The following is a 57,392-nucleotide window of genomic DNA, read 5'->3' on the forward strand; positions in this document are numbered from 1 at the left end:
GTCGCTCGTCGTCGCGCTGACGGTCGGCGCCTCGCTGCTGCGCGCGAACCGTGCGCGCAGCGCCCTCGCGGCCGCAGGCGAGGCACCGGAGCAGCGCTCGACGCTCGCTGGGCTGATCCATGCCGGCGTCACGCTCGCGATCGTCGCGTCGTTGATTGCACTCCTGATCGGTTACATCACGGTCGCGCGCTTCATCACGTACGAGCTCGTGTGGTTCGAGATCGTGCTGTGCGCCACCTACATCCTGATCCAGTTGACGCGCGACGCGAGCGAAAGCCTGTTCTCGTCGAGCCTGTCGACGGGCCAGCAGATCAAGCACCTGTTCGCGCTCGAAGACCGCCACCTGGATCAGGCGCGCACGGTCCTGTCCGGCTTCGGCACGAGCCTGCTGATGCTGATCGCGGCGATCGCGCTGGTGACCGGCGGTTTCGGCACGACGCCGGGCGACCTGCTCGACAGCGCGGTCGCGATGATCGGCAGCCAGCGACTGCAGAGCCTGAACATCATGCCCGACCGGATCTTGAACGCCGTGATCGGCTTCGCGATCGGGTTCTACCTGCTGCGCTCGCTGCGCCGCTGGCTCGACGGCGAATTCATGCCCGCGCTCGGCATGGATACGGGCATGCGCGTGTCGCTGATCACGCTGTTCACCAACGTCGGCTACGTGCTGCTCGTGCTGATGACGCTCGGGCTGCTGGGCGTCAGGTGGAACAATCTCGCGTGGATCGTCAGCGCGCTGTCGGTGGGTATCGGCTTCGGCCTGCAGGAAATCGTGAAGAACTTCGTGTCGGGGCTGATCCTGCTGACCGAGCGGCCGGTGAAGGTAGGCGACATGGTCAGCATCGCGGGCGTCGAAGGCGACATCCGCCGCATCAACGTGCGCGCGACCGAAATTCAGCTGAGCGACCGTTCGACCGTGATCGTGCCGAATTCGCAATTGATCTCGCAGAACGTGCGCAACGTGACGATGGGCAACAGCACGCAGGGCGTCGCGACGCTGGTGCTGACGTTCCCGCTGAACACCGATCCGGAGCAGGTGCGCGACCTGCTGCTCGATGCGTATCGCGAGCACCCGGCGATTCTCGACAAGCCGGCGCCGTCGGTGACGTTCAGCCAGCTCGCGCCGGACGGGATCACGCTGAGCGTGACGGGTTACGTGTCGAGCCCGCGGATCGCGAGTTCGACGAAGAGCGATCTGCTGTTCCAGATCCTCAAGCAGTTGCGCGCGGCGGGGATCACGCTGTCGAGCCCGCAGATGCTGGTCGTGCAGAACATGCCGGCGAACGAGGGTCCTACGCCGCACGAATCGTAAGCGAGCCATCGAGCGGGTACGCCCGCGATCGATCGGCGCGCCGCGCGCCCCGCAGTAAACGACAAGGGCCGGTTACCGCTTTCGCGGCAACCGGCCCTTGTCATTCGACCGTCGAAGCGCCCTGGCCGGGCGCCTGCCCTTACACGTCGAACTTCACCCCCTGCGCCAGCGGCAACTGCCGGCTGTAGTTGATCGTATTCGTCGCACGGCGCATATACGCCTTCCACGCATCCGAACCCGACTCGCGGCCGCCGCCCGTTTCCTTCTCGCCGCCGAACGCGCCGCCGATTTCCGCGCCGCTCGTGCCGATGTTCACGTTGACGATCCCGCAATCGCTGCCGGCCGCCGACATGAACTGCTCGGCCTCGCGCATGTCGTTCGTGAAGATCGCCGACGACAGGCCTTGCGGCACCGCGTTGTGCACGTCGATCGCGTCGTCGAAGTTGTCGTAGACCATCACGTACAGGATCGGCGCGAACGTCTCGCGCTCGACCACCGCCGATTGCTTCGGCATCCGCACGATGGCCGGACGCACGTAGTACGCATCCGCGTGACCGACGTCGACGCGCTCGCCGCCCTTCACTTCGCCGCCCTGCTCGCGCGCATCGGCCAGCGCCTTCTGCATCGCGTCGAACGACGCACGATCGACCAGCGGGCCGACCAGCGTGCCTTCCTCGAGCGGGTTGCCGACCTTCACCGACGCGTAGGCCTTCTCGATGCGCGGCAGCAGTTGCTCGACGAGGCTACGATGCACGATCAGGCGGCGCAGCGTCGTGCAGCGCTGGCCGGCCGTGCCGACCGCCGCGAACGTGACCGCGCGCACGACGAGGTCGAGATCCGCGCTCGGCGCGACGATCATCCCGTTGTTGCCGCCGAGTTCGAGGATGCCGCGTGCCAGGCGCTGGCTCAGCACCTTCGCGACTTCCTGGCCCATCCGCACGCTGCCCGTCGCGCTGACGACCGGCACCTTCTTCGACGCCGTCAGCACCTCGCCGACGTCGCGCATGCCGAGCACCAGCTGGCTCAGTTCCGCCGGCGCGACGCCCGGATGCGTCTTGTCGAACTCGCGGAGCGCCTTCTGGAGCAGCACGTGGCACGCGATCGCGGTGAGCGGCGTCTTCTCGGACGGCTTCCACACGACCGAATCGCCGCACACGAACGCAAGCGCCGCATTCCACGCCCACACCGCAACCGGGAAGTTGAACGCCGAAATCACGCCGCACACGCCGATCGGGTGCCACGTTTCCATCATCCGGTGGCCCGGGCGCTCGGACGCGATCGTGAGGCCGTAAAGCTGACGCGATAGGCCGACCGCGAAATCGCAGATATCGATCATTTCCTGCACTTCGCCGAGGCCTTCCGACGTGATCTTGCCGGCTTCGAGCGTGACGAGGCGGCCGAGCTCGGCCTTGTGCTCGCGCAGCACGTTGCCGAACACGCGCACGAGTTCGCCGCGCACCGGCGCCGGCACCGTGCGCCACTTGAGGAATGCGTCGTGCGCGGCGTCGATCTTGCGCTCGGCGTCGGCGGGCGTGTCGACGGCCAGCGTCGCGAGCGTCGCGCCGTCGAGCGGCGAACGCGCGGTCAGCGCGTTGCCTTTCCACTGGGCGAGATCGATGTCGAGCGCGGCAAGAATGTCGTTGAATTGCATCACTTCCTCTTCAGGGACAGATTGATCGGTGCGGCGGCAGCGCCGCCGGCGTGATTCGATTGGAGCGCGTTCGAGCGCGTCGTGCAAGCGGACGCGCCGCGCGGCGGGCCGGTGCGCCATCCGGCGCATTGCGCTGCGCCGCCGCCGGAAAGCCCGGCCGGACGGCGCGCCCCAGCCTCGCGAGGCACGATCCATGAAACACATTGTCGATGGCCACAAGTCGGGCCGCTATTGATATTAACTCACGACTTCATTCCCAAAACGCAACAACTCGACCGGCCGGACCAACGCGTTTCCGGATCGATTCGGGACGTTTCCAAAGCCTGCGGCCGGGCACCCGGACGCATCGCGGCACGACACAAGTTGATGACCATCCCGCATCACCCTGTTCGGAAATATCGTTTGCCGCCCGTGCGCCGCGCACACACAATCGGTGCGACGTCGAGGTGCAACGCACCCGGCGCGCCGCCGGCCGCCAACGGCAGCCGGACGACCGACGAAGGCGACACGCACCACGGCCCGGCTCAGCGGGCCGGTTTCGCACCGCATCACCGCTACCCGCCGCGGGCGGCAACGCGTCGCGCTTCGTCACCGAAAAACAATCCCGGAGACAGCGCCCAGCGCCCGCCATGCATTCAGATGCCCGCCCCGATTCGTCCCGCCCGTCCGCCTCGCCCCCTGCGAAGCCCTCCCTCCACCGCGCGTTGCAGGCCCGCCATCTGCGGATGATCGCGATCGGCGGCTCGATCGGCACGGGCCTGTTCGTCGCGTCCGGCGCATCGATCTCGCAGGCCGGCCCCGGTGGCGCGATGCTCGCGTACATGCTGATCGGCCTGATGGTCTATTTCCTGATGACGAGCCTCGGCGAAATGGCCGCGTTCATGCCGGTGTCGGGCTCGTTCGCGACCTACGGCGCCAAATACGTGGACGAAGGCTTCGGCTTCGCGCTCGGCTGGAACTACTGGTACAGCTGGGCCGTGACGCTGGCGGTGGAGCTCGTCGCCGCGCAGCTCGTGATGCACTACTGGTTCCCGCATGTGCCGGGCGTCTGGTGGAGCGCGCTGTTCCTCACGCTGATCTTCGCGCTCAACGCGCTGTCGGTGCGCGGCTTCGGCGAGGCCGAATACTGGTTCGCGCTGATCAAGGTACTCACCGTGCTCGCGTTCGTCGGCGTCGGCCTGCTGATGATCTTCGGGATCATGCAGGGCGGCCCGAGCGCCGGCTGGGGCAACTTCACGATCGGCGACGCGCCGTTCGTCGGCGGCTGGGCAACGATGCTCAGCGTTGCGATGATCGCGGGCTTCTCGTTCCAGGGCACCGAAATGATCGGCGTCGCGGCCGGCGAATCGGAGAACCCGCGCACGACGATTCCGCGTGCGGTGAGCCAGATCTTCTGGCGCATCCTGCTGTTCTACGTGTTCGCGATCTTCGTGATCGGCGTGCTGGTTCCGTACACCGATCCGAGCCTGCTGAAGAGCGACGTGACCGATATCGGCGTGAGCCCGTTCACTCTGGTGTTCCGGCACGCGGGCCTGGCCTTTGCCGCCGGCGTGATGAATGCCGTGATCCTGACGGCCGTGCTGTCGGCCGGCAACTCGGGCATGTATGCGTCGACGCGGATGCTCTACAACCTCGCGGTCGAAGGCCGCGCGCCGAAGCTGTTCGCGAAGCTGTCGCCGGGCGGCGTGCCGCGCAACGCGCTGTATGCGACCACCGCCGTCGGCGCGCTGTGTTTCCTCACGTCGCTGTACGGCGACAAGACGGTCTACCTGTGGCTGCTGAACACGTCGGGCATGGCCGGCTTCATCACGTGGCTCGGCATCGCGGTCAGCCACTACCGGTTCCGCAAGGGTTTCCTGAAGCAGGGCTACCGGCTCGACCAGTTGCCGTACCGGTCGAAGTGGTTCCCGTTCGGCCCGCTGTTCGCGTTCGCGCTGTGCGCGGTCGTCGCGCTCGGCCAGGACTATCAGGCGTTCCTCGCCGACAAGATCGACTGGACCGGCGTCGCCGCGACCTACATCGGCCTGCCGTTCTTCGTCGCGATCTGGGTCGGCTACGCGCTCGTGCGCAAATGCCGGCTGGTGCGCTACGAGGACATGGAAATCGCGCCGTGGATCGAACGCAACGCGACGCATGAGGCTACCGACAAGGCCAACGCCGGCTATCCGGCCTATGTCGCCCGTCCGGTCAACCCGACGCCGGGCGCCTGACGCCCGGTAACGCGGCGGCCGCCCCACCACGGCGGCCGCCGCGCTGAAGCTCCCATTCGACGCGGCGCGCGCGTTCAGGCAAGATCGACGCGCGCCGCCTGTTTTTCCGCCGTCACGAGTCATCGAAAACGCATGCAGAACTTCTACGAAGCCACCGTTACCCGCCAGCCCTACCCGCAACTGACCGGCACGATCGATACCCAGGTCTGCATCGTCGGCGGCGGCCTCGCCGGCCTGTGCACGGCGCTCGGCCTCGTCGAGCGCGGCGTGACGGACGTCGTCGTGCTCGACAGCGAACGGGTCGGCTTCGGCGCGTCGGGCCGCAACGGCGGCTTCGTGTTCGGCGGCTACAGCCTCGACAACGCCGACCTGCTGCGCACGCTCGGCCGCGACGAAGGGCGCCGGCTGTACCGGCTCACCGTCGACGCGGTCGACCTGATCCGCGCGCGCATCGCCCGCTACGGAATCGACTGCGACATCGTCGACCAGGGCGTGATGCTCGCGAACTGGTTCGACGATCCGTCGCGGCTCGACAGCGTGCGCATGCTGATGAAGAACGAACTTGGCGTCGAATGGGAACCCGTCCCGACCGGCGCGCTGCGCGAGCGGCTGAAAACACAGCGCTATTACGGCGGCCTGTTCGAGCCGAACGCGTTCCATTTCCATCCGCTGAAGTACGTGCTCGGCGTCGCGGCGGCCGCGTCGCGCGGCGGCGCACGCGTGTACGAGCGCTCGGCCGCGCTCGGCATCGCGCGCGACGGCGCCGGCTACGTGGTGCGCACGGCGCAGGGCGCGGTACGCGCGAAGGACGTCGTGTTCGCCGGCGGCGGCTATGCGCGCGGCGTGTCGCCGCGCATCGAGCGCGCGGTGCTGCCGATCGCGACCTACGTGATTGCGACCGAACCGCTCGGCACGCGCCTGCCCGACGCGATCGACGCGCCGTACGCGATCTACGACACGCGTTTCGCGTTCGACTACTACCGTCCGCTGAAGGACACGCGGATCCTGTGGGGCGGCCGGATCTCCGTGCTCGACCGCGGCCCCGACGCGATCGCGCGCCTGCTGCGCCGCGACCTGCTGCGCGTGTATCCGCAACTGGAAGGCGTGAAGGTCGACTACGCGTGGGGCGGGTTGATGAGCTACGCGCGGCACAAGATGCCGCAGATCGGCCGCGACGCGGACGGCGTATGGCATGCGATCGCGTTCGGCGGCCACGGGATGGCGCCGACTACGGTGGCCGGCGAGGCGCTCGCCGCCGCGCTGGCCGAAGGCCGGCCGGTGCCGGACGGCTTCGCCGCATTCGGACTCACGCGCACGTTCGGGCTGGCCGGCCTTGCCGCCGCGCAACTCGCGTACACGGCGTACCAGGCCCGCGACGCGCTCGCGTCCTGCCGCCGCTGAGCGCCCGCGACGGCCGAAACGACCGCGCCGACGGCCTTGCCGATTAGAGCGGAAGGTCGGCCGGGCGGGCATTTCCCACATGCTAGAATGCCTTTTCCACGCCGCCGCGAACCACAACAAAGTCACATGAAAGCAGGAAGCAAGGCCGCCACGTCCGACCCCCGCGCGCTTGCGTCCGATGCGCGGCGTAAATACGATCCCGAGCAAACCAAGCGCAACATCCTCGATGTCGCCACGCAGGAATTCTCCGCGATGGGCCTCGCCGGTGCGCGCGTCGACGCGATCGCCGAGCGCACGAACACGACGAAGCGGATGCTCTATTACTACTTCGAAAGCAAGGAAGGCCTGTACGAGGCCGTGCTGGAGAAGGTGTACGGCGACATCCGCGCGCTCGAGCAGGAGCTGCACGTCGGCGACATGGAGCCGCGCGAAGGCATGCGCCGCCTCGTCGAATTCACGTTCGACTATCACGACAAGCATCGCGACTTCGTGCGCCTCGTGTCGATCGAGAACATCCACGGCGCGAAGTATGTCGAACAGCTGAAGTCGTTCAAGAACCGCAACGTCAGCATCATCAAGACGCTCGAGGAACTGGTCGAGCGCGGGGCGGCCAGCGGCGTGTTCCGCAAGGACATCGATGCATTCGACCTGCACCTGCTGATCAGCTCGTTCTGCTTCCACCGCGTGGCGAACCGCTACACGTTCGGCGCTGCATTCGGCCGCGATCCGTCGGCACCGCGCCTGCGCGCTCGGCATCGCGACACGATCGCCGACGCAGTGCTCCGCTACGTCGCCGCGTAAGCGGCGGCAGTCGCCGACCGGGGCACGTGATATCCGCGCCCCCTCCAACTTCAGCCCTTCATCGCCTCAGTCCGTCGGCGCGACCGACGCCAGCGCGATCCGCGCCTTCTCTTCCGGGCTGCCCGCCACGTAATACTTCTTCGCCCAGCTCGAATCGGGCGCAAGCGCGAGCCGCGCATGCGCGCCCGCATCCGTACCCGTACCCGTGCCGTGCTGCCGTTTCGCGTTGATCGCCAGCGCCCGTGCGCGATAGTGCTCGTAAAGCCGCAGGAATTCCGCGAGATAGATCGCCGCGATCCGCTTGTCGCGGATCTCGAGCAGGTTCTCGTCGTTGTACTGCTCGGAATTGCGGCTCATGTTCGCCGAACCCGTATAGACCACCGGATTCGCGCCTTCCGCGTCGATCACGATGAACTTGTGATGGATCACGACGGGCGGAAAGGCCGGCGCCGGTTCGCCCGGAAAGAGTCGCAACTCCGGCTCGAAGCCTTGCGGCACGGTGGCCGGCGAAAAATACGACGCGTCGATCACGTCGTGGTTGTCGCGGCTGCGGTGGTACAGCTCGAGGTTCGCGAGCGTCGCCGCATCGAGCGTCTGCCCGGCCTGCCGCGCGGCATCGGCCTTCGTCGCGCTGCCCACGTTGATCTTGTTCACCAGGCCGAACATCATCAGCCCGCGGTCGCCGGCCGCGAAACACGCATCGCGCAGCGCGGCGTCGGTCGGCATGAACAGGCAGAACGACACCGAATGCTTCGCGGCCGCGATCGCGGCGACGATCGTATCGATCTCGGTACGCTGCCCCGCCGGCTCCGGCGAGTAGGCGACGCGCACCTGCGCGCTGCCGATCGTCATCGGCGCCGACCAGCCCGGCGACAGCCGCGCGGTCTCCGCGATCGACGGATTCCCGGCCAGCGCGTGGGCGCGCTCGTTGTACAGCGCGGCGAGCGCGGGCGAATCGAACGCATGCAGCACGTTGGCCTGCTCGGTCAGCCCCTCGGTCGTGAAGTTCGCGGAGCCGGTCAGCACGCGCGCGGGCGCCGGGTTCGACGGCGCATCGGTCACGATGAACTTGTCGTGCATGATGTGCGTCTTGTCGCGCGGCGCGAGCGTCGCGATGCCTTGCAGCGCATCGACGGCCGGCTGGTTCGGCGACGGCAGCGGCGGCTTGCCCTTGCGCGCCATCGTGTGCGCGTCGTAGACGATCGCGAGCGACGCTTCGCCGTGCTTGCGCCCAAACGCCTGGAACGCGGGCAGCGCCCACAGCGTGTCGGTCAGGTGATAGACGGCCGACACCGCGCGCGACGCGGGATCGAGCATCTGAGGGAACACCTGCTCCATGTCGTTCGCGAGCCACGTGCGCAGCTTCAGCGCCTGCGCGGCGCTCGGCGCCTCGTTCGGCGCGAGGCCGAGCGCCGCGACCTGCTTCGCGAACGCCTGCGAGCTGACCACCGCGCGGTTGAACCACGTGCCGATGCCGTCCTCGATGTGCGCGGGCAGCACGACGTCGCACACGCCGGCTTGCGCGTCGAGCACCTGCAGGTTCGCCGGCGTGCCGACGACCGGATAGACGTCGTAGCGGAACGACGCACCGCGATCCTGCGGATCGATGCGTGCATCCCACCACATGAATTTCTGGATCGGCGCCTGATCGGTCGGCGCATCGCCCTGCGTGTCGGCGGCCGGGCCGTCGAACGTCAGGCGGTTGGGCAGCCAGCTGTCCGGCGCACGCGTCTTGCCGTCGGCCGACCAGAAGCCCGGCGTGCGCCGGATCGCGAAGCCGAGGAAATCGGACCGCGACGCCGCATCGGGCCAGTCGAAAGCCAGCAGGACCAGGGTGGGGGAAAGATAGCTGCGCACGCTGACGGTCATTCGTTGCTCCCTGGCCCGACGGCCGGTCGAGGTGAATGAGTCAGTCTTGACGATGGTCTTTCCCGCGCGATGACGCTTCCATGAACCTTGTATGTCGGATGCGCGTCAGTCGCACACGAGCAGCTCGACCCCGCGCGCCGTCAGCGCGCGGCGCACGGCCTTGTCGGGCGCGCGCTCGGTCACCAGATAGCGGGCGGCGGCCGCGCCGTTGATCCGCACCGGCGTCACGCGGCCGAATTTCGAATGGTCGGCGACGATGATCGCCGTGCCGGCCGCCGCGATCATCCGGCTACGCACTTCGGCCGCCAGCCGCGAGTAGTCGGTGCACTCGCCGTCGGGCGTGATGCCGCCGGCGCCAACGAACGCGAAATCGACGTGGTATTGCGCGAGCTGGTGGATCGTGTCGAGCCCGAAGGTGGCGTCCTCGTCGTCGGACAGCTCGCCGCCGAGCAGCGTCACGCGGTTGCCGTTGCGCCGCGCGAGCACGAAAGCGGTACGCCAGTCGTTCGTGTAGATCGACAGCCGGTGCCGGTCGGCGAGCGCCAGCGCGACCGCATGCGGCGTGCTGCCCGAATCGATCAGCACCGATGCATCGTCGGGCACGAATTCGGCCGCGCGCCGCCCGATCGCGCGCTTCGCGTCGGCGTTCGCGGCTTCGCGCTCGGACAGGCTCGGCTCGCGGCGATCCGCGGCCAGCGCGCCGCCGTGCGTCATCACGAGCAGGCCGCGCGCGGCCAGCGCATTCAGGTCGCGCCGCACGGTTTCGCGCGACACGTCGAGCGAACGCACGAGTTCCGCGACCGACAGCGCGCCCGACCGTCCGAGCTCCGACAGGATGTATTGATGACGTTGTTCCGCCAGCATCGCGTGTGCGCCCGAGGCGACTGGTAATGGGTAAGCCGGCCATTGTATTACGGACGTTTGACGACCATTTGACTGCGCCGGGTAAGCGGCCAGGCAGCGTCCGGGCGCGTCTCCCCGAAAGCGAAATTCACTATTGTCCGGCGCGCGCGAATCCCGGCGGCGCCCGGCGCTACACTTTGCGCTTCGCCGAACGACCGACCAATACCGACCATCAAAGGGGCTCGCGCCATGTATCGCAAAGGCAGTGTGATCGAAATCCAGTTTCCGCCGGAACGCCTCAACGACGCGGCGGGTGATCCGTACTGGATCGACCTGACGCTCGACGAAGCACGCCGGCTCTACGAACAGCTCGCCGCGCGCTTCGCGACCGACGCGCGCGCCAACCAGCCGCTCGATACGTTCTCGATCGACTGATCGCCGCCGCTGCGCGTCTCTCCGCGCAGCGCATCGCCGTGCTGCGGGCGCTGATCGCCGCCGCACCGCGCACCGGCGCGATGACCGCCGGCACGATCACATGCCGCGTGGCATGAGTGCAGGATTCGACAAGACGTCGGCGCCGCTTCGCCCGATACTGGCCGACTTCCCTGTTCTGTCCGGCCGCGTCTCGGCCCGTCACGCATGCTTACCTCGATCGTCGCCGCCGCCTTCGTCGCGCTCTGGTCCACCGGCTTCATCGTCGCCCGGGCGATCAAGCCCTACGCCGATCCGAACCTGTTCCTGCTCGCGCGCTTCGCGGGCACGGCCGCGCTGTTCGCCGTGGTGGCGCTCGTCGCGCGCGCGCCGTGGCCGGCCCGCCGCGAATGGCCGCGCCACCTGATCGCGGGCGCGCTGTTGCAAGGCGTCTATCTCGGCGCGAGCTACTGGGCCGTCGCGCAAGGGTTGAATGCGGGCGTGATGGCGCTGCTCGGCGCGCTGCAGCCGCTCGCCACCGCCGTGGTCGCGGTCCCGCTGTTCAACGAGCGCCTGCCCGCGCGCGGCTGGCTCGGCATGGCGCTCGGGCTGGCCGGCGTCGCGCTCGTGCTCGCGCCGAAAGTCACGGGCGGCGTCGCGCCGCCGCCGGGCGCGGCGCCTGCGTGGCTCGTCGTCACCGTGTCGGTGCTGGCGGTCGGATCGATCACCGCCGGCTCGCTGTACCAGAAAGGCAAGCTCGCCCAGAGCGACCTGCGCACGGCGGTCGCCGTGCAGAACTTCGGCGCGGCGATCGTCGCGGCCGTGTTCGTCGCGCTGCTCCGTGAGACCCGCTGGATCGGCGCGCCGGCGCTGTGGGTGTCGCTCGTGTGGGGCGTCGTGTTCCTGTCGGGCGGCGCGGTCACGATGCTGATGTGGATGCTGCGGCGCGGCAATGCGGCGCGCGCGACGTCGCTGCTGTTCCTCGTGCCGCCGCTGGCTGCGCTGCAGGGTTACGGTCTGTTCGGCGAAACGCTCGCGCCGATCCAGCTCGCGGGCTTCGCGCTCGCGCTGGTGGGCGTCGTGCTCGCACGGCGCTAATGCGAGCCAGCGGGCACCCTCCGCCCGGCATCCTGCACCCGCCCGGCGCACCACGCACCACGGCGATGCGCCGCGTCTCGTCGATGCAACGCGACAGCGCCGGAAACGCAGGTCCGGCGCGGCGGCACGCCGCGATTGCGCTTATGATGAGCGCCTTGCAATTCGTTCCGGATCTTCCCTCATGACCTCCGCCGATTACGCCAGCCGCCAACGCGCGATCATTGCCGAACTGAACGTCGCCCCGCACTTCGACGCCGAGGCCGAAATCGCCCGCCGCGTCGATTTCCTCGCGCAGTACCTTCGTTCGACCGGCCTGCGGACCTACGTGCTCGGCATCAGCGGCGGCGTCGATTCGTCGACGGCCGGCCGGCTCGCGCAGCTATCGGTCGAGCGCCTGCGCGCCGACGGCTACGACGCGCGCTTCATCGCGATGCGCTTGCCGAACGGCGTGCAGAACGACGAAGAGGATGCGCAGCGCGCGCTGGCGTTCGTGCGCGCGGACGAGGTATTGACGGTCGACGTGAAGCCGGCCGCCGATGCGATGCTCCGTTCGCTGGTCGCATCCGGCCACGCGTTCGAAACTCCGGCGCAGCAGGATTTCGTGCACGGCAACATCAAGGCGCGCGAGCGCATGATCGCGCAGTACGCGGTGGCCGGCGCACGGCGCGGCATCGTGATCGGCACCGATCACGCGGCCGAATCGCTGATGGGTTTCTTCACGAAGTTCGGTGACGGCGGCGCGGACATCCTGCCGCTCGCGGGCCTGAGCAAGCGGCGCGTGCGCGGGGTGGCGCGCGCGCTCGGCGGCGAGGAGCTGATCGTGATGAAGGTGCCGACGGCCGACCTCGAGGAGCTGCGCCCGCTGCGCCCCGACGAGCACGCGTACGGCGTGACCTACGACGAGATCGACGATTTCCTCGAAGGCAAGGCGGTTGCCGATCGCGTGTATGAAACGGTGCTGCGCTTCTACGACGGCTCGCGCCACAAGCGCGCGCTGCCGTACACGATGTTCGACTGGCCGGCCGCATAAGCAAGCCGGCCGCCTCCCTCAGCCGACCTACCGCCACGCGCACCCTCCCGGCTGCGCGCGGCTTCCACTCGACGGGTCACGCTACGCGTGCCCGCCCGTCTTCTTCGCCTGCAGCGCACGAATCCGCATCCGCGCGCCCGTATCGCTGACCGTCGCGTCGTACATCGTCGCGAGATCGCGCTTGAGCGCGGTGCGCGAGCCGCCGTCGAGATACACCATGTGCCCCGACGGATAGAACCGCGCGGACAGGTTCTGCCGCACCTTCTGGTCCTCCAGCGGCATCTGCTGCAGATCGATCACGGTCTGGTAGAACGGCGTCACGAAATCGTAGAAGCCGTTCGCGGACAGCACCTTCAGGTCGACGTTCAGCGCCATCACCGCAGCGAGGTCGCCGGCCGTGTAGAGGATCACGTTCCCCTGCGCATCGATGCCCTGCTGCGCGCCGGTCGGGTCGATGTGGCTGAAATCCCAGTTCTTGAAGGCCTGATCGTTCAGGTCCGTGAACGCGGAGTTCGACGTGAACTTCAACTGCTCGTTCAGGTAGCTGTTCCACATCGCCGTATAGACGCCCGTCACGGCCGTCATCGTCGGATCGTTGCCGCCCGAATTCGGGTCGATCTTGCCGGCGATGCCCGACGAGATTCCGGTCACGCGGCCGTCATACGAACCGAGCGCGAGCCCCTGCGCATGCAGCAGCGTCGTCAGGAACAGCGAATTGCCGCGCGTGTCGTAGCCCGCGATATCGAGCCCCCACGATTGCAGCGTCGCCGTATCGATGCCCGTGTATGCGGACAGTTTCTGCACGGTGGCCGGGTTCGCATGCGGCACCGCGCGCAGCGCGCTCAGATAGTCGGTGCGCGCGAACTGCGCGACTTCCTCGACGAATGCGCCGAGATCGGTCGGCGCCGGCTTGATGCCGAGTTTCTTGTGATACCACGCGTCGGCCGCGGCGGTCGGCAGCGTGCCGACCGGGTTGCCGGCCTGCCGGTAATCGAGGATCGACGATTGCAGCGTGACGCCGTTCAGGTCGACGCCGTCCTCGTGCAGCTTGTACGCGAGCACGCAGCTGCGCGCGGTGCCGTACGATTCGCCGAACAGGTATTTCGGCGAATTCCAGCGGTTGTTCTTCGTCAGGTAGCGCTTGATGAACTGCTTCAGCGAATCCGCATCCTGGTCGACGCCCCAGAAGTCGCGGTTCTTGTTCGGCGCGACGGCCGCCGAATAGCCGGTGCCGACCGGGTTGATGAACACCAGGTCGCTGTGGTCGATCATGCTGTCCGGGTTGTCTTCGATCTGGTACGGCGCGGGCGGCGTGAACCCCGGCATCGACGTCTTGATGCGCTTCGGCGCGAACGAGCCGAGCAGCACGAACACCGACGACGAACCGGGCCCGCCGTTATAGAAGAACGTCACGGGCCGCGTTTCCTCCTTCGCGCCGTCGGCCGTGAACGCGACGTAGAAAATCTTCGCGGCCGGCTGCGAACTGCTCGGATCGACGGTCACGAGGTGGCCGACCGTCGCCGTGTACGCGATCCGCTTCCCGTCGATCAGGATCGTGTGGTGCGTGATCGCGGCCGCCTCGGTCGTGTCGGTCACCGAGTCGTCCGGGCCGTTGCCGTACGCGACCGGGTCGAAGAACGGCTGGTCGCGGCCGTGGCTCAGCGCGACCGGGTTGATGGTCGGCGGCACGCCATGCGAATTGTGGTCGCCGTGATGCAGCGGATACACGCCGCCGGAGGATGCGGAATCGATGTCCATCGTGCTGCTCCTGGAGGTGAAAAAGACGCGGGCAGACCACCCGCGTCGAACGGAAAGGCGTGTGCCCGTGCGTCAGCTCGACGGCTTGCGCGCGAGGATCGTGGCGAGCTGCGCGCCGTTCGGGCTGCCGAGGCCCGTGCAGGCGTCCCAGCCGGACGCGGCCGCATAAGTGCCGTTCGAGCCTTTCGTGATGTCGCGCAGCGCGCCCGGATGCTTGTACAGCACCGGATTGATCCAGCCGGCCGACGCGCCGTTCGCCGCATTGATCCGTGCGATCAGCGCCGCCCACAGCGGTGCGACCGCGCTCGTGCCCCCCATCACCGCGGGCGTGCCGGCCACCGACACTTCGTAGCCCGTCTGCGGCGACGCGTCGCCGGCCACGTCCGGCACGCCGCGCTTCGCGAGCGGCGTGGTGCTGCCGTCGGCGCGCGCGACCTTCAGCCCCTGCTGCCACGCCGGCAGGTCGAACAGCGCACTGACGCCGCCGCCGCCCGCACCGCCGCCGGATGCCTCGTCGTTCCACGTGACCTCGCTGCGAATGCCCTGCCCGGGCAGCGCGTCGAGCTGCGTGCCACCGCAGCCGAGTACGTACGGGCTCGACGCGGGAAAGTCGACGTGATCGGCGCCATCCTGCAGCCCGTCGCCAGAGCCGCTGTCGCCCGACGCCGCGCAGACGGTGATGCCCTGCGCGGCGGCCGCCTGCAGCACGCGATTGAACGCCTGCGCCGACTGCGCCTGCCAGATCGCTTCCGGGCCGCCCCAGCTGATCGAGATCACGGACGGTTGGTTCGTCTTGTCGGTCACGGCCGCGTTGACGGCCTGGATGAAGCCCGCATCGCTGTTCGGCGCGAAGTACACCGCGATCTTCGCGGCCGGTGCGATCGCGCCGGCGATTTCGATGTCGAGCGCGACTTCGCCGTCCGGGCCGTTCGGCTCGCCGGTCGGCGCATTGCGGCCGGTGCCGACGTTCACGTCGACGAGCTTGGGCGGCGTCGTGATGCCGAGCCCGCGGAAATACTGCTGGATGTCGGCCGCGCGATAGCCGCCGCCGAGCTCGATGATCGCGATGCATTGCCCGGCGCCGTCGCCGGCCGGAAAGTCGTACAGCGACGCGAGCTGGATCGGCGTGAACGTGACGGCCGCCGCGCCGCGCGCCGGCTTGAACGGCGGACGGAAGCGGAAGTGCGGCCGCGCCTGCGGGCGGCTGTCGAGGCCGAGCACGGCCGTGACCGCATCGCCGAGATCGTCGGGCAGCGCGATCGGGCCCGAGCGGCCGCGATACTGGCCGATCGACCGATGCTCGAAACGCTCGAGCTTCACGCTGAACGCGGCTTCGAACTGCGCGATCGTGCCGGACAACACGACGACGCTCTCGACCGGATCGACGCGATCGACCGTCAGCTGATGACGGTGCGCGAAGTCCTCGGTCTTGCGAATGTCGTCGGGATTGGCGGAGAAACGCTGCGCGAATGCGTCGCGCGACACCGGTTTTGCACGGGCGTCGCCGGTGGCGAGCTGGTGAACCAATGCGTCGAGTTGCCCTTCTTCCTGCCGCCGCAACATGATCGTGACGTGGATGCGTTCTGCCGGATCGCACTGGCCGAGACACTTGGACTCGGGGACGATGCGGGGTTCACGGTCGGCTTGAAGATGCCTTGCCATGTTCAGACCCTCCTTGGTACCGCGTTGCACGGAACAGCCAGGAAATCGGACATAGCCCGCGGAAGACGGTTCCGTTCGGTCAGTCGATTCGCGACGGCGCGCTTGCGACGCGCGAAGTAACAGGAAGTTTAGAACAGTCAGACGATTTGCGCGCACGCCCTTCCGCGGCAACGCGCACGCGGGAAGGCCGGCATCGCGCGCGGCCCGTATCGATTCGAGCATGGGCCTGCCTGCGCGGCCGATCGATCCGCGCGGCGGCCATGTCGGCGCAACCCTCAATCCATCGACAGCCGCAGCGCGAAACCGATCAACGCCGCGGAAAAGGTCCAGCGCTGCACCGTCTGTGCGAGCGGATGCGCGCGCATCCACGCCGCGATGCGCGACGCGCCGAACACGCACGCGAGGTCGAAGCACACGCCGGCCGCCACCAGCAGCGCGCCGAGCTCGAACATCTGCCAGACGACCGGCCCGACCTCGGGCCGCACGAACTGCGGCAGCAGCACCGAACAGAACAGCAGCGCCTTCGGGTTCAGCAGGTTGGTCAGCAGCCCCTTTACGAACGACTGGCGCAACTCGCCCGCCGCCGCGTCGCCGTCGCCGAGCGCGAACACCGGCGAGCGGAACACCTGGATCGCGACATACGCGAGATAGAGCGCGCCGCCATAGCGGATCACCTCGTAGAGCCACGGCGCGCTGCGGATCAACGCCGCGACGCCGCACGCCGACAGCGTCACGTGCGCGGTGCGCGCGAGCGACAGGCCGGCCGCCGCCGCCATCCCCGGCCGCACGCCGCGGCCGATGCTGGTCTGCAGCACGAGCGCCATGTCGGGCCCCGGTACCGCATAAATGGCCGCCAGCGCGGCGAGATAAATCAACAGCAAATGCGTGGAAATCATGGTCTGCCCCCGTCCTTCATTGACGATATGTTGCCGCTGAAGGTGGAGGGATTACTGGCCATCTTTGGCGCGGAATTGGCAACTCATAGGGGAATCCGCCACAATTATGAAATCACGACAAGGATTCCGCCAACATGATCGACCTCGACAAAACCGACCGCGCGATCCTCGCTGCGGTGCAGCGCGACGGCCGCCTGCCGATCGCGCGGCTCGCCGAATCCGTCGGCTTGTCCGAAACGCCTTGCGCACGGCGCCTGAAACGCCTCGAAAACGACGGCTACATCGAGCGCTACCGCGCGCAACTGTCGCGCCAGGCGCTCGGCTTCGGCGTGGTCGCGTTCGTGCTCGTGCGGTTCGCGACGCACGACCGCAAGGTCGCCGACCGGTTCGAGCGGGAAGTGCTCGGCATCGAGCGGATTCTGGCGTGTCACAACGTCGCGGGCACGGCCGACTACCTGCTGCAGGTGGTCGCGCGCGATCTCGACGACTACGGCACGTTCCTGCGCGATTCGCTGCGGATGCTGCCGGGCGTGACGTCGATCGAATCGGCGCTGTCGCTGCGCGAGGTGAAGCACGACGCCGGGCTGCCGGTGCCGTGACGCGCACCGGGCCGGCAAGCCGCCCGGGCGCAACGCCCGTTCACCTTGTCGGCCGCGCCGGCGTCACACCACGTCGGGCGACTGATGCGCGCGTTCGAGATCCTCGAGAAACGCTTCGACGACCGGATCGCCGCGCCCGTCGCGCGCCACGACCATGTGGAACGTGACCTCGTAGTGCAGTCGATCCGGATTGAGCGGCGCGAGCAGCCCCTGCGCGACATACGGCGCCGCGAAGTGCTGCGGCAGGTAGCCGAGATGATGGCCGGACAGGATCAGCAGCGCGACGGCCTCCATGTTGTCGGCGGTCGCGGTCACGCGATCGGGCGTCGTCGACATCTGCGCCTCCGGCAGCGGATACGAGCGCCAGGCCCACTCGAAGCCGGCGACGTCGGCCGGCGTCAGCGTGCCGGCGCCGTCGAACAGCGGATGGCCGCGGCCGCAGTACGCGATCTGCCGCTCGATGAACAGCGGCGTGTAGTGCAGCGTCGGCACGCGATGCCAGAAGTAGCCGACCGCGATCTGGATCTCGTTGCTCAGCAGCTTTTCCTCGAGATCGCCGGGCGCGCGCACCGAAATCGAGAAGCGCACGGCCTCGTCGCGGGTGCGGAACGCGGCGATCGCCTCGGCGATCCGCGCATTCTGGCTCACCGGCGTATGGCCGATCAGGCCGATGTTCAGCGTGCCGACCAGTTGGCGGTCCATGTGCCGCGCGGCCATCCCGAATTCGTCGAGCGCCGTCAGCAGCTTGCGGCTCATCGCATGGAACCGCTCGCCCTTCGGCGTGAGCCGGAAGCCGCTGCGGCCGCGCTCGCAAAGCCGGTAGCCGAGCCGCGTCTCGAGCGACGACAGTTGCGCGCTGATGGTCGACTGGCCGACGTTCAGCACCGCCTGCGCGGCCGACACGCCGCCCGCGTCCGTGACCGCGAGAAACACGCGAATCAACCGCAGATCGAGGGTCGACAGATTCCCCAGCACGTTCATCCCCTTCCATACATCGATGAAGATCGATGTTTACGTCGATATCTTCGCATTCTTCTTTCCCGGCGGAGCGCGTAAAACTGTGCGCCAGGCCGCGTCGCATGATACGGCACCCCACATCGGAAGAGACGACTCCATGAACGACCACACCCACTTTCAGCCGCTCGGCGGCAATGAAATGCCGCGCTGCGGCGGCATCGCGACGATGATGCGCCTGCCGCACGTGTCGAGCGCCGAAGGCCTCGACGCCTGTTTCGTCGGCGTGCCGTTCGATCTCGGCACCTCCAACCGCACCGGCGCGCGCTTCGGCCCGCGCCAGATCCGCACCGAATCCGTGCTGCTGCGCCCGTACAACATGGCCACGCGCGCAGCACCCTTCGATTCGCTGCAGATCGCCGACATCGGCGACGTCGCGATCAATCCGTACAACCTGCACGATTCGATCGCCCGCATCGAGGCCGCGTACGACGCGATTCTCGAGCACGACTGCAAGCCGATCACGCTCGGCGGCGACCATACGATCGCGCTGCCGATCCTGCGCGCGATCCACCGCAAGCACGGCAAGGTTGCATTGATCCACGTCGATGCACACGCCGACGTGAACGACACGATGATGGGCGAAAAGATCGCGCACGGCACACCGTTCCGCCGCGCGGTCGAGGAAGGGCTGCTGCACGGCGACAAGGTCACGCAGATCGGCCTGCGCGGCACCGGCTACGCGGCCGAGGATTTCGACTGGTGCCGCGAGCAGGGTTTCCGCGTGGTCCAGGCCGAGGAATGCTGGAACACGTCGCTCGCGCCGCTGATGGAAGAAGTGCGCGCGCGCATCGGCGACACGCCCGTCTACATCACGTTCGACATCGACGGCATCGATCCGGCCTACGCGCCGGGCACCGGCACGCCGGAAATCGCGGGCCTCACGGTGCCGCAGGCGCTCGAGCTCATCCGCGGCGCGAAGGGGCTGAACATCGTCGGCTGCGATCTCGTCGAAGTCGCGCCGCCGTACGACCCGTTCGGCACCACGGCGCTCCTCGGCGCGAACCTCGCGTACGAGCTGCTGTGCGTGCTGCCAGGCGTCGCGTACCGCGACTGATCGCGGCGCCGCCACTATTCCAAAATCAGAGGATTCCAGAGGAGCACACATCGAGATGGGGACTTCCGTCAAGCAGCCGAGGCGGGCGGCGCTCGCTTCGTTCGTCGGCACCACGATCGAGTGGTACGACTTCTATAGTTATGCGACCGCCGCCGCCATCGTATTCGGGCCGCTGTTCTTTCCCGGCGAAAACCGCTTCATCAGCCTGCTCGCATCGTTCGGCTCGTTCGCGGTCGGCTTCTTCGCGCGGCCGCTCGGCGGCGTGATGTTCGGCTATCTCGGCGACCGCTTCGGCCGCAAGCGGTCGCTGCTCGCGACGCTGATGCTGATGGCCGTGTCGACGGTCGCGATCGGCCTGCTGCCCACCCATGCCCAAGCCGGCGTGATCGCACCGATCCTGCTGGTGCTGATGCGCGTGCTGCAAGGCATCGCGGTGGGCGGCGAATGGGGCGGCGCGGTGCTGCTGGCCGGCGAGCACGCGCCCGAAGGCAAGCGCACCTTCTTCGCGTCGTTCGCGCAGCTCGGCAGCGCGAGCGGCCTGATCCTGTCGATGCTCGCGTTCGGCGCGATCAGCACGCTGTCGAAGGACGACATGATGAACTGGGGCTGGCGCGTGCCGTTCCTCGCGAGCTCGGTGCTGCTGATCGTCGGCTTCGTGATCCGCGCGAGCGTGTCGGAGTCGCCCGAGTTCGAGGAAGTCAGGAAGAGCGGCAACATCGCGCAGAAACCGCTGCGCGAAGCGCTCAAGGTCTGGCCGCTGCTGCTGCTCGCGATCGGCGCGAACGTGTACGGTATCGCCGGCGTGTATTTCAGCAACATCTTCATGATCAGTTATGCGACGCAGTTCCTGTCGCTCGACCGGTCGATGGTGCTGCATTGCATGACGATCGTCGCAGTGCTGCAGTTCGTCGTGCAGCTCGCGGCCGCGTTCCTCGCGCAGCGCTTCGGCACCACGCGCGTGCTGCTGATCACCGGCGCGTGGGCGATGATCGTCCCGTTCGTGATGCTGCCGCTCGTACACCTGGGCACGCCGGTGTCGATCACGGTCGGCGTCGGCCTCGCGACGCTCGCGGAATCGGGCTACTACTCGGTCGTCGCGGGCTTCGTCAGCGGCATCTTCGTCGCGCGGATTCGCTATACCGCAATCTCGATCGCGTACCAGGTGTGCGGCGCGCTCGCCGGCGGCCTCACGCCGCTGGTCGCGACCATCATCGCGCAGAACACCGCGCCGCAATGGTGGCCGCTCGCGATCCAGTACGCGAGTGCCGCCGTGCTGTCGTCGCTGTGCGTGTGGTTGATCTCGCGCCGCGTCAGCATCGACGATGCGGGCGCGACCGGCAAGACGGACGACGCGCTGCCGCGCGGCGCGCGCACCGCGTAGCGCCTGTCGCCAACGCATGCATGACGAAAAACGACCCGCTTTCGCGGGTCGTTTCTTTTCGTCCTGTCATCGATCGTCGACCGCGACGGTACCGCACGGTGCCTGTCGCGTAGTTACTGCACCTGATTGCGCAGCGTCTTCGCGGCGGCAACCATGTTAGTCAGCGCCGGAATCACTTCCGCCCACTGGCGCGTCTTCAAGCCGCAATCCGGGTTCACCCACAGACGTTCCGCCGGAATCCGCTCGGCCGCCTTCCTCATCAGCCCGACGATGTGATCCTGCGTCGGGATGTTCGGCGAATGGATGTCGTACACGCCCGGCCCGATTTCGTTCGGATACTTGAAGGTGTCGAACGCATCGAGCAGCTCCATGTCCGAGCGAGACGTCTCGATCGTGATCACATCGGCATCCATGTCGGCGATCGACGCGATGATGTCGTTGAATTCCGAATAGCACATGTGCGTGTGGATCTGCGTGTCGTCCTGCACGCCGTTCGCGGTGATGCGGAACGACTCCACCGCCCATTTCAGGTATTCGTTCCACTGCGCGCGACGCAATGGCAGCCCTTCGCGCAGCGCCGCTTCGTCGATCTGGATCACGCGCACGCCGGCCCTCTCGAGATCGAGCACTTCCTCGCGGATCGCCAGCGCAAGCTGGTAGCACGACACCGCGCGCGGCTGGTCGTCTCGCACGAACGACCAGTTCAGGATCGTCACGGGGCCGGTCAGCATGCCCTTCATCGGCTTGCGCGTCAGCGACTGCGCATAGGCGATCCACTCGACCGTCATCGCCTTGGGGCGGCTGATGTCGCCGAACAGGATCGGCGGCTTCACGCAGCGCGAACCGTACGACTGCACCCAGCCGAACTGGCTGAATGCGTAGCCGTCGAGCTGCTCGCCGAAGTATTCGACCATGTCGTTGCGCTCGGCTTCGCCATGCACGAGCACGTCGAGTTCGAGCGATTCCTGTTCGCGCACGCTGCGTTCGATCTCGGCCTGCATCGCCGTGCGATAGCCGGCTTCGTCCAGCGCGCCGGCCTTGAACCGGCTGCGCGCCTGGCGGATTTCGGCGGTCTGCGGGAACGAGCCGATCGTCGTCGTCGGGAACGCTGGCAGGTTCAGGCGCGCCGACTGCTTCGACGCACGCTGCGCATAGGGGCTCGCGCGGTTGCCGAGCTGCGCGTCGATGCGCGCGATCGCGGCCTTCACCACCGGATTGTTCACGCGCGGCGAGCGGCGGCGCGAATCGATCGCGGCGGCATTCGCGGCGAGCGCGTCGGCTACCTTGTCGCGGCCTTCGTTCAGTGCGGTCGCGAGCACCTTCAGTTCGTCGAGTTTCTGCAGCGCGAATGCGAGCCACGAGCGGATTTCCGCGTCGAGCTTCTCCTCGCTCGCGAGGTCGACCGGCACGTGCAGCAGCGAGCACGACGGCGCGAGCCACAGGCGATCGCCCAGTTGCTTCGCGAGCGGTTCGAGCCAGTCGAGCGCCGCGTTCAGGTCCGTCTTCCAGATGTTGCGGCCGTTGATCGCGCCGACCGACAGCACGCGTTCGGCCGGCAGCTCACGCACCAGTGCGTCGACTTCGTCGCGGGCGTTGATCGCGTCGATATGCAGGCCGTCGACCGGCAGCGACGCCGCGAGCGTCAGATTGTCCTGAAGCTGGCCGAAGTACGTGGCAAGCAGCAGCTTGATGCGGCGCGTTTCGAGCGCCGCATACGCGATGCGGAATGCCTGACGCCATTCGGCATCGAGTTCGGTCACGAGAATCGGCTCGTCGATCTGCACCCATTCGACGCCCTGCGCGGTCAGCGTGTCGAGCAGCGCGCCGTACACCGGCAGCAGCTTCGGCAGCAGCGCGAGGCGATCCGAATCGTCCTTCGCCTTGCCGAGCCACAGATACGTGACCGGGCCGAGAATCACCGGTTTCGCATTCACACCCTGCGCGTTCGCTTCGGCCAGTTGCAGCAGCAGGCGCGACGGATCGAGCGAGAAGTTCGTGTCCGCATGGAACTCCGGCACGATGTAGTGATAGTTCGTGTCGAACCACTTCGTCATTTCGCCGGCCGCGACGCCGCCGCAGCACGCGGCGTGCTCCTCGGCCGACTGCGCGGACCGGCCGCGCGCGACGCGGAAATAATTGTCGAGCGCATCGCCGTGGAAATCCTGCACGCGCTTCGGCAGGTTGCCGAGCGTGAAGCTCATGTCGAGCACCTGGTCATAGAACGCGAAGTCGCCGATCGGCGCGAGATCGAGATCGCGCTGGTCGTGCCAGTGGCGCCGGCGCAGCGCGGCGCCGAGCGCCTTCAGTTCGTCGCGCGACGATTCGCCCTTCCAGTAGCGTTCGAGACCGAACTTGAGTTCGCGCTTCGCGCCGATGCGCGGAAAACCGAGGTTGTGTGTCGTGACCATGAAGCTGCCGTTCAGAAGAAAGAGTAGATCCGGCAGCCATCATAGGGATTTCAAACCATGAAATAAAATGGCATTATTTCATTCATCCATTAACATTTTTCATGCATCCGTGAGATGCGCGCGATCCATGCTGGAACGATTCCATCTCGTCGTCATTCGTGAAGTCGAGCGTCAGGGCTCGCTGACCGCGGCGGCCAATGCGCTGCACCTCACGCAATCGGCGCTCAGCCACACCGTCCGGAAGATCGAGCAGCAGCTCGGCACGCCGATCTGGGACCGTGAAGGCCGCGGCCTGCGGCTCACGCAGGGCGGGCAATATCTGCTGAAGCTGGCGAACCGGCTGCTGCCGCAGTTCGAGCTCGCCGAGGAGCGGATGAAGCAGTACGCGAAGGGCGAGCGCGGCACGCTGCGCATCGGGATGGAGTGCCATCCGTGCTACCAGTGGCTGCTGAAGGTCGTGTCGCCGTACCTGTCGCGCTGGCCCGACGTCGACGTGGACGTGAAGCAGCGCTTCCAGTTCGGCGGCATCGGCGCGCTGTTCGGTTACGACATCGACGTGCTCGTCACACCCGATCCGCTGAACAAGCCGGGGCTGCGCTTCGATCCCGTGTTCGACTACGAACAGGTGCTGGTGGTCGCGGATTCACACCGGCTCGCGAACGTCGACCACGTGACGCCCGAGCAACTGACCGACGAGGTCCTGATCACGTACCCGGTCGAAACCGACCGGCTCGACATCTACAACCAGTTCCTGACGCCGGCCGGCATCGTGCCGAGGCGGCACAAGTCGATCGAGACGACCGACATCATGTTGCAGATGGTCGCGAGTGGGCGCGGCGTGGCAGCACTGCCGCGGTGGCTCGCCGACGAGTATGCGGACCGGATGCCGGTCGTGCCGGTCAAGCTCGGCAAGAAAGGCATCGCAAAGCAGATCTTTCTCGGCATCCGCGAAGCGGACGCAGCGGTCGACTATCTGGCCGCGTTCGTCGCGCTGGCGCGCGAATCGACGTGGAACGCGCCACGCATGCTGCGCTAGGCGCGCCCGTTTGCCCCGCGTTCAGGCGGCGCGCATGCCGGCGCGTTCGCCGCGTTCGACCCACGCGCCGAACAGCAGGCCGAGCGTCGTCCACATGATCACCTGCATGCCGATCGCCGCCACGCGGAACTTCCACAGCAACGCCGCCGGGAAATCGGCCGGCAACTCGCTGACCGACGGCAGCCCGACCTGCACGGCCGCGATGATCGCGACGAACACGAGCCCGGCGACGATCGACGCGTTCCACTGGCCGAGCTTCGCCAGCAGATGGCGGCGCACGCCGACCGAGAACACCATCGTCGCGACCGAGATCGCGATCATCAGGAAGAACAGCCCGGTGCGATAACCGATCGTGTCGGGATCGCCGACCGACGGCGGATTGGCCGGGTACTTGAGGTTCGGCACGATCACGAGCGCGACGAATGCCGCCAGCGCGAGCCACGCGGCCAGCGGCCGTGCCGGCAGGCGGCTGCCGCGTCCGTACGCATACGCGAAGACCAGCGAGAACAGCCCGCCGAATGCCGCGCCGTACGTCACGACGCCCGTCAGCAAGCCAAGGCCGGCCTGCGTGTGGCGGCTGACCAGCTCGGGCTCCGGCGCCTCGCCTTGAGCGGCGGTGGTTTTTTCTTCGAAGGCGATCGCCTGATCGACTTGCGGTTCGCCGACGATCCTGGCGAAACCGAACGTGAGGAGGCCCGCGGCGATGCCTGCGAGCATCCCGCGCATGAGCAGCTTTCCGACCATCGTAGGCTCCGCGTCAGTGGCAGGGAAAGCCGAGCAGATGGCGGCCGTCGTGGACGAATTCGTGGACGACCATGCCCGGCACGAGCGACGTCGCGCCCTGTTCCGCACCGACGAAATACAAGGCCAGCAGCAGAATCAGGCCGACGAACACGGCCCACGGCAACAACTCACGGACGGGAATGGGTGCCGGCACGACCGCCGGCTTCAGCACTGCTTCGCTCATGGATGCACCTCAGGGGAATCGCGCCCCGACAAATGATGGATGGGTACGAAGGCAGGTCTGGCTTCCGGGATCATCGATTCTCCGGTTACAGTGGCGCGACCGCGCCGGAATTGCACCGGCTTCCGCGCTTCGTATCGGGCGAATTGTACGCGCGAACGTTCGCGTATTGAAGCGATCACAGATGGGCGAGCGCGCTCCGTTCCGGATCATCCGACAACCGACATGACCCTACCTGCCTCACTGCGCCTGATCGCCCACGCATCGACCCGCGCCATGCGCACCGGCACGTTTCCCGACGACGATCCGCTCGACGCGCACGGGCTCGCCGAAGCTGCTGCGCTGCGTGGCCGGTGGAAGGCCGTCGCGGGCTCGCTCGTGCTGTGCAGCCCGGCACGCTGCGCCAGGCAGACCGCCGATGCGCTCGGGCTGCGCGCCGACATCGACGACGCGCTGCGCGACATCGATTACGGCCACTGGCGCGGCAAGCGGCTGCATGATCTCGCACGCGACCTCCCTGACGAACTTGCCGCGTGGCTCGGCACGCCGTCCGCGTCGCCGCATCGCGGCGAATCGTTCGAAGCCGCCGCGCACCGGATCGGCACCTGGTTGAACGCGCTGCCGCCCGAGCGCGACGTCGTCGCGATCACGCATGCGCCGATCGTCCGCGCGGCCATCGCGCATGTGCTGCGGATGGCTCCCGAAGCGGCCGCGCGTCTCGACGTCGCGCCGCTGTCGTGCACGACGTTCGTCGCATCGCCGGCCGGCTGGACGTTGGCCACGACGGACGATGACCCGCGCGACACCGGCGCGTAAGTCACTGTGATGTTCACTATGTGAGTCGACGACGCGCTCCGGCGCGTCGCATGCCGCCGCCCGCCTTACATCCCGTAAGACACACCGTTCGTCATCCCGACTGTCATCAAACTGACGGCTAGCCGCAGCTAGCATCGGACGCGGTTCCCTCACGAGATGCCGTCATGAATCAACCCGCTTCGTCCGCCCCGAACAATCCGGGCTCCGTCGCACGCACCCGACAGGTCGGCTATGCCGCATTCCTGCTGGTGCTCGTGCTCGGCGCCGTCTATATCGCCACGCACCTGGTCGCCGATCTGGCGCCGGTCCGCGAAGGGACACTGTTCCCATACCTGCTGCTCGGCGCCGCACTGCTGATCGCGCTCGGCTTCGAATTCGTCAACGGCTTCCACGACACCGCGAATGCGGTCGCGACCGTGATCTACACGCACTCGCTGACGCCGAACGTCGCGGTGATCTGGTCGGGCATGTGGAACTTCCTCGGCGTGATGGTCTCGAGCGGTGCCGTCGCGTTCGGCATCCTGCAGTTGCTGCCGGTCGAGCTGATCCTGCAGGTCGGCAGCGGCTCGGGCTTCGCGATGGTGTTCGCGCTGCTGATCGCCGCGATCGTCTGGAACCTCGCGACCTGGTATTTCGGGTTGCCGTCGTCGAGCTCGCATACGCTGATCGGGTCGATCATCGGCGTCGGGCTGATGAACCAGCTGATGCACGGGCCGTCCGGCACGAGTGGGGTCGACTGGGGCCAGGCCCTCGGCGTCGGCAAGTCGCTGCTGCTGTCGCCGATCGTCGGGTTCCTGTGTGCGTCACTGCTGCTGCTTGCGCTGAAGGCGCTCGTGCGGATTCCGGAGCTGTACAAGGAGCCGCCGAAGGATCAGCCGCCGCCGTTCTGGATTCGCTGCCTGCTGGTCCTCACCTGCACCGGCGTGTCGTTCGCGCACGGGTCGAACGACGGGCAGAAAGGGATGGGCCTCATCATGCTGATCCTGATCGGCACGGTGCCGACCGCCTACGCGCTGAACAAGGCCGTCACGCCCGCCGAATCGCAGACTTTCGTGGCGGTCGCGAACCAGGCGGCCGCGACGTTCGGGAAGTACACGAACGGCGTCGCGCCGTCCGCGAACCCGCGCGCCGATGTCGAACACTACGTGCAGCATCGTGAACTGACGCCCGCCGTGCTGCCGGCCGTCGCGCAATTGTCCACGTCGCTCGCGACCGCCGTCGGCGCGTCGGGCTCGATGGCGGCCGTACCGCAGCACGACGTCGACAACGTGCGCAACACGATGTATCTGGTCTCCGAAGCCATTCGTCTGATGGAGAAGTCGGGCCAGCCCGCATTCGCCACCGATGACAAGCTCGCGATCGACAACTATCGCAAGCAGCTCGACCACGCGACCAAGTTCATTCCGACGTGGGTGAAGGTGGCCGTCGCGATCGCGCTGGGCCTCGGCACGATGGTCGGCTGGAAGCGGATCGTCGTGACCGTCGGCGAAAAAATCGGCAAGCAGCACCTGACGTACGGACAGGGCGCATCGGCCGAACTCGTCGCGATGCTGACGATCGGCGCCGCCGACATGTACGGGCTGCCCGTGTCGACGACGCACGTGCTGTCGTCGGGCGTCGCGGGCACGATGGCGGCGAACGGCTCCGGGCTGCAATGGAGCACCGTGCGCAGCCTCGTCCTCGCATGGGTGCTGACGCTGCCGGCGTCGATCGCGCTGGCAGCAGGGCTTTACTGGTTGTTCCGGTCGCTGGCCTGATCGTGGGTGCGGCGGGTGGCGGGCGATAGCCGGCTATCCGCCGCGTAGGCTCGATTTGTCGCCTCTTCGCCTCTTCGCCTCTTCGCCTCTTCGCCTCTTCGCCTCTTCGCCTCTTCGCCTCTTCGCTCCGGCACGTCGCCACGTTCAGTGTGTCGGTGCCGCGCCTTCAACGTTTCCCCGTTTCGCCGCCCGAATTAAAGCGCAAGATCTGGAGCGTGCCGGCTCCCGGACGCCGCTAGACTGGGTTCATCAACTTTCATCGTGAACTCGACCGTGCGCGACCGCACGGCGCCACGCTGCCCATGCCCCGAGGTACGCCCGTGAACATTGCCGATCTGCAACCTGCCGTCGAATCGCTGGACATCGCGCAACGCGTCGACACCCTCGACTGGCCGAGCGTCGATGCCGAGCTCGATCGCTTCGGATGCGCGCGCGTACCGGGCCTGATGTCGGCCAGCGAGTGCGATGCACTCGCGTCGCTCTATCCGCGCGATGCGCTCTATCGTTCACGCGTCGTGATGGCGCGGCACGGCTTTGGCCGCGGCGAATACAAGTATTTCGCGTATCCGCTGCCTGCGGTCATCGCCGAGCTGCGTGCGACGATGTACCCGCATCTCGCGCCGATCGCGAATCGCTGGAACCACGCACTCGGGATCGACGTTCGTTATCCCAAAGACCATGCGACATTCCTCGATCGCTGCCATGCAGCGGGACAGACGCGACCGACGCCGCTGATCCTGCAATACGGCGCCGACGACTACAACTGCCTCCATCAGGACCTGTATGGCGAGCACGTATTTCCGCTGCAGGTCGCGATCCTGCTGTCGGCGCCGGGCCGTGATTTCACTGGTGGGGAATTCGTGCTGACGGAACAGCGTCCACGCATGCAGTCGCGTGCGGAAGTGGTGCCGCTGACACAAGGCGACGCGGTGATCTTCGCGGTACACGGCCGGCCGGTGCAGGGAACCCGAGGCATCTATCGCGTCAACCTGCGCCACGGCGTCAGCCGGATTCGAAGCGGCCACCGCCATACGGTTGGCATCATCTTCCATGACGCGCAGTAGCGGGAGGCGGAACAGCTGCGCTGCTGTCGTGCCGCTTGTCGCGCATCGCACTCTGCTCATCCCGGCACCGCACGTCATCGTTCGCAGAGCATTCCGATCAAGCATGGCCGGCCAGATGGCCGCTCGCCCGCAGTGACTGGAGACCGATTGCGCTGACCGTCAAGCGGTCGCGGCCGCAACGAATCAGCGCTTTTGGTGAGCGCCACAAAACATGCGTACTCACCTGCCATCCCGCCAATACGATTGGCAGTCGGCCTATCCTCGCGCCATGTTGGCCCGCAGCCGGTCGCCGGCATCGGAAGCCAGCCGTGCATAGCCCGGCAACGTCAGCAGCGCGAGCACGCCCGCCGCGATGAACGCCCAGCGAAAATCGGCGAGCACGTAGTGCATGCCGGCCGCATCGCCGCGCACCAATGCTGCGAGCCGCAGCGACAATGCACCGAACGCGATCCCCATCCCGATCGTCATTTGCTGCGCGGCGCTCCACAGCGTGCTGGCCGCGCTCGTCTGGTGAGAGGGGATATCCGCATAAGCCAGCGTCGCGAGCGTCGTGAACTGCATCGATCGCGTGAGCCCGTAGACGAATACGACGAGCAGCGTAATCGCCAGCGGCGTCGACGCGGTCAACCAGCCGCATGCGATGGTGAAGATGCCGACGATCGTCACGTCGACGAGCGCGACACGCCGAAAGCCGTAACGGTCGAGTATCCACGACGTGCCCGCCTTCATCCCGAGGTTGCCGAGCGCGCTCGCGAGCAGCAGCAGACCTGACTGGAACGGCGACAGCCCGAAGCCGATCTGGAACAGCAGCGGCAGCAGGTACGGGACGGCGTTGATCGCCATTCGCGTGATCGAACCGGTGATCACCGTCACCGAGAACGTCGGCACCTTCAACGTCGTGAAATCGAGCAGCGGATGCGTGCTGTGTCGCGCATACAGCCACGCAGCGATACCGAACAGGACGCTTGCGCCCACCAGGACACCCGCGCGCGTGAAGTCGACATCCTGCTGGCCGGCCGCTTCGGTACCGATCAGCAAACAGGTCAATGCGCCACCGGCCAGCACGAAGCCAACCCAGTCGAGTGGCCGTTGCTCGTCGGCCCGCGTGTTCCGGACGATCAGCCAGGTACAAACGAGTGCGGCAAGGCCGAACGGGACGTTCAACAGGAAGATCCATCGCCACGACGCGTAGGTCGTGATGAAGCCGCCGATCGGCGGCCCGACGACGGGTGCGACGATGCCCGGCCACGTAATCGTCGCGATCGCGCGCATCAGCTTCGCCTTCTCGGTACTTCGCACGACGATCATTCGCCCGACCGGCACCATCATCGCCCCGCCGACACCCTGCAGCAGCCGGGCAGCCGTGAACGACATCACGCCTTCGGACAGCCCGCACAGCACCGACGCGCCGGTAAAGACGACGATCGCACTCGCGAACACCGTACGCGAGCCATAGCGATCCGCGATCCAGCCGCTGATCGGAATGAACACCGCCAGCGCCAACATGTAGGCCGTCATCCCGAGACTCAGCGCGTTAGGCCCCACGCCGAACGAATTGGCCATTTGCGGTAGCGCCGTCGCGATCACGGTCGTATCAAGGTACTCCATGAAGAATGTCGCGGCGACGAGGTATGGCAAGAAGTCGGTCGTCCGACCACTTTGGGCGGGGCTGTCAGTCATGAACGATGCAGGAGACGGAATGCAAAGGACACCGATCACCAGCGGATGCAAGCAGTACCGGGAAATCGGGACGAGCGGTGATATTACCTCGAAGGGCTTGCCCGCCGCTCTGTCGACCAAGTCACTCGAATGAACTTTATGCGCATAGATTTTTATGAGGCTTTCGCGCTGTGTTCGTGGAGAGGAACGCATGGCACTGCGCATCGAAGAACGGCCAGATGAAGCGGAAATTTTCGCCCAGAAAGTGACGTTTATCGATCATCGTCGAACATCGTCCATCGCAACATCGTCGGCGGACGTGCGCCGTCGGTCGGACTCGATTCTTGAAGACGGATGGGTATGGCGAGCAGAGGACGTGCCGAGGTTTCCGGGCGACACAGTTGCGGAGAAGAAATTGCATCTTGATTGAAGATACGATCAATAAGCAATTGAATCGCCGGAGATAGAAGCGATTGAGAGAATGGGATGCAGGGATTGATGGCGTGGGTGGGATGCTAATGCAGTCGCGTTGGTAAGGCTTCACCCCGCCATGCACATTTCCGCCGTTGAAATGCAAAAACCCCCGCCTTGTCGGGCGGGGGTTTCTGGCTAAGGGAGCCTGACGATTACCTACTTTCACACGGGAATCCGCACTATCATCGGCGTAGAGTCGTTTCACGGTCCTGTTCGGGATGGGAAGGGGTGGGACCGACTCGCTATGGTCATCAGGCAAAGGGGGTTGTTCTGCTGGCGTGGCCAACAGAACCAATCTTGGAAGAAGCAGTAATTAGGTTGTGTGTATCACACACGAGAATCCAACATGTCGCTTTGGATCGCGGCCGGTGCTGTCGCACGGCGCCGATCTACAAGGCAGACTTGTTATAGGATCAAGCCTTACGGGCAATTAGTATCAGTTAGCTGAACGCATTACTGCGCTTACACACCTGACCTATCAACGTCCTGGTCTCGAACGACCCTTCAAGGGGATCTAGTCCCCAGGGATATCTCATCTTAAGGCGAGTTTCCCGCTTAGATGCTTTCAGCGGTTATCTCTTCCGAACATAGCTACCCGGCGATGCCACTGGCGTGACAACCGGTACACCAGAGGTTCGTCCACTCCGGTCCTCTCGTACTAGGAGCAGCCCCCTTCAAATATCCAACGCCCACGGCAGATAGGGACCAAACTGTCTCACGACGTTTTAAACCCAGCTCACGTACCTCTTTAAATGGCGAACAGCCATACCCTTGGGACCGGCTACAGCCCCAGGATGAGATGAGCCGACATCGAGGTGCCAAACACCGCCGTCGATATGAACTCTTGGGCGGTATCAGCCTGTTATCCCCAGAGTACCTTTTATCCGTTGAGCGATGGCCCTTCCATACAGAACCACCGGATCACTATGACCTGCTTTCGCACCTGCTCGACTTGTCGGTCTCGCAGTTAAGCACGCTTATGCCATTGCACTATCAGCACGATTTCCGACCGTACCTAGCGTACCTTCGTACTCCTCCGTTACGCTTTGGGAGGAGACCGCCCCAGTCAAACTGCCTACCATGCACTGTCCCCGACCCGGATCACGGGCCAAGGTTAGAACCTCAAACAAACCAGGGTGGTATTTCAAGGACGGCTCCACCGAAACTAGCGTTCCGGTTTCATAGCCTCCCACCTATCCTACACAGATCGGTTCAAAGTCCAATGCAAAGCTACAGTAAAGGTTCATGGGGTCTTTCCGTCTAGCCGCGGGTAGATTGCATCATCACAAACACTTCAACTTCGCTGAGTCTCGGGAGGAGACAGTGTGGCCATCGTTACGCCATTCGTGCAGGTCGGAACTTACCCGACAAGGAATTTCGCTACCTTAGGACCGTTATAGTTACGGCCGCCGTTTACCGGGACTTCAATCAAGAGCTTGCACCCCATCATTTAATCTTCCGGCACCGGGCAGGCGTCACACCCTATACGTCCACTTTCGTGTTTGCAGAGTGCTGTGTTTTTATTAAACAGTCGCAGCCACCAGTTTATTGCAACCCCTTCACCCTCCTGGCGCAGGCCAGTCAAGCTACAAGGGCGTACCTTATCCCGAAGTTACGGTACCAATTTGCCGAGTTCCTTCTCCCGAGTTCTCTCAAGCGCCTTAGAATACTCATCTCGCCCACCTGTGTCGGTTTGCGGTACGGTCATCGTTAGACTGAAGCTTAGAGGCTTTTCTTGGAACCACTTCCAATTGCTTCGCTCCCGAAGGAGCTCGCGCCACACCCTTGAATTGCGCGCCCGGATTTGCCTAAGCGCCTTCTCCAATGCAGCGACCGGGACTTCCAACACCCGGACAACCTTCCGCGATCCGTCCCCCATCGCATCTAACAATGGTGCAGGAATATTGACCTGCTTCCCATCAGCTACGCATTTCTGCCTCGCCTTAGGGGCCGACTCACCCTACGCCGATGAACGTTGCGTAGGAAACCTTGGGCTTACGGCGAGGGGGCCTTTCACCCCCTTTATCGCTACTCATGTCAGCATTCGCACTTCCGATACCTCCAGCACCCTTTACAAGGCACCTTCGCAGGCTTACGGAACGCTCTCCTACCATGCGAGCAAGCTCGCATCCGCAGCTTCGGTATATAGCTTAGCCCCGTTACATCTTCCGCGCAGGACGACTCGATCAGTGAGCTATTACGCTTTCTTTAAAGGGTGGCTGCTTCTAAGCCAACCTCCTGACTGTTTTAGCCTTCCCACTTCGTTTCCCACTTAGCTATATTTGGGGACCTTAGCTGGCGGTCTGGGTTGTTTCCCTCTTGACACCGGACGTTAGCACCCGATGTCTGTCTCCCGTGATTGCACTCTTCGGTATTCGGAGTTTGCTATGGCGGGGTAATCTGCAATAGACCCCCCAACCATGACAGTGCTCTACCCCCGAAGGTGAGACACGAGGCACTACCTAAATAGTTTTCGGAGAGAACCAGCTATTTCCAGGTTTGTTTAGCCTTTCACCCCTATCCACAGCTCATCCCCTAACTTTTCAACGTTAGTGGGTTCGGACCTCCAGTACGTGTTACCGCACCTTCATCCTGGCCATGGATAGATCACCTGGTTTCGGGTCTACGCCCAGCAACTGAACGCCCTATTCGGACTCGCTTTCGCTACGCCTGCCCTATACGGTTAAGCTTGCTACTGAACGTAAGTCGCTGACCCATTATACAAAAGGTACGCCGTCACCCCTTGCGAGGCTCCGACTGTTTGTATGCATGCGGTTTCAGGATCTATTTCACTCCCCTCCCGGGGTTCTTTTCGCCTTTCCCTCACGGTACTGGTTCACTATCGGTCGATCACGAGTATTTAGCCTTGGAGGATGGTCCCCCCATCTTCAGACAGGATTTCACGTGTCCCGCCCTACTTGTCGCACACCTAGTTCTTTCATACTGTTTTCGCCTACAGGGCTATCACCTGCTATGGCCGCACTTTCCAGAGCGTTCGGCTAACAATACAAATAAAGAGTGCAAGGCTCATCCCATTTCGCTCGCCACTACTTTGGGAATCTCGGTTGATTTCTTTTCCTGCGGTTACTTAGATGTTTCAGTTCACCGCGTTCGCTTCACTAGACCTATGTATTCAGTCTAGGATGACCCAAAAGGGCCGGGTTTCCCCATTCGGACATCTACGGATCAAAGCTCGTTTGCCAGCTCCCCGTAGCTTTTCGCAGGCTACCGCGTCCTTCATCGCCTGTGATCGCCAAGGCATCCACCACATGCACTTGTTCGCTTGACCCTATAACGAGTCTGTCTCATCGACAGTCGCTACAGGTTGAGTTCTCGCGTTGTGCCGTATTCCAATTTAAGTCGAACATAGAGTTCGAATCATCTTGAGATACATCGATACAATCACAACCCGGATAACTTCCACGTCCATCTCGAGACGCTTCCGCTATCCAAATTACTTACTTCTTCCAGATTGTTAAAGAACGACAGCCGATATCTGTTGATATCCTCTGACTGGCTCAATCGCCAATGCAAAATTCTCGGTTCAGTGTCTGAACCAAGCCCTTAGCGTTGGTGATTGGTGGAGGCAGACGGGATCGAACCGACGACCCCCTGCTTGCAAAGCAGGTGCTCTCCCAGCTGAGCTATGCCCCCATGTACAGAATTTCTCAGGTGTGTACCGCCACACAAGACGGTGGTGGGTCTGGTTGGATTCGAACCAACGACCCCCGCCTTATCAAGACGGTGCTCTAACCGACTGAGCTACAGACCCCTGAGTCTGTCTTTAATTTACAGCCGATAAGCGTGAGCGCTCAACTTTGCGAGAAGCTCTGGAAAGGAGGTGATCCAGCCGCACCTTCCGATACGGCTACCTTGTTACGACTTCACCCCAGTCATGAATCCTACCGTGGTGACCGTCCTCCTTGCGGTTAGACTAGCCACTTCTGGTAAAACCCACTCCCATGGTGTGACGGGCGGTGTGTACAAGACCCGGGAACGTATTCACCGCGGCATGCTGATCCGCGATTACTAGCGATTCCAGCTTCATGCACTCGAGTTGCAGAGTGCAATCCGGACTACGATCGGTTTTCTGGGATTAGCTCCCCCTCGCGGGTTGGCAACCCTCTGTTCCGACCATTGTATGACGTGTGAAGCCCTACCCATAAGGGCCATGAGGACTTGACGTCATCCCCACCTTCCTCCGGTTTGTCACCGGCAGTCTCCTTAGAGTGCTCTTGCGTAGCAACTAAGGACAAGGGTTGCGCTCGTTGCGGGACTTAACCCAACATCTCACGACACGAGCTGACGACAGCCATGCAGCACCTGTGCGCCGGTTCTCTTTCGAGCACTCCCACCTCTCAGCAGGATTCCGACCATGTCAAGGGTAGGTAAGGTTTTTCGCGTTGCATCGAATTAATCCACATCATCCACCGCTTGTGCGGGTCCCCGTCAATTCCTTTGAGTTTTAATCTTGCGACCGTACTCCCCAGGCGGTCAACTTCACGCGTTAGCTACGTTACTAAGGAAATGAATCCCCAACAACTAGTTGACATCGTTTAGGGCGTGGACTACCAGGGTATCTAATCCTGTTTGCTCCCCACGCTTTCGTGCATGAGCGTCAGTATTGGCCCAGGGGGCTGCCTTCGCCATCGGTATTCCTCCACATCTCTACGCATTTCACTGCTACACGTGGAATTCTACCCCCCTCTGCCATACTCTAGCCTGCCAGTCACCAATGCAGTTCCCAGGTTGAGCCCGGGGATTTCACATCGGTCTTAGCAAACCGCCTGCGCACGCTTTACGCCCAGTAATTCCGATTAACGCTCGCACCCTACGTATTACCGCGGCTGCTGGCACGTAGTTAGCCGGTGCTTATTCTTCCGGTACCGTCATCCCCCGACTGTATTAGAGCCAAGGATTTCTTTCCGGACAAAAGTGCTTTACAACCCGAAGGCCTTCTTCACACACGCGGCATTGCTGGATCAGGCTTTCGCCCATTGTCCAAAATTCCCCACTGCTGCCTCCCGTAGGAGTCTGGGCCGTGTCTCAGTCCCAGTGTGGCTGGTCGTCCTCTCAGACCAGCTACTGATCGTCGCCTTGGTAGGCCTTTACCCCACCAACTAGCTAATCAGCCATCGGCCAACCCTATAGCGCGAGGCCCGAAGGTCCCCCGCTTTCATCCGTAGATCGTATGCGGTATTAATCCGGCTTTCGCCGGGCTATCCCCCACTACAGGACATGTTCCGATGTATTACTCACCCGTTCGCCACTCGCCACCAGGTGCAAGCACCCGTGCTGCCGTTCGACTTGCATGTGTAAGGCATGCCGCCAGCGTTCAATCTGAGCCAGGATCAAACTCTTCAGTTCAAACCTGTTACTGTTTTCGGTTCAGTTAAGAACCGGTCGCTCACTCAAAGCTGACAGGAATATGAATCACTTCATAAACCTGACTTACTTTAGTGTGAGACTCTTGATACTTTCGCTATCTGATCCGAGGATCAGCTCGCTGCCATCAAGCGCCCACACTTATCGGCTGTTAATTTTTAAAGAGCATTTCTGCGAGGAATCTTGAACCCCTCAGCAGCGCTGCGTTTTCAGCAGCAGAGAAGCGAGATTATGAACCGTGTTTCGCAGCTCGTCAACAACTTTCTGAACGACTTCGTTGCGACCGCGGGGCTCAACTTCCGTACCGCCGAGGCTCGCTACCGCCGAACCTCAACAGCACTGCTTCCCTTCCTCCCGCGCCGCGTTTCCGTTAGCGCGAAAGAGGCGTGATTCTATGCATCCCCGGGCGATCGCGCAAGGGGTTTCGCGAAAAATATAAGGCGCCGCACGCTGCCGCGTGCGGCGCCTTATATAGAAGCAGCCGAACCGTCAGGAGGCCGCACGCACCTGGCGCGCGACGATCTCCATATAGTGATCGAGATCCGGCGTCAGCTTGCCTTCCTCCTTCGCCGTATCGTCCCAGCGGCGCAGGCGCAGCGCGTCCTCCGCGAACGGGCGCCGCAGGAACGCTACCGCCTCCTCTTCGCTGAAGATGCCGCCCTGCAACCCCAGACTGCGCACCGAGTCCGGCGACAGGCTCTCGAAGTAGCCGGCATCCGTGCGGCACAGGCAGCGCTTCGCGTCGACATGCAGCCGGATCGGCTCCAGCACCGCATGGGAAAACAACGGCCGCAGGAACGGCAGCACGTAGTACTGATGCAGATCGTCGATCCCGCGCGCGCTCGGCGTGTCGCCCTGGCGGTTCAGCAGATGGCCGAGGTCATGCAGGAACGCCGCCGCGACCAGCGCTTCGTCCGCCCCGGACTCCTCCGCCAGCAATCCGCTCTGCAATGCATGTTCGAGCTGCGTGACCGGTTCGCCGCTATAGGCCACATGTCCATGCTCGCGATACAGCCCGTGGATCTCTTCCACCGTCAGCGCCATCCGTTCACTCCCAAGGCAGCGAAAACGTCTTCAGGTTCGTGAAGCTCTTCATCGCCTCCTGGACGCCTTCCTTGTAACCGAGCCCCGAATCCTTGATCCCGCCGAACGGCGACAGTTCGATCCGGTATCCCGGCACTTCCCACACGTTCACCGTACCGACCTTCAGCTCGTTCACGAACCGCACGACCGCCGCCGTACTGTCCGTACAGACACCCGACGACAGCCCGAACGCCGTGCCGTTGCTGATCCGGATCGCGTCGTCGATCGTATCGAAAGCGATGACGGGCGACACGGGGCCGAAGGTCTCCTCGCGCACGATCGTCATCGACGGATCGACGTTGTCGAGCACGGTCGGCGCATACAGCGCACCGCGCCGCACGTTGCCGGTCAGCAGGCGCGCGCCCTGCGCGACCGCCTCGTTCACCCGTACCTCGAACAGCCGCGCCGCCGTCTCGTCGATCACCGTGCCCATTTCGTTCGCGGGATCGAACGGATCGCCGTATTTCCATGCGCGCGTCTTCTCGACGAGCAATTCGGTGAACGCGGGCGCGATCGAGCGCTGCACCAGCATCCGCTTGACGGCCGTACAGCGCTGGCCCGAATTCCGGTACGAGCCGAGCACCGCCAGCGATGCCGCGCGGTCGAGATCGGCATCGGCCAGGACGATCAGCGGATCGTTGCCGCCCAGCTCCAGCACGATGCGCCGGTAGCCGGCCCGCGCGGCGATCGCCTTGCCGATCGCGACGCCGCCCGTGAAGGTAATCAGCGACGCATGCGGATGCGTGACGAGTTCGTCCGCGATTTCGACAGGGTCGCCGGTCAGCACCTGCAGCATCGGTTCCGGCAGCCCGGCTTCATACAGCAAGTCGGCCAGATAGAACGCCGACAGCGGCACCTTCTCCGACGGTTTCACGATCACGCGGTTGTTGGTCGCGATCGCCGGCGCGATCTTGTGCGCGACCTGGTTCATCGGATGATTGAACGGCGTGATCGCGACGATCACACCGTCGAGCGGCTGGCGCTGCGAGAACACGCGCCGCGCCTTGCCGTGGGGCGTCAGATCGCACGAGAAACTCTGCGCGTCGTCGCGCAGCGCCTCGACCGCCGCGAACTTCAGCACGTCGGCGACGCGGCCGATCTCGTAGCGCGAATCCTGTTTCGACAGCCCCGACTCGAGCGTGATCAGGTCGGACGCTTCCTCCGTGCGCTCGCGCAGCAGCGCGGCCGCACGTTCGAGAATCTGCGAGCGCGCGTACCGCGTGAGCGTCGGCCGATAGGCCATCGCGTAATCGAACGCCGCGCGCACGTCGTCGACGCTGGCGAGCGGTGCGGTGCCGACGCGCGTGCCCGTGTACGGGTCCGTGACGTCGAGCGTGCGTTCGCGCATCGCGTGCGTGCCGCACCAGCGCAACGCCTCGGCACGAAACGACGGATGATCCTGCCGCGGATGAGCCATCATGTCGCGATCCGGTTCAACACGAAATCGAACACGTCGAAGTTGCGCGGGCGACGTGCGGGATCGTCCCGCTCGATACGGCGATTGAACAGCAGCGGCACTTCCTGCTCGGATACGCCGCCATGCGAACGCAACGGCACCGTGAGCCCCGACAGATCGTGTTCGCGCTCGCGGGTGCCGAGCGTCATGTCGCGGCGGCCGATCACGACGAGATCGCCGATCCGGTCGGCCGGCAGTTCGAAACGAGCGGCGGCTTCCGCGTTGTCGAGCACGAGCTCGACGCCGTCGAGTCCGCCGACGCGCCACATCGCCTCGGCCTGGTCGACGCCCGGCGCCAGGTAGATCGTCGCAAACGAACCGAGCGCCCCGTGATGCACGACGTACGGATCGGTAATCGGCAGGATCACGCGCGCAGCCTGCTTGCCGTACCAGCCGTCGAAGGCATCCTGCAGATAGATCACGTTCGGCCGGCCCGTCGCCGGATCGTGCTTCGCGTTCATCCCGTGGTCGGCCGTGAGGCCGATCGCCCAGCCAAGCGCGTCGAGCTGCGCGAGGTAGCCGTCCATCATCGCGTAGAACGCGTTCGCGCCGGCACTGCCCGGCTCGCACTTGTGCTGCACGTAGTCGGTGGTCGACAGGTACATCAGGTCGACCTGCCGCGTCTGCGCGAGCCGGACGCCGGCCGCGAACACGAATTCGGACAACGCCGCGCTGTACACGTCCGGCGACGGCAGGCCGACCCAGTCGAGCACGTCGACGATGCCGTTTTCCGCGAGATTGGCCTGCGCGGCCTTCTCGGCCGAAAAGCAGATGCCGTTCAATTGCCAGCCGAGCAGCCGGCGCAGCTTGTCCTTCGCGGTCACGACGGCCACCCGCGCGCCGGCGTCGGACGCCGCCGCGAGCAACGTGCCGGCCCGCAGGTAGGCCGGGTCGTTCATCATGACTTCGGCGCCGCGCCCGCCGTCGGCGGCCGGGTCCCAGAAATAGTTGCCGCAGATGCCGTGGACCGACGGCGGCACGCCGCAGACGATCGACAGGTTGTTCGGGTTGGTGAAGGTCGGCACGACGCAATCGGCGCGCCACGCGGTGCCTTCCGCGATCATTCGGCCGATGAACGGCGCGACGCCGGCTTCCACCGCGCATTCGAGATAGTCATACTCGCAGCCGTCGACACAGATGACGACGGTCGGGTCCACCGGCAACCGGTAGCGCCGGCCGTTGACGTCGATCGAGCGTCCCGCGAGATCCGACGAACCCTTGCCGGCGGCCAGTTGCTCGCCGGGGAGCCGCAACGCGAACGCGGCGTTCATGATGCCGCCCGCTTGCCGCGCGGCACGCGCGCGGCGATCAGCAGCAGCGCCGCGAGCGATGCGCCGAGCATCAGCAGCGACAGCGCCGAGGCGGGCAGGTAGTAACCGCGCTCCACCTGGCCGATCACGACGATCGGCACGGTCGCGAAGCCGGGCGGATACACCGTCAGCGTTGCGCCGAGCTCGCCGAGCGACAGCGCGAAGCCGAGCGCGAGGCTCGCGCGCAGCGCCGGCACGAGCTGCGGCAGCAGCACGCGGCGCAACACCATCGCGGGCGGCGCACCAAGGCTCGCGGCGGCTTCGCGCAGCACGGTCAGTTCCGGGCGCAGCGCGGCGGCCGCGCAGCGATAGCAGAACGGCAGAATCAGCGCGAGCTGCACCAGCACGACGATCGCCGCCGAGCTCGACAGGTCGAGCGGCTTCTGGTGATACGCAATCAGCACCGCGAGCCCGAGCACGACGCTCGGCACGCCGTTCGGCACCATCACGAGCGCGTCGACGAGCGCGCCGAGGCCGCGCCGGTCGCGCCCTTCGAGCGCGAGCGCCAGCCACAGCCCGAGGATCGTGCCGAGCGCCGATACACCGAAGCCGATTTCGAGGCTGGTCAGCAGCGCGTCGTATTCCGGCGAGCCGAGCCGCTCGAACCAGCGCAGGCTGTAGCCGGCCGGCAGAATCGTGCCCGACCATTGCGTCGACACGCTCGACAGCGCGACGACGACGACCGGCAGCACGAACAGCCAGAAGCACGCGAATGCGGCCAGCGCGAGCGCGGCGCGCGACGCATGCTTGAGCAGCGCGTCGGTCCAGCCGGGCGGGTGACGCGGCACGGCCTGCCCGATACGGAATTCAGCGGACATCGTTCCCTCCCGTCGCACGCCGGTTCACCCGGCGATAAACCGCATACAACGCCAGCGACAGCGTCAACATCACGACCGCGCCGGCCGACGCGGTCGGCAGGTCGAGATCGACGGTCGCGCTGCTGTAGATCGCGACCGGCAGCGTGACGAGCCGCGCGCTGCCGAGCACAAGCAGGATGCCGAACTCGTTCAGCGTCAGCAGAAAGCACAGCACGGTGCCGGCGGCGATGCCCGGCCATGCGATCGGCAGCACGACGCGGCGCGCGAGCATCCAGCCGGACGCGCCGAGGCTGCGCGCGGCTTCGATCAGCCGCAGGTCGAGCGTCGCGAACGACGCGAGCGTCGGCCGCACGACGAACGGCGTGTAGAACACGGTCTGCGCGAGAATCACGCCGCCGATGCCGAACAGAAAGTCGAGCGGCGGATTCTCGAGATGGAACAGGTGCTGCAGCGCGATGCTGATCGAGCCCTGCGAGCCGTACAGGAAGATCAGCGTGAACGCGACGAGGAACGACGGAAACGCGACGTACAGCTCCAGGAAGCGCGTAACGAGCGACGCGCCCGGGAACGGCCGGAAGAACAGCAGCGCGGCCAGCAGCACGCCGAGCACCGACGCGGTGCCGGCGCTCGCGAACAGCACGCCGAGCGTCGTCAGCAGCACGTTGCGCGTGTCGGGATTGCCGAAGAAGGTGCGGTACGCGGCGAAACTCAGCCCGTGATCGCCCGACACGCTCAGCAGCACGAGCCGCACCAGCGGATAGACGACGAGCGGGCCCAGCACGACGATCGCCAGCGCGGCGAGGTGCAAATGGCCCATGCGCCTGCGGCGCCGCGCGGCGGCGGCGTGTGCGGCGGCCGACGCGAGCACGTGCGGCGGCAGGCCGGCTTCAGGGCTCGATAAGGACGACATCGTCTGCCTCGCAATGCAGGGACACGCGCGCACCGCGCTCGGGAGCCGCGCCGCGGCCGCGTTGCATCGTGACGCGCACGGGCTCGTCGGGCGCCGCGTCGATCACGACCGCGATCGACAGATCCGCGCCCTGCCATTCGACCGACGACACGGTGCCGTGCAGGCCGCCCGCCGCGGGCGGCATCACGGTGAGACGCTCGGGGCGTACGCACGCGACCTTGTCGCGCACCTCGTGGCGCGGATCGCCGAGCGGAAAGATCACGTGCGGCGGCAGCAGGTTCGCCGGGCCGAGATAGCGCGCGACGTAGCCGTCCCGCGGCGCGTCGTACAACTGTTGCGGCGTGCCGAGCTGCGCGATGTGGCCGTCGCGCATCAGCAGCGCGCGGTCGGACAGCACGAGCGCATCGTCGCGGTCGTGCGTCACGCAGACGATGGTCAGGTTCGGCAGGCGCTCGTGCAGCGCCTTCAGTTCGCTGCGCACCGACGCGCGCAGGTTGGCGTCGAGCGCCGACAGCGGCTCGTCGAGCAGCAGCACGTCGGGCTCGATCACGAGCGCGCGGGCCAGCGCGACGCGTTGCTGCATCCCGCCCGACAGTTGCGCCGGCAGATGGTGGCCCGCGTCGCCGAGCTGCACGAGCTTGAGCGCATCGGCGACGCGGCGCGTCACTTCCGACGACGCCATGCCGCGTGCGCGCAGCCCGAATGCGACGTTCTCGAACACCGACAGGTGCGGAAACAGCGCGTAATTCTGGAACAGCAGACCGAGATTGCGCTTGTGCGGCGGCGCATGGGTCAGGTCGCGTCCGGCCACGGTCAGCGTGCCGGTCAGGCCGTCGGCCTTCACGAACCCGGCGATGAAGCGCAGCAGCGTGGTCTTGCCGCAGCCGCTCTTGCCGAGCACGGTCAGAAATTCACCGGCGCCGATCGACAGCGACAGATCTTCCAGCACCGTGCGTGCGCCGTAGCGCACGCTCAGATGCTCGATCTGCACGCCGCCCGGCGCGCCGGACCGCAGCGTCGCGCGCGGTTCGGCGGCGCCGAATGCGCCGGGATGGGTCAGGGTGGTGTCCACCGGGTTCATCCTCTTGCTCGCTGATACAGGCGGCGTGCGCCGGTCACTTCGGCTTGACGACGTCGAGCTGCTTGCCCGAGCTGCCGATCACGTCCTTCTTCCAGCGCTCGATCCATTCCGGCTTCTTCGCCATCACCTGGGTCCAGTCGACCGGAATCAGCTTCACGCCCGCGATCGCCTTCTTCACTGCTTCGCCGTTCTTGCCGGCCAGCGGCACGTCGGTGCGGCCCGGGATGCCGTACATGTCCGGCACCTTCGACTGCACTTCCGTCGACATCAGGTAGTCGATCAGCTTCCTGCCGGCGTCCTGATTCGGGCCGCTCTTGATCAGGCCGATGCCGTACGGGAGCTGAAACGTGGTCGGCTGGTCGCCGGCCTTCGCGGCCAGGAAGATCGGCTTGACGGACAGCGCGCCGTGTTCGGCGTCGTCGAGATCCATCTGCAGATCGCCGTTCGCGACGCTGATCTCGTTACGCGACAGCAGCACGTTCAGGTAGCCGGTGCCCTTCGTGTGGAACTTCACGCTCTGCGACAGCTTCGCGAGGTAGTCGAACGCCTTGTCCTCGCCCATCAGCGACATCGTCAGGATCAGCACGGCCATCCCGTCGCCGGCCGTGGCCGGGTTCGAGTACGCGACCTTGCCGGCATAGCTGGGCGACAGCAGGTCGGCGAACGTCTTCGGCTGGTTCTTCACGACGTCCGGGTTGATCGCGAACGAGAAGTAGTTGTTCACGAAGGTCGCCCACGTGCCGTCCTCGGCTTTCGCGATGGCCGGCACGTTCTTGTAGTTCACGCTCTGGTACGGCTGCAGCAGGCCCATCTGGCCGGCTTGCTGGATGAACGGCGGCAACGTGACGATCACGTCGGCCTTCGGGGAATTCTTCTCGATGTTCGCGCGGTTCACCACCTCGCCGCTGCCCGCCGTCACGATGTTGACCTTCACGCCTTCCTTCTTCTCGAAAGCCGGCAGCACATCGCGATAGAGGTTCTCGAGGCCGTCCGCCGTGTACAGCACGACCGCGTTCGCCGCATGCGCCGGCATCGCGGCGCCTTGCAGCAGACCGGCGGCGCACGCGGCCAGCGCGAGCTTGCGGAACGCGCCGGCAGCGGCGCGCGAGGGTTTCTGCAGTGTCATCTCACTTCTCCGTAGGCGGAACACCAAACGGCCGGGGCACGATCCGGCTCTCCTGTTATCTCCGGGCAGGCCGCTGGACGGCCCGCCACGCTACCGCGCTCAGGCTGGGTGTCGCGCGGCAACCGAAGGATCACAGCGTTCGATGACAAAGCCGTGACGAATGCCACAATTTCCAAAAAATGACACATTTTGCCACTATCATGCAAGTCATTCAGACATGCCGTCCGGTGTTTCGTCCACCCTTTGCTGGAGATAAAAGCCATGCCCGACCCGATCCTGCTCACGCCCGGCCCGCTCACCACGTCCGCCACGACACGCCATGCAATGCAACATGACTGGGGGTCGTGGGACACTGCTTTCAATCAGTTGACGGCCAGCGTCTGCGCGGATCTCGTCGCCATCGCGCATGGCGGAGACGAGTACGTGTGCGTGCCGATGCAGGGCAGCGGCACGTTCTCGGTCGAAGCCGCGCTCGGCACGCTGGTGCCGCGCGACGGCGTCGTGCTGGTGCCCGACAACGGCGCGTATTGCGCGCGCATCCTGAAGATTCTCGGCCGGCTCGGCATCGACGCGATCGCGTTGCCGTTCGGCGAGGACGCGGCCGTCGACGCGGCGGCCGTCGAGGCCGCGTTCGCGCGCGAGCCGCGCATCACGCACGTCGCGCTCGTGCACCTGGAAACGAGCGCCGGAATCCTGAATCCGCTCGACGCGATCGCGGCCGCATGCCGGCGGCACGGCAAGCGGCTGATCGTCGATGCGATGAGTTCGTTCGGCGCGCTGCCGATCACGCTGGCGGACAGCGGCATCGACGCGCTGATCTCGGCCAGCGGCAAATGTCTCGAAGGGGTGCCGGGGATGGGGTTCGCGATCGTCCGGCGCGACGCGCTCGACGCGAGCGAGGGCAACTCGCCGTCGCTCGCGCTCGACCTCCACGATCAGTACGCGTATCTGCGCAAGACGGGGCAATGGCGCTTCACACCGCCGACGCACGTGATTGCCGCGCTGCGCGCCGCGCTCGACCAGTACCTCGCCGAAGGCGGCCAGCCGGCGCGGGGCGCACGTTATGCGGACAACTGCCGGACACTGGTCGACTCGATGCGCGCGCTCGGCTTCGTGCCGTTCCTCGACGCGAGCGTGCAGGCGCCGGTCATCGTCACGTTTCACGCGCCCGACCATCCGGCCTACGATTTCCGCCGCTTCTACGACGCGGTGCGCGGCGCGGGCTTCATCCTGTATCCGGGCAAGCTCACGCGGCTCGAGACGTTCCGCGTCGGCTGCATCGGCGCGATCGATGCGGGCGATATCCGGCGTGCGGTCGCCGCGATCGCGGCCGCGGTCGAATCGCTCGGCATCGCGATGCAGCCCGCATGAAGCGGGGTGCATGCCGGCCCGCCCGCCGGCGCCCGCAAACAAAAAAGCCCGGCGGCCGATTGGCCGCCGGGCGAACGCACCGAATGTGCGGGGAACCAGTGCTTACAGCTCGATCCGCTTGATGTCGCCGACGACGAAGATGTACGACAGCGCACCGACCAGCGCGATCACGCCGATGAACACGAGCGCGCCGACGAACGAGCCGGTCGACGCGACGATGAAGCCGACGACGAGCGGCGTGATGATGCCGGCGAGGTTCGCCGCGAAGTTGAAGATGCCGCCCGTCACGCCGAGCAGGCCATCCGGTGCGATATCAGACACGAGCGTCCAGCCGAGTGCGGCCATGCCCTGCGCGAAGAATGCAACCGACATGATCGCGATCACCGCTTCGTTGCTCTGCACGTAGTTCGCGAGAATGATCGTCGACGCGAGCAGCAGGCCCGCGATGATCGGCAGCTTGCGTGCGAGGTTCGCGGACTTGCCGCGGCGCAGCAGCCAGTCGGAGAAGATCCCGCCGAACATCACGCCGACCGACGCGGCGATGAACGGCATCACCGCGAAGAAGCCGATCTTCAGCCAGCCCATGTGGCGTTCGGTTGCCAGATAGGTCGGGAACCAGGTCAGGAAGAACACGAGCGTCGAGTTGCCGGCGAACTGGCCGAGGCAGATGCCCGCGAGCTGGCGCTTCTTCACCAGCTGGCCGACCATCGACCAGCTGAACCGGGCCTGCGCCGGCTTGTCGCCCTTGTCGCCGCTCTTGCGCGCGCCGTGAACGAGACCGCCGCCCGCTTCGATGTACGCGAGTTCCTCGGAGTTCGCGCCCGGATGGTTGCGCGGCTCGTGGTAGAACTTCCACCAGATCAGGCCGAACGCAATGCCGACCGCGCCCACGACCCAGAACAGCGAGCGCCAGCCGAACGCGCCCATCAGCGCGAACAGCACCGGGCTGAAGAACGCGAGGCCGATGTATTCGCCGACGGTATAGGTACCCGTCGCCATCGCGCGTTCGTTCTGCGGGAACCACGTCGCGACGACGCGGCTGTTGGTCGGGAAGCACGGCGCTTCCGTCACGCCGAGACCGAGCCGGCACGCGAGCAGCGTCGCGACACCCGGCACGAAGCCTTGGAGGAACGTGCACAGCGACCACAGCGTCATCGACCAGTAATAGGTGACCTTGCTGCCGAAGCGGTCGAGGAACAGGCCGCCGGGCACCTGCATCGCCACGTACGTCCACGAAAACGCGGAGAACATGATGCCCATCACGGCCGCATTGATGCCGAGCTCCTTGGTGAGCTGCGGCGCAGCCACGCCCAGCACGGTGCGGTCGAGATAGTTGATCATCGTGCCGATCGCGAGCAGCGCGAGGATCTTGTAGCGCGCCGACGTGCGCCGGACCGTGCCGGCCGCCTGCGCCGGCGCGGCGCTCGTGTGGGTGGTGTGCTGCATGGTCGTCTCCTGGTCTCTTTGTCTGTAAGGGGGTCAGCGCGCGACGAGCGACTGAAAGTGACTGAACATCCGCTCGGCGTCGGGCGTGCGTCCGGTGAAGAGCTCGAACGCGTCGACGGCCTGGTACACGGCCATCCCGCCGCCCGGCAGCGTGGCGCAGCCGGCCGCGCGCGCGGCGTGGATCAGTTCGGTTTCGAGCGGGAAATACACGATGTCGGCCACCCACATGCCCGCGTGGAGCAGGTCGGCCGGCAGCGGCAGGCCCGGATGCTTGACCATGCCGGTCGGCGTGCAGTGGATCAGGCCGGTCGCGGCGCGCATCGCGGCCGCGAGATCGCTGCCCGGCGTGACCCGGGCGGCGGGGAAGCGTTGCTGCAATTCGCCCGCCAGCGCGGTGGCACGCGTGCCGTCGACGTCGACAATCGTCAGTTCGGCCGCGCCCATCTGCAGCGCCGCGTGCGCGACGGCCGCGCCCGCGCCGCCCGCACCGAGCTGGACGACGCGTTCGAGCGACGCGCCGGGCAGCCCGCGGCTGAACGATTTCGCGAAACCCGACCAGTCGGTGTTGTGGCCGATCCGCTTGCCGTCCTTGAACAGCACGGTGTTCACCGCGCCGAGCGCGCGCGCGTCGTCCGACAGCGCGTCGAGGTGCTCGATCACGCGCTGCTTGCACGGGTGCGTGATGTTCAGCCCGTTGTAGCCCATCCGCTGCGCGGCGTCGAGCAGCTGCGGCAGCGCGTCGGCGGTCACGCCGAGCACATCGAGATCGATGCGCCGGTACACGTAGCCGAAACCCTGGCGGAACCCTTCTTCCTCGTGCATCGCGGGCGACAGCGAACCGCCGATGCCCTGGCCGATCAGGCCGATCAGAAACGACGGGCGGCTCATCGGGCGGCTCCCTGCGCGAACAGCGTGGCCAGGCGCTGCAGCGCGAACACGTAGCCTTCGGTGCCGCAGCCGCAGATCACGGCTTCGGCAATCGCCGAGATATACGAATGGTGGCGAAACGCCTCGCGGCGATGGACGTTCGAGATATGCACTTCGATCACCGGCTTCGCGATCGCGGAAAGCGCGTCGGCCAGCGCCACCGACGTATGCGTATAGGCGGCCGGATTGATCACGATGCCGTGCGTGTCGTGACGCGCGGCATGCAGCCAGTCGATCAGTTGATGCTCGGCGTTCGACTGGCGGAACTCGATTTCCAGCCCGAGCCCTTCCGCCGCCGTGCGGCAGCGCTGCTCGAGATCGGCGAGCGTTTCCGCGCCGTAGATATGGGGCTCGCGCGTGCCCAGCAGATTGAGGTTCGGGCCGTTCAGCACCAGCACCTTGTGCTTGCTCATCGTGTTTCTGCTCCTGAAACAGGGGCGGACCACGATCGGCACCGCCCCGAAGACATCGGAATTTGGCGCTAGTGTGCGCCCGCGCAAGCGGGCTGTCTTTTCGGGTTTTCGCTAATTTGTACCACCTAGTTAGTTTGTACAATGCCGATGACTAGCCTAGTAAATTCGGGATATGGCGCGCGCGTCGAACTCAACGACTGGTTCATTCAGGGTCGGTTCGACCGGCGTCGTGCCCCGCTCATCCGCAGGAATCGCCCATGCAGCGCTCGATCGCCACCGTCTCCCTGTCCGGCACGCTCGCCGAGAAGCTCGCCGCCGTCGAGGCCGCGGGCTTCGACGGCGTCGAAATCTTCGAAAACGACCTCGTCTACTTCGACGGATCGCCGGCCGACGTCCGGCGCATGGCCGCCGATCTCGGCCTCGACATCGTGCTGTTCCAGCCGTTTCGCGACTTCGAGGGCGTGAGCGCGGCCCAGCTCGCGCGCAATCTCGACCGGATCAAGCGCAAGTTCGACGTGATGCATGCGCTCGGCACCGACCGCATCCTCGTCTGCAGCAGTGTGGCGGCCGATACGATCGCCGACGACGGGTTGCTCATCGACCAGCTCGGCGTGCTCGCCGAAGCCGCCCGGCAGGCTGGCGTGGTGGCCGCATACGAAGCGCTCGCGTGGGGCCGCGTCGTGAAGCGGTACGGCCACGCGTGGAAGCTCGTGAACGCGGTGAACAGCCGGCACCTCGGCCTCGCGCTCGACAGCTTCCACACGCTGTCGCTCGACGATTCGCCGGACGGGATCGCCGACATCCCCGGCGACCGGATCGCGTTCGTGCAGATCGCCGACGCGCCGAAGCTCGTGATGGACGTGCTCGAATGGAGCCGCCACTACCGCTCGTTCCCGGGCCAGGGCGACTTCGACCTGGCGCGCTTCACCGCGCGCGTGATCGAGTCGGGCTATACGGGCCCGCTGTCGCTCGAGATCTTCAACGACGGCTTCCGCGCGGCGCCGACCGCGCTCACGGCCGCCGACGGCCATCGCTCGCTGCTCTATCTGGAAGACCTGACGCGCGCGCGGCTCGCGCAGGAGGGCCGCGCGCCGGCCGCCAGCCAGCCGCTGTTCGCCCCGCCCGCGCCGCCCGCGCACGTCGGGTTCCAGTTCATCGAATTCGCGGTCGACGCGCAGGCGGCGGCGACCGTCGGCGAATGGCTCGGCCGGATGCGCTTCCGGCTCGCCGGCCGGCATCGCTCCAAGGACGTGACGCTGTTCCAGCACGGCGCCGCGTCGATCGTGCTCAACGCCGAGCGCGACTCGTTCGCCGATGCGTTCTTCCAGCAGCACGGGCTGTCGCTGTGCGCGTCCGCGTTCCGCGTCGATGACGCCAAAGTGGCGTTCGAACGCGCGGCCGGCTTCGGCTACGCACCGTTCTCCGGCCGGGTCGGGCCGAACGAGCGCGTACTGCCGAGCGTGAAGGCGCCGGACGGCAGTCTCGAATATTTCGTCGACGAAGCGCCGGATACGCCGACGCTATATGAATCGGACTTCGTGCTGACCGACATCGACGGCCCGACCGAGGTCGGCCCGCTGACGGGCATCGATCACGTGTGCCTCGCGCTGCCGGCCGACGCGCTCGACACCTGGATCCTGTTCTTCAAGACGGCGTTCGGCTTCGAGGCCGAGCGCAGCTGGCTCGTGCCCGACCCGTACGGACTGATGCGCAGCCGCGCGGTGCGCAGCGCCGACGGCTCGGTGCGGATCGCGCTGAACGCGTCGGTCGACCGTCACACGGCCGTCGCCGAATCGCTCGACCGCTATCACGGCACCGGGCTGAACCACGTCGCGTTCCGCACCGACGACATCGTGAAGACGGTTGCCGCCTTCGCAGCCGACGGCGTGCCGTTCCTGCGCATTCCGGCCAACTACTACGACGATCTCGCCGCGCGCTACGCGCTGCCGGACGAGCTGATCGACACGCTGAGCGCGCATCACCTGCTGTACGACCGCGACGAGCACGGCGGCGAATTCCTGCATGCGTATACGGAACTGGTCGACAACCGCTTCTCGCTCGAGATCGTCGAACGGCGCGGCGGGTACGACGGCTACGGCGCGGCGAATGCGGCCGTGCGGCTCGCCGCGCAGGCGCAGCGGCGAAAATAAGGACAGGACGCGGAGTTTAGGGCCGGACCGTGCTCGCGATTCGGCGATCGACGGGATGAGCCCCCTCCCGCCCGCGCCATCGGGGTATATCGCGCCGCCGAGCACCGGCCCGCGCGGCCTGCCACGGTCGTGTCGGAAGCCGCGCTTCGCCTGACGTTACATGCCGTAACCCATACCGCAGTGCAGCATTGCGTCGCCCGCCCCCGTTTTAAGAATCGCTTAAGTCTTCGACGGCACCATCCGCAACCAGTACCCGATGGTTATCTCGAAAAGGAGGAAAGCGATGAGCGCCGTAGAAGCACCCGCGGGCCGCCCGGCCGCGCCCCCTGCAAAGAAGACGATGCTGCGCCGCCTGCTCAGTCATCACGAAATCGCGACGCTGCTCGTGCTGCTGCATGCACCGATCGGCGCGAACGCCAAACCCGAATTGCCCGCGCTGCAGGAAGCCGGCCTCGTCGAAATGGTCAAGCTCGACCCCGATACGGCCCCGAGCTTCCGGCTGACCGAAGACGGCACGGCCGTCCTGAAAGGGCTCGGTTACCGCTGAGCCGCCGCTTTCACCCTTTCCAGTTTCCCCGCCTTACCCCGATCCCTGCGACGCGCCGGCCACGCCGGCGAGTCGCGTCACCCCGCCCGCTCCTGCAGCATCAACCGGTATTCCGTCGGCGTCACGCCGACCGTCGCCTTGAACTGGCGCGTGAACGCGCTGTGATCCGTGTAGCCGCATAGCGCGGCGACGTCGGTCACCTTGTCGTGCGTGACGAGCAGCGCGGTGGCCGCGTCGAGCCGCGTCTTCAGCAGCACCTGGCGCGGCGTCAGGTGGAACACCTTGTGGAAGTAGCGTTCGAGCTGCGCGACCGACATGCCGGCCATCTGCGCGAGCTGCTTCAGGTTCAGCGGCTGCACGTAATGATCCTGGATGTGCTGGACCACGTCGGCGAGCCGGCTGTACGCCGGATGCGAGCCCTCGTGCGCCTTCAGGTCGCGCGAGATGCCCGCGAGACCCACCACCCCGCCCGCGGCGTCGCGCAGCGGCTCCTTGCAGGTCAGGCACCAGCCCGGCTGGCGACCCGGATACAGGTGCAGCTCGAGCTGATCCATCAACTGCTGGCCGGCGTTGATCGTCGCCATGTCCTGCTCGAAGTAACTGCGGCCGAAGCGGCGCGGAAACACCTCGTCGGCGGTCTTCCCCAGCAGGTCGCGCTTGTCCTTGTAGCCGCAGCGCATCGCCAGCGTGCGATTGACGAGCGCGTAGCGGCCGCTCGCATCCTTCACGAAGAACGCGACGTCCGGCAGCGCATCGAACACCGGTTCGAGCAGGCGGAAATGCGCGAGCATCGCGCCGAAATCGGCGTTGTCGGGCGGGTCGCGCAACGGGTCGGACAGGCTCATGGGCGGTACGGCAAGCAAGGTCGTCATCCCGGCAACCGCGAAGCGAGTGGCAGATGGCGTCGATTATAGGAGCGCCCCTTCGATCGCGTCGCGCCGAGCGCGGGGCGGGCAAGGCGGCAGCCGGTTGCATCGTGCGTCCCGTCGGTTACATCGGTGAGCAGCAGAGGTTGTGCACGCAACCGCTTCGCAGCACCTGCGCGGCCGGCGGCCGTTGCGCTTGCGCCGTAGCCGGCGCAGCGCATCGGCACACCGGCACCACGCACCCGGACACGCCATCCTAAAAATGCCGGCGCCCCGCGTCTTGGCGGGTTTGCGCATTCGCCATGACGATTTCGGCATATATCAGGGTAATCGACGATATGCCGATATCGTCGCCGGCCACGCATCGAACGCGCAAGACGCACGCATTTTCGCTACCTAGACTTCGCTTCACGGTCGCGAGACGACCTCCCGCCGCTGCCGCAATCGGCATGCACGGGCCGCCGCATCCGCCGTCGCGCACGCCGATTCCGGCACAGCGCGCACGGCAGACGGCGTACTTGCATGGCCAGCACATCGGCCTGCCGATCGAACCGTCTCGCCCGGTTTACCGGCGCCGGCCCGCATGCCGGCGGCGGCCCAACCACGCCATCAAGGGGAAGTGAAAGTGAAGCTGAAGGTATCGCACGTCGCGCTGGCCGCCGCCTGCGCACTGTCGGGCGCGCACGCCGTCGCCGCCGACGTCGTCAAGATCGGTTTCGCCGCACCGCTGACCGGCCCGCAGTCGAATTACGGCACGGACATGCAGAAGGGCGTGCAGCTCGCGATCGCCGATTTCAACGCGACGCATCCGACGATCGGCGGCAAGCCCGTCACGTTCCAGCTCGACTCGCAGGACGACCAGGCCGACCCGCGCACCGGCACGACCGTCGCGCAGCGGCTGATCGACGACAACGTCCGCGGGATCATCGGCCACTTCAACTCGGGCACCAGCATTCCGGCGTCCGACCTGTACGATCGCGCGGGGCTGCCGCAGATCTCGATGGCGACGTCGCCGCAATACACGGCGCGCGGCTACAAGACGACCTACCGGCTGCTGACGAGCGACGCGCAGGCCGGCCGCATCGTCGGCACGTACGCGGTGAAGACGCTGCGCTTCAAGCGCATCGCGATCATCGACGACCGCACCGCCTACGGCCAGGGCATCGCCGACGAATTCGCGAAGGCCGTGGAAGCGGCCGGCGGCACGATCGTCAAGCGCGACTTCACGAACGACAAGGCGCTCGATTTCTCGGCGATCCTGACCAACCTGAAGGGCGTGAATCCGGACGCGGTCTTCTACGGCGGCGGTGATGCGCAATCGTCGCCGATGATCCGCAAGATGCGCCAGCTCGGGATGAAGTCGGCGTTCGTGACGGGCGAAATGTCGCGCTCGCCGACGTTCCTGAAGGTCGGCGGCGACGCGGCCGAAGGCGCGATCGTCTACATGGGCGGGCTGCCGAAGGAAAAGATGCCGGGCTTCTCCGGCTACGCGGCACGCTACAAGGCGCGCTTCAACGAAGACGTGATCACGTACTCGCCGTATTCGTACGACGGCACGATCGCGCTGCTGACCGCGATGAAGGACGCGAACTCGACCGACCCGAAGGTGTACACGCCGTATCTCGGCAAGGTGTCGATCAAGGGCGTGTCGGCGCCCAGCATCGCGTACGACGCGAAGGGCGACCTGAAGGACGCACCGGTCACGATCTACAAGGTCGAGCGCGGCGCGTTCAAGCCGGTCGATACGATCGCCGGCAACTGACCAGCGAAACGCTGCCCGGCGCGGCGCGCCAGCGGCTCACCGGCCGCCCGCGCCGCGCGCGCTTTGGCTGCATGGTCCGAAGCCGTCCCAGGCACGCTCGCGTGCAGGCATTTCGCGCTCCTGTAGAATCCCCCCACCCGCTTTGACGCTTCGTCTCCGCCGTGCCCCATCCCGGTGCGGCGGCGCGTGTTGCGTGCCTCACCCGGCACGCGGCGCGCTTCGACGACGCAAGCCGCGCCTTGTCAGTCCATGCCGAAAAGCGGGCCCTGGAGACGCAGCACCGACAACTACATTCGAAAACCGATCGTCCTGACCATGCAAGCTTCCGAATTGAGCGGCGTGCCTCGTGCCGCCGAACGCGCGCTCACGCGCAGCGACTACAAGACCCTTGGCCTTGCCGCACTCGGCGGCGCCCTCGAGTTTTACGACTTCATCATCTTCGTGTTCTTCGCGCCGGCGATAGGGCAGCTGTTCTTCCCGCACGACATTCCCGACTGGCTGCGCCAGTTACAGACGTTCGGCATCTTCGCGGCCGGCTATCTCGCGCGCCCGCTCGGCGGCGTGATCATGGCCCACTTCGGCGACCTGTTCGGCCGCAAGCGGATGTTCACGCTGAGCGTGCTGATGATGTCGGTGCCGACGCTGCTGATGGGCCTGCTGCCGACCTACGACACGATCGGCATCCTCGCGCCGGTGTTGCTGCTGCTGTTCCGCGTGCTGCAGGGCGCGGCGGTCGGCGGCGAAGTGCCGGGCGCGTGGGTGTTCGTGTCCGAGCATGTGCCGTCGCGCCATATCGGCTATGCGTGCGGCACGCTGACCGCGGGCCTCACGGCCGGCATCCTGCTCGGCTCGCTCGTCGCGGCCGGCATCAACAGCCGCTACTCCGCGGCCGAAGTCGGCGCATTCGCATGGCGCATCCCGTTCCTGCTCGGCGGCGTGTTCGGGCTGTTCTCCGTGTACCTGCGCCGCTGGCTGCATGAAACGCCGGTGTTCGCCGAGATGAAGGCGAAGAAGGCGCTCGCGGCCGAGATTCCGCTGAAGGCAGTGCTGCGCGACCATGGCCGCGCCGTGATCGTGTCGATGCTGCTCACGTGGATGCTGTCGGCCGCGATCGTCGTCGTGATCCTGATGACGCCCGCGCTGCTGCAGAAGCAGTTCCACCTGACGCCGGCGACGACGCTGTTCGCGAACAGCATCGCGACGCTGTGCCTGACGGCCGGCTGCATCACTGCCGGCTCGCTCGCGGGCTGGATCGGCGCGAAGCGCGTGCTCGCCATCGGCGGCATCGGGCTGGCCGCGTGCTATTACCTGTTGTTCGCGCAGGTCGCGGCCGATGCGTCGACGCTGCCGCTCTACTACGGGATCGCGGGCTTCATGGTCGGCACGATCGGCGCGGTGCCGTTCGTGATGGTGAAGAGCTTCCCGGCCGTCGTGCGCTTCTCGGGCATCTCGTTCTCGTACAACGTCGCGTATGCGATCTTCGGCGGGCTCACGCCGGTGATCGTGTCGCTGATGATGAAGTCGAACCCGCTCGCGCCGGTCGTGTACGTCGCGGCGATCTGCGTGCTCGGCGCGATCGCCGTGCAGTTCTCGAAGGATGCGAAGGACGTGAAGGATGTGAAGGGCGCGCACTGAACGTCAGCGCCCGCTTCATGAACGAAGGGCCGAATCCCGCTGCGTGCGGGATTCGGCCCTTTTGTCTTGCGGCGGCCTGGCGGCGGCTGCGCAACTCTGCCCGGTTCAGCGCAGCACGCCGTACGACGAACTCGGCCGGCGCAGCGCGTCGATGCTCGCGCCGCCGGCGCCGGTGACGAACAGCAGCAGGAACCCGCCGGCGATCGCGACGTTCTTCCAGAAGTGAATCACCATGTCGTGCTGGACGGCGGCGTTCGTCGCGTCCCAGAAATTGTGCCCGACCATCGCGGTCGCGATCGTGTAGACCGCCATCAGCAACGCGAGCGGCCGGACCTTGTAGCCGACGATCAGCAGCAGCCCGCCCAGCCCCTCGATCGCGACGACGACCGGCCCGACGACCTGTTGATAGGGCACGTTCATCCCGTGCAGATACGCGATGAAGTCGCTGTAGCCGAGCAGCTTCATGATGCCGCCCCACAAGAACAACGCCGCCAGCGCCAGGCGTGCGAAAAAAATGACGCCGGAATCGACGGTACGCGTCATGCCTTTCTCCTCGTATGCAATTCGGCCGCCCGCGCCGGGCGCACCCGGCGGTTCGGCGCCGCGCGGCCCCGGAGGGCGCGCGGCAAATGGGCCAGCATAGAGGGTCTTTCCGCGGTGTCCAAGGGCTTGTAGCAAATCTTTACAACGCGGCGATCGCGCCGGTAGCCCGGCTCGATGAAAAACGCGTTTAGCCCGCGTCGCTCAACAGCACGCCTTTCTTGAAGATGAAGCAGCCGTAGCCGCGCGTTTCGCCGGTGACGATCACCGCGTACGTCTGCTGCGCACGCTCGTAGAACGCGAAACGTTCGACGCCGGTCAGCGGCACCGCACGCCCTTCCGCGCGGTCGATCTCGGCTTGCACTTCGCGCTGCACGGGCGGCACCGCGGCCGCGTCGCCGACGACTTCCATCCGCCACGCGGGCGTGTCGACGAACGTATCGAGCGGCAGCACCGACAGCACTGCACGCACCACGCGCGCCGAATCGGCGCCGTCGACCCGCAACGCGCGGCCGACCACCGTGTGCTCCGCGACGGATTCGGCCGGGAAATTCGCATCGCAGATCGCGATTTCGTCACCGTGGCCCATCGCGCGCAGCGTGTGCAGGATGTCGGCGTGCAGCAGCGGGTCGAGATTCTTCAGCATGTCGGTTGTCTCCGGGATCAGGAACGAATCGCATAACGTTACCCGATCCCGGCGACCGTGGTGCATGCATCGTTCGCGTCACGACGCGGCGGCCGGCATTTCGTCGATGAAACCCGTGACCGACGCGAGGCGGCCCGACGCGTCGACGGTGCCGAAGTCCGAGCCCTTCACGATCGCCGCGCCGTCGGGCGACACGAGCGCCCACGAGAACCGCAGGTGCTGGCCGAACGCGTCGACGTCGGTCGTGCGGCGAAAGCGGTAGGCGGGGAAACGCTGCTGCACGGCGGCGATCATCGTGTCGATGCCCGCGTGGCCGTCGCCGGCCATCAGCGGATCGCGATAGGTCGCGTCGCTCGCGTAGGTCGCATCGATCAGCGCGCGGCGGCGCGCGGCATCGGGTTCGTTCCATGCGTCGAAGTAGCGGTCGATCAGGTCGGCGTGGACGGACGAAGCGGTTTGAGCGGTGTTCATGGCGAGGCTCCTTGTGTCGGTGGACGATGTCGCGGACGTTTCGGGTCCGCGTGCCGCTATCGTCGCCGGGCGCGCGCGGACGGTCGATTACGTGCAAGGTAAGGAAATCGCGCGTGCGCCGCCCCAAAAGAAAACGGGCGCCCGAAGGCGCCCGCATCGTCTTGCCGTCACCACCTTGCGCGTCAGGTCACCGGCGCCGGATTGAACAGCGTCAGCGCATTCGCGAGCTTCCATTGCTCGGCCCACGTGCGGCGCTTGCCGCTCGCGACGTCGAGCAT

At 65.9% G+C, this 57,392-nt stretch carries 47 protein-coding genes, 2 tRNA genes, 3 rRNA genes and 1 riboswitch (2 of these 53 cut by a window edge); of the genes, 21 read left to right on the forward strand and 31 right to left on the reverse strand.

What is annotated here, in order from left to right; translation table 11 throughout:
* Window positions 1-1,312: the 3' portion of a DUF3772 domain-containing protein gene (locus SY91_RS24640; RefSeq protein WP_034175148.1), read on the forward strand. Its footprint begins 1,151 nt before the window's first position; 1,312 of the gene's 2,463 nt are visible here — the last part of the coding sequence; its start codon lies beyond the left edge, outside the window; it ends in the stop codon at window positions 1,310-1,312.
* Window positions 1,313-1,451: 139 nt separating this feature from the next.
* Here SY91_RS24640 and SY91_RS24645 read toward each other — a convergent pair whose 3' ends face one another.
* Complete coding sequence (locus SY91_RS24645; RefSeq protein ID WP_034175147.1) at window positions 1,452-2,963, reverse strand: aldehyde dehydrogenase family protein; 1,512 nt, start codon at window positions 2,961-2,963, stop codon at window positions 1,452-1,454.
* Between the two features lie 629 nt (window positions 2,964-3,592).
* On the opposite strand from SY91_RS24645, the gene SY91_RS24650 reads away from it, so the two are divergent.
* The 3 genes from SY91_RS24650 (at window position 3,593) to SY91_RS24660 (ending at window position 7,375) form a co-directional block, all read left to right on the forward strand.
* Complete coding sequence (locus tag SY91_RS24650) at window positions 3,593-5,173, forward strand: amino acid permease (RefSeq protein ID WP_185921199.1); 1,581 nt, start codon at window positions 3,593-3,595, stop codon at window positions 5,171-5,173.
* Window positions 5,174-5,305: 132 nt separating this feature from the next.
* Window positions 5,306-6,574, forward strand: coding sequence for an NAD(P)/FAD-dependent oxidoreductase (locus tag SY91_RS24655; RefSeq protein ID WP_006480518.1), 1,269 nt, complete (start codon window positions 5,306-5,308; stop codon window positions 6,572-6,574).
* A 126-nt stretch (window positions 6,575-6,700) separates the two neighbouring features.
* A complete protein-coding gene (locus tag SY91_RS24660; protein ID WP_012339399.1) occupies window positions 6,701-7,375 on the forward strand; it encodes a TetR family transcriptional regulator in 675 nt (224 codons plus the stop codon).
* Window positions 7,376-7,441: 66 nt separating this feature from the next.
* Here the strand turns inward: SY91_RS24660 and SY91_RS24665 are convergent, their stop codons facing one another.
* The gene (locus tag SY91_RS24665; RefSeq protein WP_185921200.1) at window positions 7,442-9,244 is read right to left on the reverse strand and encodes a phospholipase D-like domain-containing protein; all 1,803 of its coding nucleotides are present in this window, start codon (window positions 9,242-9,244) and stop codon (window positions 7,442-7,444) included.
* A gap of 105 nt (window positions 9,245-9,349) precedes the next feature.
* Complete coding sequence (locus SY91_RS24670) at window positions 9,350-10,108, reverse strand: DeoR/GlpR family DNA-binding transcription regulator (RefSeq protein ID WP_034175145.1); 759 nt, start codon at window positions 10,106-10,108, stop codon at window positions 9,350-9,352.
* A 228-nt stretch (window positions 10,109-10,336) separates the two neighbouring features.
* Here SY91_RS24670 and SY91_RS24675 point away from each other — a divergent pair, with 228 nt between their 5' ends.
* The 3 genes from SY91_RS24675 to nadE all read left to right on the forward strand — a co-directional run bounded on the left by SY91_RS24675 (window position 10,337) and on the right by nadE (window position 12,626).
* Window positions 10,337-10,522 carry a hypothetical protein gene (locus SY91_RS24675; RefSeq protein ID WP_006480515.1) on the forward strand — a complete coding sequence of 62 codons (186 nt, stop codon included), beginning with the start codon at window positions 10,337-10,339 and terminating at the stop codon, window positions 10,520-10,522.
* Between the two features lie 204 nt (window positions 10,523-10,726).
* Complete coding sequence (locus SY91_RS24680; protein WP_185921201.1) at window positions 10,727-11,596, forward strand: DMT family transporter; 870 nt, start codon at window positions 10,727-10,729, stop codon at window positions 11,594-11,596.
* 181 nt (window positions 11,597-11,777) lie between these two features.
* Window positions 11,778-12,626 (forward strand): ammonia-dependent NAD(+) synthetase, encoded by an 849-nt coding sequence (gene nadE, locus SY91_RS24685; RefSeq protein ID WP_124592379.1) that lies wholly within the window; start codon window positions 11,778-11,780, stop codon window positions 12,624-12,626.
* Window positions 12,627-12,707: 81 nt separating this feature from the next.
* Here the strand turns inward: nadE and SY91_RS24690 are convergent, their stop codons facing one another.
* The 3 genes from SY91_RS24690 to SY91_RS24700 form a co-directional block, all read right to left on the reverse strand.
* Entirely contained in the window at window positions 12,708-14,384 is a 1,677-nt protein-coding gene (locus SY91_RS24690) for a S10 family peptidase (protein WP_006480512.1), read from the reverse strand.
* Window positions 14,385-14,456: 72 nt separating this feature from the next.
* Complete coding sequence (locus SY91_RS24695) at window positions 14,457-16,046, reverse strand: protease pro-enzyme activation domain-containing protein (protein ID WP_185921202.1); 1,590 nt, start codon at window positions 16,044-16,046, stop codon at window positions 14,457-14,459.
* Between the two features lie 275 nt (window positions 16,047-16,321).
* The gene (locus SY91_RS24700) at window positions 16,322-16,942 is read right to left on the reverse strand and encodes a LysE family translocator (RefSeq protein ID WP_006480510.1); all 621 of its coding nucleotides are present in this window, start codon (window positions 16,940-16,942) and stop codon (window positions 16,322-16,324) included.
* Window positions 16,943-17,076: 134 nt separating this feature from the next.
* Here SY91_RS24700 and SY91_RS24705 point away from each other — a divergent pair, with 134 nt between their 5' ends.
* Window positions 17,077-17,541 (forward strand): Lrp/AsnC family transcriptional regulator, encoded by a 465-nt coding sequence (locus SY91_RS24705; protein ID WP_006488501.1) that lies wholly within the window; start codon window positions 17,077-17,079, stop codon window positions 17,539-17,541.
* Window positions 17,542-17,604: 63 nt separating this feature from the next.
* Here SY91_RS24705 and SY91_RS24710 read toward each other — a convergent pair whose 3' ends face one another.
* On the reverse strand, window positions 17,605-18,522 hold the full coding sequence (locus tag SY91_RS24710) for a LysR family transcriptional regulator (protein WP_006480508.1): 918 nt from the start codon (window positions 18,520-18,522) through the stop codon (window positions 17,605-17,607).
* Between the two features lie 133 nt (window positions 18,523-18,655).
* Between SY91_RS24710 and speB the strand changes: the two genes are divergently transcribed.
* Complete coding sequence (gene speB / locus SY91_RS24715) at window positions 18,656-19,612, forward strand: agmatinase (RefSeq protein ID WP_185921203.1); 957 nt, start codon at window positions 18,656-18,658, stop codon at window positions 19,610-19,612.
* 55 nt (window positions 19,613-19,667) lie between these two features.
* Window positions 19,668-20,993 carry an MFS transporter gene (locus SY91_RS24720; protein ID WP_006480506.1) on the forward strand — a complete coding sequence of 442 codons (1,326 nt, stop codon included), beginning with the start codon at window positions 19,668-19,670 and terminating at the stop codon, window positions 20,991-20,993.
* Window positions 20,994-21,106: 113 nt separating this feature from the next.
* Here the strand turns inward: SY91_RS24720 and metE are convergent, their stop codons facing one another.
* Window positions 21,107-23,401 (reverse strand): 5-methyltetrahydropteroyltriglutamate--homocysteine S-methyltransferase, encoded by a 2,295-nt coding sequence (gene metE / locus SY91_RS24725; protein ID WP_185921204.1) that lies wholly within the window; start codon window positions 23,399-23,401, stop codon window positions 21,107-21,109.
* Between the two features lie 127 nt (window positions 23,402-23,528).
* On the opposite strand from metE, the gene SY91_RS24730 reads away from it, so the two are divergent.
* Window positions 23,529-24,437: a LysR family transcriptional regulator gene (locus tag SY91_RS24730; protein ID WP_034175142.1), complete on the forward strand. Its 909-nt coding sequence runs from the start codon at window positions 23,529-23,531 to the stop codon at window positions 24,435-24,437.
* Window positions 24,438-24,458: 21 nt separating this feature from the next.
* Here SY91_RS24730 and SY91_RS24735 read toward each other — a convergent pair whose 3' ends face one another.
* Both SY91_RS24735 and SY91_RS24740 read right to left on the reverse strand, forming a co-directional pair.
* On the reverse strand, window positions 24,459-25,181 hold the full coding sequence (locus SY91_RS24735; protein WP_124477736.1) for a CbtA family protein: 723 nt from the start codon (window positions 25,179-25,181) through the stop codon (window positions 24,459-24,461).
* A 13-nt stretch (window positions 25,182-25,194) separates the two neighbouring features.
* Complete coding sequence (locus SY91_RS24740) at window positions 25,195-25,404, reverse strand: CbtB-domain containing protein (RefSeq protein ID WP_034175140.1); 210 nt, start codon at window positions 25,402-25,404, stop codon at window positions 25,195-25,197.
* A 32-nt stretch (window positions 25,405-25,436) separates the two neighbouring features.
* Window positions 25,437-25,580: riboswitch (cobalamin riboswitch) on the reverse strand.
* 46 nt (window positions 25,581-25,626) lie between these two features.
* On the opposite strand from SY91_RS24740, the gene SY91_RS24745 reads away from it, so the two are divergent.
* The 3 genes from SY91_RS24745 to SY91_RS24755 all read left to right on the forward strand — a co-directional run bounded on the left by SY91_RS24745 (window position 25,627) and on the right by SY91_RS24755 (window position 29,038).
* Complete coding sequence (locus SY91_RS24745) at window positions 25,627-26,217, forward strand: histidine phosphatase family protein (protein WP_124477737.1); 591 nt, start codon at window positions 25,627-25,629, stop codon at window positions 26,215-26,217.
* A gap of 164 nt (window positions 26,218-26,381) precedes the next feature.
* On the forward strand, window positions 26,382-27,974 hold the full coding sequence (locus SY91_RS24750) for an inorganic phosphate transporter (protein WP_185921205.1): 1,593 nt from the start codon (window positions 26,382-26,384) through the stop codon (window positions 27,972-27,974).
* A 302-nt stretch (window positions 27,975-28,276) separates the two neighbouring features.
* Complete coding sequence (locus SY91_RS24755; protein ID WP_006480500.1) at window positions 28,277-29,038, forward strand: 2OG-Fe(II) oxygenase; 762 nt, start codon at window positions 28,277-28,279, stop codon at window positions 29,036-29,038.
* A gap of 255 nt (window positions 29,039-29,293) precedes the next feature.
* On the opposite strand, the gene SY91_RS24760 is transcribed toward SY91_RS24755, so the two are convergent.
* On the reverse strand, window positions 29,294-30,718 hold the full coding sequence (locus SY91_RS24760; protein WP_185921206.1) for a DHA2 family efflux MFS transporter permease subunit: 1,425 nt from the start codon (window positions 30,716-30,718) through the stop codon (window positions 29,294-29,296).
* A gap of 190 nt (window positions 30,719-30,908) precedes the next feature.
* Between SY91_RS24760 and SY91_RS24765 the strand changes: the two genes are divergently transcribed.
* Window positions 30,909-31,127 (forward strand): hypothetical protein, encoded by a 219-nt coding sequence (locus SY91_RS24765; RefSeq protein ID WP_185921207.1) that lies wholly within the window; start codon window positions 30,909-30,911, stop codon window positions 31,125-31,127.
* 187 nt (window positions 31,128-31,314) lie between these two features.
* Here SY91_RS24765 and rrf read toward each other — a convergent pair.
* From rrf to SY91_RS24790, 5 genes are all read right to left on the reverse strand, one after another.
* Window positions 31,315-31,427, reverse strand: a 5S ribosomal RNA gene (gene rrf, locus SY91_RS24770).
* A gap of 153 nt (window positions 31,428-31,580) precedes the next feature.
* A 23S ribosomal RNA gene (locus tag SY91_RS24775) occupies window positions 31,581-34,460 on the reverse strand.
* 289 nt (window positions 34,461-34,749) lie between these two features.
* Window positions 34,750-34,825, reverse strand: a tRNA-Ala gene (locus SY91_RS24780).
* A 41-nt stretch (window positions 34,826-34,866) separates the two neighbouring features.
* A tRNA-Ile gene (locus SY91_RS24785) sits at window positions 34,867-34,943 on the reverse strand.
* A gap of 62 nt (window positions 34,944-35,005) precedes the next feature.
* Window positions 35,006-36,538 (reverse strand): 16S ribosomal RNA (locus SY91_RS24790).
* The 16S, 23S and 5S rRNA genes sit together here with 2 tRNA genes alongside, the layout of an rRNA operon.
* A 201-nt stretch (window positions 36,539-36,739) precedes the next feature.
* On the opposite strand from SY91_RS24790, the gene SY91_RS24795 reads away from it, so the two are divergent.
* Window positions 36,740-36,946 (forward strand): hypothetical protein, encoded by a 207-nt coding sequence (locus SY91_RS24795; protein ID WP_166488140.1) that lies wholly within the window; start codon window positions 36,740-36,742, stop codon window positions 36,944-36,946.
* Window positions 36,947-37,045: 99 nt separating this feature from the next.
* Here the strand turns inward: SY91_RS24795 and SY91_RS24800 are convergent, their stop codons facing one another.
* From SY91_RS24800 to phnS, 7 genes are read right to left on the reverse strand one after another with little or no spacing between them, the layout of a single operon-like run.
* Window positions 37,046-37,600: a phosphonate degradation HD-domain oxygenase gene (locus tag SY91_RS24800; RefSeq protein WP_023477044.1), complete on the reverse strand. Its 555-nt coding sequence runs from the start codon at window positions 37,598-37,600 to the stop codon at window positions 37,046-37,048.
* Window positions 37,601-37,604: 4 nt separating this feature from the next.
* Entirely contained in the window at window positions 37,605-39,059 is a 1,455-nt protein-coding gene (gene phnY / locus SY91_RS24805; protein WP_006480497.1) for a phosphonoacetaldehyde dehydrogenase, read from the reverse strand.
* Window positions 39,056-40,366, reverse strand: coding sequence for a phosphonoacetate hydrolase (gene phnA / locus SY91_RS24810; RefSeq protein ID WP_023477045.1), 1,311 nt, complete (start codon window positions 40,364-40,366; stop codon window positions 39,056-39,058). The genes phnY and phnA overlap by 4 nt, the downstream gene beginning before the upstream one ends.
* Entirely contained in the window at window positions 40,363-41,223 is an 861-nt protein-coding gene (gene phnV / locus SY91_RS24815) for a 2-aminoethylphosphonate ABC transport system, membrane component PhnV (RefSeq protein ID WP_023477046.1), read from the reverse strand. Before phnV ends, phnA begins: the two co-directional genes overlap by 4 nt.
* A complete protein-coding gene (gene phnU / locus SY91_RS24820; protein ID WP_023477047.1) occupies window positions 41,213-42,133 on the reverse strand; it encodes a 2-aminoethylphosphonate ABC transporter permease subunit in 921 nt (306 codons plus the stop codon). Before phnU ends, phnV begins: the two co-directional genes overlap by 11 nt.
* On the reverse strand, window positions 42,111-43,214 hold the full coding sequence (phnT, locus tag SY91_RS24825) for a 2-aminoethylphosphonate ABC transport system ATP-binding subunit PhnT (protein ID WP_023477048.1): 1,104 nt from the start codon (window positions 43,212-43,214) through the stop codon (window positions 42,111-42,113). Before phnT ends, phnU begins: the two co-directional genes overlap by 23 nt.
* Before the next feature lie 34 nt (window positions 43,215-43,248).
* A complete protein-coding gene (gene phnS, locus SY91_RS24830) occupies window positions 43,249-44,340 on the reverse strand; it encodes a 2-aminoethylphosphonate ABC transporter substrate-binding protein (RefSeq protein ID WP_023477049.1) in 1,092 nt (363 codons plus the stop codon).
* A 261-nt stretch (window positions 44,341-44,601) separates the two neighbouring features.
* Here phnS and SY91_RS24835 point away from each other — a divergent pair, with 261 nt between their 5' ends.
* Window positions 44,602-45,711 carry a 2-aminoethylphosphonate--pyruvate transaminase gene (locus tag SY91_RS24835; RefSeq protein WP_023477050.1) on the forward strand — a complete coding sequence of 370 codons (1,110 nt, stop codon included), beginning with the start codon at window positions 44,602-44,604 and terminating at the stop codon, window positions 45,709-45,711.
* 102 nt (window positions 45,712-45,813) lie between these two features.
* Here SY91_RS24835 and SY91_RS24840 read toward each other — a convergent pair whose 3' ends face one another.
* From SY91_RS24840 to aroQ, 3 genes are read right to left on the reverse strand one after another with little or no spacing between them, the layout of a single operon-like run.
* Window positions 45,814-47,157, reverse strand: coding sequence for an MFS transporter (locus tag SY91_RS24840; protein ID WP_006480491.1), 1,344 nt, complete (start codon window positions 47,155-47,157; stop codon window positions 45,814-45,816).
* Between the two features lie 33 nt (window positions 47,158-47,190).
* Entirely contained in the window at window positions 47,191-48,045 is an 855-nt protein-coding gene (locus SY91_RS24845; RefSeq protein ID WP_006480490.1) for a shikimate dehydrogenase, read from the reverse strand.
* Entirely contained in the window at window positions 48,042-48,497 is a 456-nt protein-coding gene (aroQ, locus tag SY91_RS24850) for a type II 3-dehydroquinate dehydratase (protein ID WP_006489476.1), read from the reverse strand. Before aroQ ends, SY91_RS24845 begins: the two co-directional genes overlap by 4 nt.
* 257 nt (window positions 48,498-48,754) lie before the next feature.
* Here aroQ and SY91_RS24855 point away from each other — a divergent pair, with 257 nt between their 5' ends.
* Window positions 48,755-50,647, forward strand: coding sequence for a bifunctional sugar phosphate isomerase/epimerase/4-hydroxyphenylpyruvate dioxygenase family protein (locus SY91_RS24855; RefSeq protein WP_043888100.1), 1,893 nt, complete (start codon window positions 48,755-48,757; stop codon window positions 50,645-50,647).
* A 283-nt stretch (window positions 50,648-50,930) separates the two neighbouring features.
* Complete coding sequence (locus SY91_RS24860; protein ID WP_006489463.1) at window positions 50,931-51,194, forward strand: hypothetical protein; 264 nt, start codon at window positions 50,931-50,933, stop codon at window positions 51,192-51,194.
* Window positions 51,195-51,271: 77 nt separating this feature from the next.
* Here SY91_RS24860 and SY91_RS24865 read toward each other — a convergent pair whose 3' ends face one another.
* A complete protein-coding gene (locus SY91_RS24865) occupies window positions 51,272-52,066 on the reverse strand; it encodes an AraC family transcriptional regulator (protein ID WP_006480487.1) in 795 nt (264 codons plus the stop codon).
* Window positions 52,067-52,643: 577 nt separating this feature from the next.
* Between SY91_RS24865 and SY91_RS24870 the strand changes: the two genes are divergently transcribed.
* Both SY91_RS24870 and SY91_RS24875 read left to right on the forward strand, forming a co-directional pair.
* Window positions 52,644-53,822 carry a branched-chain amino acid ABC transporter substrate-binding protein gene (locus tag SY91_RS24870; RefSeq protein WP_006480486.1) on the forward strand — a complete coding sequence of 393 codons (1,179 nt, stop codon included), beginning with the start codon at window positions 52,644-52,646 and terminating at the stop codon, window positions 53,820-53,822.
* Window positions 53,823-54,137: 315 nt separating this feature from the next.
* Complete coding sequence (locus SY91_RS24875; protein ID WP_034175136.1) at window positions 54,138-55,457, forward strand: MFS transporter; 1,320 nt, start codon at window positions 54,138-54,140, stop codon at window positions 55,455-55,457.
* A 105-nt stretch (window positions 55,458-55,562) separates the two neighbouring features.
* On the opposite strand, the gene SY91_RS24880 is transcribed toward SY91_RS24875, so the two are convergent.
* The 4 genes from SY91_RS24880 to garD form a co-directional block, all read right to left on the reverse strand.
* Window positions 55,563-56,000 carry a DoxX family protein gene (locus SY91_RS24880; RefSeq protein WP_023477054.1) on the reverse strand — a complete coding sequence of 146 codons (438 nt, stop codon included), beginning with the start codon at window positions 55,998-56,000 and terminating at the stop codon, window positions 55,563-55,565.
* Window positions 56,001-56,187: 187 nt separating this feature from the next.
* On the reverse strand, window positions 56,188-56,643 hold the full coding sequence (locus tag SY91_RS24885) for an RbsD/FucU family protein (protein ID WP_006480483.1): 456 nt from the start codon (window positions 56,641-56,643) through the stop codon (window positions 56,188-56,190).
* Between the two features lie 78 nt (window positions 56,644-56,721).
* On the reverse strand, window positions 56,722-57,114 hold the full coding sequence (locus SY91_RS24890; RefSeq protein WP_023477055.1) for a nuclear transport factor 2 family protein: 393 nt from the start codon (window positions 57,112-57,114) through the stop codon (window positions 56,722-56,724).
* A 182-nt stretch (window positions 57,115-57,296) separates the two neighbouring features.
* Window positions 57,297-57,392, reverse strand: partial view of a galactarate dehydratase gene (gene garD, locus SY91_RS24895; RefSeq protein WP_023477056.1) — the final stretch only. Its footprint extends 1,458 nt past the window's final position; only the last 96 of its 1,554 coding nucleotides appear in the window; its start codon lies beyond the right edge, outside the window; it ends in the stop codon at window positions 57,297-57,299.

Source organism: Burkholderia cenocepacia, assembly GCF_014211915.1.
Taxonomy (GTDB): Bacteria; Pseudomonadota; Gammaproteobacteria; order Burkholderiales; family Burkholderiaceae; genus Burkholderia; species Burkholderia orbicola.

Bases quoted from the DNA above. Each gene is read 5' to 3' on its own strand.
- SY91_RS24800 (WP_023477044.1), bottom strand. From the start codon at position 37,600: ATGGCGCTGACGGTGGAAGAGATCCACGGGCTGTATCGCGAGCATGGA.
- SY91_RS24880 (WP_023477054.1), bottom strand. From the start codon at position 56,000: ATGACGCGTACCGTCGATTCCGGCGTCATTTTTTTCGCACGCCTGGCG.
- SY91_RS24755 (WP_006480500.1), top strand. From the start codon at position 28,277: ATGCCCCGAGGTACGCCCGTGAACATTGCCGATCTGCAACCTGCCGTC.
- SY91_RS24675 (WP_006480515.1), top strand. From the start codon at position 10,337: ATGTATCGCAAAGGCAGTGTGATCGAAATCCAGTTTCCGCCGGAACGC.
- SY91_RS24670 (WP_034175145.1), bottom strand. From the start codon at position 10,108: ATGCTGGCGGAACAACGTCATCAATACATCCTGTCGGAGCTCGGACGG.
- metE (WP_185921204.1), bottom strand. From the start codon at position 23,401: ATGGTCACGACACACAACCTCGGTTTTCCGCGCATCGGCGCGAAGCGC.
- phnT (WP_023477048.1), bottom strand. From the start codon at position 43,214: ATGAACCCGGTGGACACCACCCTGACCCATCCCGGCGCATTCGGCGCC.
- SY91_RS24700 (WP_006480510.1), bottom strand. From the start codon at position 16,942: ATGATTTCCACGCATTTGCTGTTGATTTATCTCGCCGCGCTGGCGGCC.
- SY91_RS24720 (WP_006480506.1), top strand. From the start codon at position 19,668: ATGGGGACTTCCGTCAAGCAGCCGAGGCGGGCGGCGCTCGCTTCGTTC.
- aroQ (WP_006489476.1), bottom strand. From the start codon at position 48,497: ATGAGCAAGCACAAGGTGCTGGTGCTGAACGGCCCGAACCTCAATCTG.
- SY91_RS24705 (WP_006488501.1), top strand. From the start codon at position 17,077: ATGATCGACCTCGACAAAACCGACCGCGCGATCCTCGCTGCGGTGCAG.
- SY91_RS24650 (WP_185921199.1), top strand. From the start codon at position 3,593: ATGCATTCAGATGCCCGCCCCGATTCGTCCCGCCCGTCCGCCTCGCCC.
- SY91_RS24740 (WP_034175140.1), bottom strand. From the start codon at position 25,404: ATGAGCGAAGCAGTGCTGAAGCCGGCGGTCGTGCCGGCACCCATTCCC.
- SY91_RS24745 (WP_124477737.1), top strand. From the start codon at position 25,627: ATGACCCTACCTGCCTCACTGCGCCTGATCGCCCACGCATCGACCCGC.
- nadE (WP_124592379.1), top strand. From the start codon at position 11,778: ATGACCTCCGCCGATTACGCCAGCCGCCAACGCGCGATCATTGCCGAA.
- SY91_RS24885 (WP_006480483.1), bottom strand. From the start codon at position 56,643: ATGCTGAAGAATCTCGACCCGCTGCTGCACGCCGACATCCTGCACACG.
- SY91_RS24875 (WP_034175136.1), top strand. From the start codon at position 54,138: ATGCAAGCTTCCGAATTGAGCGGCGTGCCTCGTGCCGCCGAACGCGCG.
- SY91_RS24730 (WP_034175142.1), top strand. From the start codon at position 23,529: ATGCTGGAACGATTCCATCTCGTCGTCATTCGTGAAGTCGAGCGTCAG.
- phnV (WP_023477046.1), bottom strand. From the start codon at position 41,223: ATGTCCGCTGAATTCCGTATCGGGCAGGCCGTGCCGCGTCACCCGCCC.
- SY91_RS24695 (WP_185921202.1), bottom strand. From the start codon at position 16,046: ATGGCAAGGCATCTTCAAGCCGACCGTGAACCCCGCATCGTCCCCGAG.
- SY91_RS24890 (WP_023477055.1), bottom strand. From the start codon at position 57,114: ATGAACACCGCTCAAACCGCTTCGTCCGTCCACGCCGACCTGATCGAC.
- phnU (WP_023477047.1), bottom strand. From the start codon at position 42,133: ATGTCGTCCTTATCGAGCCCTGAAGCCGGCCTGCCGCCGCACGTGCTC.
- SY91_RS24710 (WP_006480508.1), bottom strand. From the start codon at position 18,522: ATGAACGTGCTGGGGAATCTGTCGACCCTCGATCTGCGGTTGATTCGC.
- SY91_RS24660 (WP_012339399.1), top strand. From the start codon at position 6,701: ATGAAAGCAGGAAGCAAGGCCGCCACGTCCGACCCCCGCGCGCTTGCG.
- SY91_RS24865 (WP_006480487.1), bottom strand. From the start codon at position 52,066: ATGACGACCTTGCTTGCCGTACCGCCCATGAGCCTGTCCGACCCGTTG.
- SY91_RS24840 (WP_006480491.1), bottom strand. From the start codon at position 47,157: ATGCAGCACACCACCCACACGAGCGCCGCGCCGGCGCAGGCGGCCGGC.
- SY91_RS24870 (WP_006480486.1), top strand. From the start codon at position 52,644: ATGCCGGCGGCGGCCCAACCACGCCATCAAGGGGAAGTGAAAGTGAAG.
- SY91_RS24845 (WP_006480490.1), bottom strand. From the start codon at position 48,045: ATGAGCCGCCCGTCGTTTCTGATCGGCCTGATCGGCCAGGGCATCGGC.
- SY91_RS24735 (WP_124477736.1), bottom strand. From the start codon at position 25,181: ATGGTCGGAAAGCTGCTCATGCGCGGGATGCTCGCAGGCATCGCCGCG.
- phnS (WP_023477049.1), bottom strand. From the start codon at position 44,340: ATGACACTGCAGAAACCCTCGCGCGCCGCTGCCGGCGCGTTCCGCAAG.
- SY91_RS24835 (WP_023477050.1), top strand. From the start codon at position 44,602: ATGCCCGACCCGATCCTGCTCACGCCCGGCCCGCTCACCACGTCCGCC.
- SY91_RS24680 (WP_185921201.1), top strand. From the start codon at position 10,727: ATGCTTACCTCGATCGTCGCCGCCGCCTTCGTCGCGCTCTGGTCCACC.
- phnY (WP_006480497.1), bottom strand. From the start codon at position 39,059: ATGATGGCTCATCCGCGGCAGGATCATCCGTCGTTTCGTGCCGAGGCG.
- SY91_RS24760 (WP_185921206.1), bottom strand. From the start codon at position 30,718: ATGACTGACAGCCCCGCCCAAAGTGGTCGGACGACCGACTTCTTGCCA.
- SY91_RS24690 (WP_006480512.1), bottom strand. From the start codon at position 14,384: ATGGACATCGATTCCGCATCCTCCGGCGGCGTGTATCCGCTGCATCAC.
- SY91_RS24645 (WP_034175147.1), bottom strand. From the start codon at position 2,963: ATGCAATTCAACGACATTCTTGCCGCGCTCGACATCGATCTCGCCCAG.
- SY91_RS24765 (WP_185921207.1), top strand. From the start codon at position 30,909: ATGGCACTGCGCATCGAAGAACGGCCAGATGAAGCGGAAATTTTCGCC.
- SY91_RS24665 (WP_185921200.1), bottom strand. From the start codon at position 9,244: ATGACCGTCAGCGTGCGCAGCTATCTTTCCCCCACCCTGGTCCTGCTG.
- SY91_RS24855 (WP_043888100.1), top strand. From the start codon at position 48,755: ATGCAGCGCTCGATCGCCACCGTCTCCCTGTCCGGCACGCTCGCCGAG.
- speB (WP_185921203.1), top strand. From the start codon at position 18,656: ATGAACGACCACACCCACTTTCAGCCGCTCGGCGGCAATGAAATGCCG.
- SY91_RS24750 (WP_185921205.1), top strand. From the start codon at position 26,382: ATGAATCAACCCGCTTCGTCCGCCCCGAACAATCCGGGCTCCGTCGCA.
- SY91_RS24655 (WP_006480518.1), top strand. From the start codon at position 5,306: ATGCAGAACTTCTACGAAGCCACCGTTACCCGCCAGCCCTACCCGCAA.
- SY91_RS24860 (WP_006489463.1), top strand. From the start codon at position 50,931: ATGAGCGCCGTAGAAGCACCCGCGGGCCGCCCGGCCGCGCCCCCTGCA.
- phnA (WP_023477045.1), bottom strand. From the start codon at position 40,366: ATGAACGCCGCGTTCGCGTTGCGGCTCCCCGGCGAGCAACTGGCCGCC.